The organism is Aliikangiella coralliicola (assembly GCF_007004725.1).
Lineage (GTDB): Bacteria > Pseudomonadota > Gammaproteobacteria > Enterobacterales > Kangiellaceae > Aliikangiella > Aliikangiella coralliicola.
Genome location: NZ_ML660161.1, coordinates 696,491 through 751,682, shown reverse-complemented (window position 1 = coordinate 751,682; position 55,192 = coordinate 696,491). Strand labels below are relative to the sequence as shown.

41 protein-coding genes (1 of these 41 only partly in view) are annotated in these 55,192 nt (G+C 41.5%); 19 read left to right on the top strand and 22 right to left on the bottom strand.

Annotated features, from left to right (window positions below):
* From FLL46_RS06040 to thiC, 7 genes are all read right to left on the bottom strand, one after another.
* On the bottom strand, positions 1–5,665 hold a 5,665-nt coding region (locus tag FLL46_RS06040), incomplete at its 3' end, for a tandem-95 repeat protein (RefSeq protein WP_168204067.1).
* On the bottom strand, positions 5,662–5,865 hold the full coding sequence (locus FLL46_RS06035) for a hypothetical protein (RefSeq protein ID WP_142892570.1): 204 nt from the start codon (positions 5,863–5,865) through the stop codon (positions 5,662–5,664). The genes FLL46_RS06040 and FLL46_RS06035, both read right to left, overlap by 4 nt.
* A gap of 940 nt (positions 5,866–6,805) precedes the next feature.
* On the bottom strand, positions 6,806–8,299 hold the full coding sequence (gene thiE, locus FLL46_RS06030) for a thiamine phosphate synthase (RefSeq protein ID WP_142892569.1): 1,494 nt from the start codon (positions 8,297–8,299) through the stop codon (positions 6,806–6,808).
* Positions 8,300–8,532: 233 nt separating this feature from the next.
* A complete protein-coding gene (locus FLL46_RS06025; protein ID WP_142892568.1) occupies positions 8,533–9,312 on the bottom strand; it encodes a thiazole synthase in 780 nt (259 codons plus the stop codon).
* A gap of 83 nt (positions 9,313–9,395) precedes the next feature.
* Positions 9,396–9,596: a sulfur carrier protein ThiS gene (gene thiS, locus FLL46_RS06020; RefSeq protein ID WP_142892595.1), complete on the bottom strand. Its 201-nt coding sequence runs from the start codon at positions 9,594–9,596 to the stop codon at positions 9,396–9,398.
* On the bottom strand, positions 9,596–10,759 hold the full coding sequence (gene thiO / locus FLL46_RS06015) for a glycine oxidase ThiO (RefSeq protein ID WP_142892567.1): 1,164 nt from the start codon (positions 10,757–10,759) through the stop codon (positions 9,596–9,598). Before thiO ends, thiS begins: the two co-directional genes overlap by 1 nt.
* Positions 10,760–10,783: 24 nt before the next feature.
* The gene (gene thiC, locus FLL46_RS06010) at positions 10,784–12,715 is read right to left on the bottom strand and encodes a phosphomethylpyrimidine synthase ThiC (RefSeq protein WP_142892566.1); all 1,932 of its coding nucleotides are present in this window, start codon (positions 12,713–12,715) and stop codon (positions 10,784–10,786) included.
* Positions 12,716–13,252: 537 nt separating this feature from the next.
* Here thiC and FLL46_RS06005 point away from each other — a divergent pair.
* A complete protein-coding gene (locus tag FLL46_RS06005; RefSeq protein ID WP_142892565.1) occupies positions 13,253–13,681 on the top strand; it encodes a hypothetical protein in 429 nt (142 codons plus the stop codon).
* Between the two features lie 105 nt (positions 13,682–13,786).
* On the opposite strand, the gene FLL46_RS06000 is transcribed toward FLL46_RS06005, so the two are convergent.
* Positions 13,787–14,116, bottom strand: a complete 330-nt coding sequence (locus FLL46_RS06000; protein ID WP_142892564.1) for a cupin domain-containing protein — start codon at positions 14,114–14,116, stop codon at positions 13,787–13,789.
* Positions 14,117–14,147: 31 nt separating this feature from the next.
* Positions 14,148–14,435: a hypothetical protein gene (locus FLL46_RS05995; RefSeq protein ID WP_142892563.1), complete on the bottom strand. Its 288-nt coding sequence runs from the start codon at positions 14,433–14,435 to the stop codon at positions 14,148–14,150.
* A gap of 379 nt (positions 14,436–14,814) precedes the next feature.
* On the opposite strand from FLL46_RS05995, the gene FLL46_RS05990 reads away from it, so the two are divergent.
* The 11 genes from FLL46_RS05990 to FLL46_RS05940 all read left to right on the top strand — a co-directional run bounded on the left by FLL46_RS05990 (position 14,815) and on the right by FLL46_RS05940 (position 29,789).
* Positions 14,815–15,579 (top strand): SDR family oxidoreductase, encoded by a 765-nt coding sequence (locus FLL46_RS05990; protein WP_142892562.1) that lies wholly within the window; start codon positions 14,815–14,817, stop codon positions 15,577–15,579.
* A gap of 445 nt (positions 15,580–16,024) precedes the next feature.
* On the top strand, positions 16,025–16,669 hold the full coding sequence (locus FLL46_RS05985; RefSeq protein ID WP_168204066.1) for a TorF family putative porin: 645 nt from the start codon (positions 16,025–16,027) through the stop codon (positions 16,667–16,669).
* A gap of 605 nt (positions 16,670–17,274) precedes the next feature.
* Positions 17,275–18,096 carry a response regulator gene (locus FLL46_RS05980; RefSeq protein WP_142892560.1) on the top strand — a complete coding sequence of 274 codons (822 nt, stop codon included), beginning with the start codon at positions 17,275–17,277 and terminating at the stop codon, positions 18,094–18,096.
* Between the two features lie 29 nt (positions 18,097–18,125).
* The gene (locus FLL46_RS05975) at positions 18,126–18,485 is read left to right on the top strand and encodes a response regulator transcription factor (RefSeq protein WP_142892559.1); all 360 of its coding nucleotides are present in this window, start codon (positions 18,126–18,128) and stop codon (positions 18,483–18,485) included.
* A 38-nt stretch (positions 18,486–18,523) separates the two neighbouring features.
* The gene (locus FLL46_RS05970; protein WP_142892558.1) at positions 18,524–19,090 is read left to right on the top strand and encodes a chemotaxis protein CheW; all 567 of its coding nucleotides are present in this window, start codon (positions 18,524–18,526) and stop codon (positions 19,088–19,090) included.
* Between the two features lie 81 nt (positions 19,091–19,171).
* Positions 19,172–21,715: a methyl-accepting chemotaxis protein gene (locus tag FLL46_RS05965; RefSeq protein ID WP_142892557.1), complete on the top strand. Its 2,544-nt coding sequence runs from the start codon at positions 19,172–19,174 to the stop codon at positions 21,713–21,715.
* Positions 21,716–21,809: 94 nt separating this feature from the next.
* A complete protein-coding gene (locus FLL46_RS05960) occupies positions 21,810–25,871 on the top strand; it encodes a hybrid sensor histidine kinase/response regulator (protein WP_142892556.1) in 4,062 nt (1,353 codons plus the stop codon).
* Positions 25,871–26,338, top strand: a complete 468-nt coding sequence (locus FLL46_RS05955; protein WP_142892555.1) for a hypothetical protein — start codon at positions 25,871–25,873, stop codon at positions 26,336–26,338. The genes FLL46_RS05960 and FLL46_RS05955 overlap by 1 nt, the downstream gene beginning before the upstream one ends.
* Before the next feature lie 42 nt (positions 26,339–26,380).
* The gene (locus FLL46_RS05950) at positions 26,381–26,851 is read left to right on the top strand and encodes a chemotaxis protein CheW (RefSeq protein ID WP_142892554.1); all 471 of its coding nucleotides are present in this window, start codon (positions 26,381–26,383) and stop codon (positions 26,849–26,851) included.
* Positions 26,852–27,193: 342 nt separating this feature from the next.
* Entirely contained in the window at positions 27,194–28,615 is a 1,422-nt protein-coding gene (locus FLL46_RS05945; protein WP_142892553.1) for an ABC transporter substrate-binding protein, read from the top strand.
* A 130-nt stretch (positions 28,616–28,745) separates the two neighbouring features.
* Entirely contained in the window at positions 28,746–29,789 is a 1,044-nt protein-coding gene (locus FLL46_RS05940; RefSeq protein ID WP_142892552.1) for a GGDEF domain-containing protein, read from the top strand.
* 7 nt (positions 29,790–29,796) lie between these two features.
* Here FLL46_RS05940 and FLL46_RS05935 read toward each other — a convergent pair whose 3' ends face one another.
* The 13 genes from FLL46_RS05935 to FLL46_RS05880 form a co-directional block, all read right to left on the bottom strand.
* The gene (locus FLL46_RS05935; protein WP_142892551.1) at positions 29,797–30,498 is read right to left on the bottom strand and encodes a phospholipase D-like domain-containing protein; all 702 of its coding nucleotides are present in this window, start codon (positions 30,496–30,498) and stop codon (positions 29,797–29,799) included.
* A 95-nt stretch (positions 30,499–30,593) separates the two neighbouring features.
* Positions 30,594–31,214 (bottom strand): hypothetical protein, encoded by a 621-nt coding sequence (locus FLL46_RS05930; RefSeq protein WP_142892550.1) that lies wholly within the window; start codon positions 31,212–31,214, stop codon positions 30,594–30,596.
* A gap of 280 nt (positions 31,215–31,494) precedes the next feature.
* Entirely contained in the window at positions 31,495–32,700 is a 1,206-nt protein-coding gene (locus tag FLL46_RS05925; RefSeq protein ID WP_142892549.1) for a GGDEF domain-containing protein, read from the bottom strand.
* A 186-nt stretch (positions 32,701–32,886) separates the two neighbouring features.
* Positions 32,887–33,678, bottom strand: a complete 792-nt coding sequence (locus tag FLL46_RS05920) for a protein-L-isoaspartate(D-aspartate) O-methyltransferase (protein WP_210418600.1) — start codon at positions 33,676–33,678, stop codon at positions 32,887–32,889.
* Positions 33,679–33,761: 83 nt separating this feature from the next.
* Positions 33,762–33,917: a hypothetical protein gene (locus tag FLL46_RS26915; protein ID WP_168204065.1), complete on the bottom strand. Its 156-nt coding sequence runs from the start codon at positions 33,915–33,917 to the stop codon at positions 33,762–33,764.
* Between the two features lie 155 nt (positions 33,918–34,072).
* The gene (locus FLL46_RS05915; RefSeq protein ID WP_142892548.1) at positions 34,073–34,288 is read right to left on the bottom strand and encodes a dodecin; all 216 of its coding nucleotides are present in this window, start codon (positions 34,286–34,288) and stop codon (positions 34,073–34,075) included.
* Between the two features lie 201 nt (positions 34,289–34,489).
* Positions 34,490–35,311: a peptidylprolyl isomerase gene (locus FLL46_RS05910; RefSeq protein WP_142892547.1), complete on the bottom strand. Its 822-nt coding sequence runs from the start codon at positions 35,309–35,311 to the stop codon at positions 34,490–34,492.
* A gap of 189 nt (positions 35,312–35,500) precedes the next feature.
* The gene (narI, locus tag FLL46_RS05905) at positions 35,501–36,178 is read right to left on the bottom strand and encodes a respiratory nitrate reductase subunit gamma (RefSeq protein ID WP_142892546.1); all 678 of its coding nucleotides are present in this window, start codon (positions 36,176–36,178) and stop codon (positions 35,501–35,503) included.
* Between the two features lie 10 nt (positions 36,179–36,188).
* Positions 36,189–36,947: a nitrate reductase molybdenum cofactor assembly chaperone gene (gene narJ / locus FLL46_RS05900; protein WP_142892545.1), complete on the bottom strand. Its 759-nt coding sequence runs from the start codon at positions 36,945–36,947 to the stop codon at positions 36,189–36,191.
* Between the two features lie 3 nt (positions 36,948–36,950).
* A complete protein-coding gene (gene narH / locus FLL46_RS05895) occupies positions 36,951–38,489 on the bottom strand; it encodes a nitrate reductase subunit beta (RefSeq protein WP_142892544.1) in 1,539 nt (512 codons plus the stop codon).
* An 11-nt stretch (positions 38,490–38,500) separates the two neighbouring features.
* Positions 38,501–42,268: a nitrate reductase subunit alpha gene (locus FLL46_RS05890; RefSeq protein ID WP_142892543.1), complete on the bottom strand. Its 3,768-nt coding sequence runs from the start codon at positions 42,266–42,268 to the stop codon at positions 38,501–38,503.
* A 125-nt stretch (positions 42,269–42,393) separates the two neighbouring features.
* Positions 42,394–43,998: an MFS transporter gene (locus FLL46_RS05885; protein ID WP_142892542.1), complete on the bottom strand. Its 1,605-nt coding sequence runs from the start codon at positions 43,996–43,998 to the stop codon at positions 42,394–42,396.
* 178 nt (positions 43,999–44,176) lie between these two features.
* Positions 44,177–45,424 (bottom strand): MFS transporter, encoded by a 1,248-nt coding sequence (locus FLL46_RS05880; protein WP_142892541.1) that lies wholly within the window; start codon positions 45,422–45,424, stop codon positions 44,177–44,179.
* A gap of 326 nt (positions 45,425–45,750) precedes the next feature.
* Here FLL46_RS05880 and FLL46_RS05875 point away from each other — a divergent pair, with 326 nt between their 5' ends.
* The 7 genes from FLL46_RS05875 to FLL46_RS05845 form a co-directional block, all read left to right on the top strand.
* The gene (locus tag FLL46_RS05875) at positions 45,751–47,544 is read left to right on the top strand and encodes a histidine kinase (RefSeq protein ID WP_210418599.1); all 1,794 of its coding nucleotides are present in this window, start codon (positions 45,751–45,753) and stop codon (positions 47,542–47,544) included.
* 24 nt (positions 47,545–47,568) lie between these two features.
* A complete protein-coding gene (gene narL / locus FLL46_RS05870) occupies positions 47,569–48,270 on the top strand; it encodes a two-component system response regulator NarL (protein WP_281281938.1) in 702 nt (233 codons plus the stop codon).
* A gap of 168 nt (positions 48,271–48,438) precedes the next feature.
* Positions 48,439–48,774 (top strand): hypothetical protein, encoded by a 336-nt coding sequence (locus FLL46_RS05865; protein ID WP_142892540.1) that lies wholly within the window; start codon positions 48,439–48,441, stop codon positions 48,772–48,774.
* A 438-nt stretch (positions 48,775–49,212) separates the two neighbouring features.
* Positions 49,213–50,475 carry an ABC transporter substrate-binding protein gene (locus tag FLL46_RS05860; protein ID WP_142892539.1) on the top strand — a complete coding sequence of 421 codons (1,263 nt, stop codon included), beginning with the start codon at positions 49,213–49,215 and terminating at the stop codon, positions 50,473–50,475.
* A 10-nt stretch (positions 50,476–50,485) separates the two neighbouring features.
* A complete protein-coding gene (locus tag FLL46_RS05855; RefSeq protein WP_142892538.1) occupies positions 50,486–53,080 on the top strand; it encodes a hybrid sensor histidine kinase/response regulator in 2,595 nt (864 codons plus the stop codon).
* Positions 53,081–53,083: 3 nt separating this feature from the next.
* The gene (locus FLL46_RS05850; RefSeq protein WP_142892537.1) at positions 53,084–54,247 is read left to right on the top strand and encodes an ABC transporter substrate-binding protein; all 1,164 of its coding nucleotides are present in this window, start codon (positions 53,084–53,086) and stop codon (positions 54,245–54,247) included.
* A 157-nt stretch (positions 54,248–54,404) separates the two neighbouring features.
* A protein-coding gene (locus FLL46_RS05845; RefSeq protein WP_142892536.1) for a diguanylate cyclase crosses the window boundary here: on the top strand, positions 54,405–55,192 show its 5' portion. Its footprint extends 544 nt past the window's final position; only the first 788 of its 1,332 coding nucleotides appear in the window; it begins with the start codon at positions 54,405–54,407; its stop codon lies beyond the right edge, outside the window.

The following is a 55,192-nucleotide window of genomic DNA, read 5'->3' as shown; positions in this document are numbered from 1 at the left end:
CCTCGCTATTAGTGTCTGACGACTCGGCGGTCTTCTTCTCGAAATAGATATTCTTGGTGTAGCTCAGCGGTGTCGTTGGACTACAGGTTTCAATCCCGTCACTGGCCAGACAGGTGCGGACTTCTTCAATTTTGCCGGCCTTCGGAAATTTTTGATGAAAGTCGGTCACCGAACGAATGTTTTCTGTCACCGCACCGCTGCTATCAACCGTTGCTGGTGTATCGGTGATAATCGTTCTAAAGCCCTGGAAGCCACGGCCCTGATGATTAAACATTGCCCCACGATAGGCATAATTGGTCGCCAGGTTGCCACCAATACCATCAGGCTCAATCAACTGGTTAACCACATACAAACTGCTGGAAAAGTGAAAATACCCGTCGCCATTTTGCTCGTGAGCAGTTTTGTATATCGGCCAGCCCGAAGGCAACTTTTCTCCTGTTGACAATGGACGATATCGCCATTGATGCGTGGCATTCAATCCGTTGGTTACCGACTGGATCACATCGACTTGATTGTAATCGCTCGCACTGGTTCCCTGACCACCACCATAATTTCGAATAATGTAAGCGCCGTATTGATCAGAATTTTCACCGAATATCTGCTTACCTTCAGCGGTTGTCAGACTTTCATCAATCCAGTTGGCTTCATCAGAATCAGGGTTATCAGGATGATGTTTTCTTGGGCCGAAAGTAAAAATCATATCGACATTACCATCGCCAAACGCATCCAATGTTGCCACTTGAAAAGCCGAGCCAATAAAAGGGCTTGTCTCTTTTCTGGCAGTGAAATTCCCATCAGCATCTTCGTCAAAATAAATCACATCATACCGATAGATAGAGTCATCAAGAATGTGGCTGTTGATTGCTGTATTGGGCGCATCGTCGTGTTGACCGGGATTTTTTTGGGCGCCATAAAGACCATCACCGCAGTTACTAGTATCTGCTGGAACCGGTCCGGCAACTTCCGCACAACCAGTCACAATTCGTTCGCCCGGCACTAACAATTCCGAACGACCATCGCCGTTAATATCGATGACACTCATACTCTCATTGTATTTCGGATAAACAATATCAAGCGGCACACCAACACCGACTTTCATGGTATAAAATCGCTGTTCAAAAAATGTATCGGGCGCCAAAGTCATCGCATCACCGAAGGTTCCCCCCTGATTTAGCTTGACGACTAGTTTGCGATCCTGCCAACCAATCACATCCTGTAAACCGTCACCGTTGATATCAATATACTTGGCAAAATATTGCTCATACATGGCATGCTCGCCATTATAGGCACGATTAGTTCGGAGCATATCGGGACCGTCAGCGTTTTCAAAACTTAGGTCTGATGGCGTGCTTTGATTCAGTAAGAAATAGACGTCGCTACCAAAAGGTAACGAGCCATAACCTGAGGTATTAATCGTAGTGATTTTCAGATCCGGTAAACCATTGCCATCGATATCACCGATAACTTCCGCGCTTTGAGTCGGGTCATAATCGAAAACACCGTTGGCAGGGTAAACAATTTTTGAGTTGAGCGCTAAACTATAACTCGCAGTCGTTTCAAAATAAGGAGAGCTACCAGACTGATTGTGCAGGAAAACTTTCACACTGCCTTTTCCGCGGTTAGGCGCACTTCGGTTAACAATGTACGCCACCAGATCAGGATACCCATCTCCATTCATATCAGTCACAGACATGATCCGATCATAGCGAGTAAACAGTATTTTTCGGATGGTAGAATTATCATTACTCTCAGATGGAATATACAAATCCATTTGCGTCACATAGCCCGCACTTTTGTTCGATGAAGAACGCACTTTGAGTTTGTAATCTTCAATTTTGTAGTTGTCGGTTACTCCATCTCGATCAAGATCCATTTCAATACATTGGAAACGTAGCGCTTCTAAAATGCGATGACAATTACTATTGCGAGTAATGTCATTGGTTGATATCAGCGCTTGCTCGGCATTGGTATTAAAGCCGGGAAAATCCTGTGTGCCATCGCCATCAAAATCCCCGATTGGAATGACTTTATTAATTTCGAGCACATCTTGATATCTTTCAACACCACCAATGGTTAATTTTTCAGGTGCACCAAAATGGCGTTTATCCATCCAGTTGAAGCTGGTTACCGGTAGGCAATGCTTGCTGGCACCCACATCAAAAGCGCAACGTTTCACATTAGCGAGTAATGAACGCTTCGATGCATCACTTTGCTGATAAGTTAATTCGTACTCATTCACCTGCGATGCGCCGACAAAAGTTTTTATCGATTTCAATCGCTGGGTTTGCTCATAATACCCACCTGCAATATAACCACTTCGCTTGTCGCTTAAACTCGGTGTTTGCGTGTTAATTCGCGACTCATAATTCAGTTCAACTCGGCGATCGCCGCGTTGCGAGTTACTCTCCCCACTGCCGGTATAATAGATATGGCGTAGCAACTTTTCACCAGCACCATAGTCTTGATAAACATAGTGAATAAAATTGGACGCATCAGACGGGACAGTGCCATTAAATGCTTCCCCTGCAGAATTCCCCACCAGATCATGTTTAAATTCAATTAACCATTTGAATGTACTTTCCATCCCTTCGTGTACGAGACGGCTATCGCCGTTTTTACCAAAATAGGCCACTGAGCCACCTTTGAACTCAGCGCTAAACCAGGTGCCGGTATCATTAATGTCACCGCCATGCTGTTTAACGCGAACAAAACTATCCAGCTCAGTCCGGTATTCAGTGCCAGTCATACCATAAACGCCACTCACCGCCATTAAGCGCGAACCGTTCAGACATAAACGATCTTTTGCTGAGTATTGGATCTGTTGGGTAAAACCATCTTGCGCATAGGTGGCTGTACAACGATGAATGGCAGCACCCGCGGCAAGCGACCAGCCAACGCCGACAATACCGTTTCCACTTCGAGAAGAATAATTGAGCGAGACATTCGGTTGCATCCCATTGCGTCCCGGTGGGATGGCAATCGGCACCGAATAAGTCGCCGCACCACCCGACACACCGGCCTGACTTTCAACCGCCCCCACGGCTTCGTTAGCAGGAACACTTGGCGTGACTAGCGCCGCATCATCCACAATTCCACTAAACTTCTCAGCAAACTCCTGGTCGACCTGGTTAACTTGTACAGTGACAGTCACTCGGTCAACTGCAATCCCATCGCTCACCTGAACCACAAAGGAATCAACACCGCCGAAACCCGTACTCGGTGTATAAGTCAGAACCTTTGACAATCCTTGACCATAACCCGACACACCACCATGACTGGGTGATGTGTATTCACTCCAGGTCAAAGTACCGCTATCAATATCACTTGCATTTAAAGTGAGACTTTGTGCTTGCTCCTGGTCCGTCGCGATGGATTGAGAATCTCCTTCAGCAATGACCGGTGCGTCATTGATTGCATTGACTGTGACCGAAGCATTTAGCGTGTCACTAGTGGCACTACCATCATTAACGGTAACGGGTATCGTTATGGTGCCATTGAAATTCGCTTCAGGCGCAATGGTATTACCAACTTTGGAATAGTTGGCCCCGTCATGAACAGTAACGGTAAAGCTATTGCTATCCACATCGCTGATATCCAGATGGGATAACTGAATCGTCAGACTGGAATCTTCATTGACTGCTGGAATCGTGTGACTGTTAATCACCGGCTTATCGTTTACCGCGTTAACTGTGACAGTTGCATTGAATGGGTCACTGGTTGCACTACCATCACTGACGGTTAACGAGACCGTCAATGCTCCATGAAAATTGGCATCAGGAGTAATGACATTACCTACCCGCGAATAATTGGCACCATCGCCCACTGTCAAAGTAAAACTGCTGCTGTCTACATCAGTGATATTCAGATGGGATAACTGAATGGTTAGACTGGAATCTTCATTGACTGCCGGAATCGAGTGGCTGTTAATGACCGGTTTATCATTAACCGCATTGACTGTAACAGACGCATTGAATACATCACTCATAGCAATGCCATCACTCACTTGAAGTGGTACGGTTAGAGTCCCGTTGAAATCCGCATTGGGGGTGACAGTGTTGCCGGTTGTTGAATAATTCGACCCGCCTAGCACTGTTAAAGTTAAGTCACTGCTATCAACATCGGTAACTAACAATTGAGACAAGTCAATCGCCAAACTTCCATCTTCATTTATCGCGGGCAGTGTCGCCCGATGAATCACCGGCTTGTCATTGACTGAGTTCACCACCAGCGGCAATTGGATAATATTACTACTGTCTTGTCCGTCGCTCACTGAAACTTTAACAGTGAGTGTGCCATGAAAATTCGGATGGGGAATAACCGTATCGCCAACGGGCGTATATTCCATATTACTCTGAACATTGACGGTAAAGTGACTGCTATCAACATCGGTAATCACCAGATTCGATAAAGCAATCGCTAGGCTGGTATCTTCATCAATGGCCGGAAGTGGCGCACCAGCACTAATCACGGGTTTATCATTCACCGGATTAACTGTCACCATAGCATGATAAGGCTCATTGGCAGCCTGTCCATCACTGACAATAATTGGAACCGATAAAGTGCCATCAAAGTCAGCATTGGGCGTAATCTGAGTGCCTTCTCTGGCGTAATTGTCGCCGTCACCCACTGAAAATATCATATGGTGTGGCGGGCTATCGGCATCCTCCACGGTAAAGTCATCCAGACTAATGGTCAGACTATTTTCTTCATCAACAGAAAGCGGATTTTGTGCAGTAATTATCGGGCGATGCCTGATACTGATAGTTTTCTGAGCGACAGATGTCAGTCGGTGTTGTCCGTTATTGTCGGTGTATTCGCCCCAGACTTTCACCAGGTGGCTACCGCCACTTAAAACACCAAATTGATGAGTCCGTTCAGTCTTGGTAATCACCTCACCATCGTCTAATTGATAGTGAATTAAATCCGAAGCACTCAGTCCGCCTGCATCAACCGTTATCAGGATATTATCATCGCTGTTATAAACACTCTCAGACGTCGCAATTGAGACCCTGTCTCGCACCGTGACAGTACGTACTCCCCAATCACTGGAGCCGACATTATTGCGTGCCTTGACTCGATAGTCATAACTGCCCAACGGCAATGTCTGCGCTAAACTTGGTGAAGCGCCAACGTAAATAGTCTCGCCATCTCTCTCGACCGTATACTCAACAATCGCGGGCTCAGAGGCATAGGTGAGGGTGAAAGTATCATCAATATAAGTCGAGCCCGATAAATTTATCCATGGACGGAGCGGCGCACCAATCACTGAAATTTCTTCACTCAGTGACCAGTCACTACACTCGTTTAAGTTGTTACAGTTTTTACCGCGATACTGGTAGGTTCCCTGAGGTAAATCCATGTCGGTATAAAGCGTGCTCGTGCCGAAATAGATAGGAGTCCAGGTTCCGCTCGACGCTTTCCGTTCGACCAGGTAGTTTCGTTGAGTCCCCATGTAATCCCATTGGAGCCTGGCTATCGAAGTACCATCATGCTCTACGACGCGAAAATTCGTCAGCGGTACAACCGGCCCACAACCTTGTGGCAAAAAGTCACAATCCTGATCCCACGCATAAACAGTCGGTATTCCTGACAACACACCAAAAAAGCTTACCGGACTCAATGAAACGAATACCAACAACCATAAATAATTTAATTTCCTTATCATTTGACTTCTCCATATGAGTGACATTGATAACCAAGACTCAACTGGCCAAAACCAAAGGCAGATAACTTGCCCGTTTGACTATTGATGATGGCAGAACGGGCTGTGAAACTTCCCGCAAAAGATAATGATGACAATAACCCTTTAATAACGATTACCACGCCTGATAAATAACGCCAGGCTATGCGACCTTGCAACTCCATATTAATCCCCCGATTAAACCGACTACTCAATTTCAAAACATCTCATTTCTTGTATATTTTTAAACTACAGGATTTGCCCGACATACCACTATCAATATTCGGACATCCACTAACAAAATTCGGACATTCTTTATCAAACGCCCAAAATACAAGAGCTCCAGAGACAAAAAATCCGCCCCCCACCCTGACCGACAACCAACTGTAGTGATTTTTTCATGGCGCAAGCGAGCCCAAAGCGTTAAAAAACGCTTCAATATTGAGTTAACTGAAATAGTTCGAGTGGGGCATTCAAGACTTCAATGCGCAGGTTGGCCAACAGCTCAACAATCAAGAAATTTTTCTCTAAGCAAAACTCGCCATAAAATCGAATTTTCATCGTAGAAAATTCAATTTCACTTTCATTCGATTGATTGTTTAAACTGGTCTTCTATCCCTGTCCCTTTTTTGGTCTACACCCCTGAACAATATTTCCTTTTTCCCTTCCAACGATTAAAGATTATTTCATTCTCGTTATTATGGTGAGTGCTTTAGGTCGGCACTTTGTTATTGATTTTCTTATTATTGTTTTTTTTGAATTTGTCATTATTTTGAACTGACTGGCTATTAAATTGCTATAACCAAAAAAAGAATAACCAATGCCAGATTAAGTTGCAATGGCCGGATAAAAACAATATTTGGATAAACTCAATACACAAAATAGTTCAAATTGTTTTATCCCGACTAACCTGGTTAATTCAACTGTTCGTTCAAATTGACTGATTGCAAAACTTAAATATTCTTGCTTAGGTGATTCAAATAATATTTAAAAAACACCAGGGTGGCAAAGGCTAATTTTTGTGGACAATTGATGTGTGTACTTTTCAGGCATATAAAAAAACAAAAGAACCTCGGTTAATTTTAAACCATGGTTTTTTAACACCCGTTAAAATACTGCCAGTAATTACTGTATCGCTTTTTCATACCGACTTTTATTTAGCAACGCCATCATTTCCCGAGCAACAGCTTCTGGCTCAGCTGCCTCAGTAATTGCAGTAATCATCGCCACACCGTCTACGCCAACTTCTGCGACAGATTCAAGTCTTTCTCGGTTAATTCCGCCAATGGCCACTAGTGGGTAATCTAAAACTTTACGCCAGTAAGCAAGTCCATCTAACCCATGGGGCACCCACGGCATCTGTTTAGTATTGGTGTGATAAACCGGGCCACAGGCAATATAGGAAGGTTTGTGTTGCATTGCTCTTGCCACTTCATAATGACAATGGGTACTTATCCCTAAACGCAAACCCGCGTTACGGATCGCATCGATATCAACTGAGTCCAGATCTTCCTGGCCAAGGTGAACACCATAAGCATGGTGCTTAATCGCTAACTCCCAATAATCATTAATAAACAAACGACAATCATATTTTTCCGCCAGCTCAATGGCGCTTTTTATTTCACGTTCAAGTGCTTCACCGCGTAAGTCTTTTATTCTAAGCTGGATAGTTGAAACGCCAACAGGCAACAATTTTTTCAGCCAGACAGCTCTATCAACAACGGGATAAAGACCCAGTCGAATTTGATTGCAACATGGAAAATTTTCGCTTTGCAGATTAACACTCGAAGTATCAGATAAAATCGGTAAATCAACTTCCTGATCAGGAAAACGAGTAATCGCCACCGGGCCTTTTTGCTCTCCGACTGAATATCCCTCTCTTAATCCCTGGTTAATCGCCATCTTTCCGATTACAACCGAATCATAAAGTGAGTAGCCCAAAGTTAAACAGGCGGCAATACTTGACGCCATCGCACACCCAGTTCCACGCGTGTTTTTAAAATTTTTGCGAGGGCTGGATAACCAGAAGCATTTTTCATCGCTGGCGAAGTAATCCTGGCAGGCTTCATCTTCGCCGTGTCCGCCCTTTATTAATATATTTTTCGCACCCAGCAGCAACATAGAATCCGCAGCCAATTCAATTTCTCCAGCGGAGGAAGCGGGCAAATAGGTAAGTAATGAGGTTTCTTCGCGGTTTGGCGTGACCAGGGTTGAAAGGGGTAACAGCGTATCAACATAGGTCGCAATATCTTTGTCTGGAAAGAAGCCTTCTCCGCTAGTTGACGATAAAACCGGGTCTAAAATCAGCGGCAAACCAGTGGAGCGAATAAAATCTGCAATCACTTTTACCTGCTCCAGATTGCAAACCAGACCAACCTTTACAACCGCAATGGGTAATTCTTTAACTGCTTCTAGCTGCTGCTTTAAAACACTCGCATCAACAGGGTTAACCGATAGAACTTCATAATTATTCTGAGCGGTGTTCGCTGTGACGGCCACAGCACTATGAATACCAAAAGCCTGCTGAGTTTTGATATCGGTCGCGATACCAGCCATGCCAGCGGAATCATTGGCTGCAATAGTTAAAATAACCGGTTTATTTTTGCTCGTTGGCAACATTGTCTACTTCAAATTCACTACTTTAATACAGGGATTGATGTCCAGTTTCACCAGCTTGTTATCAATAAACACTGTAAACAAAAACAGTTCAGGAACATGGCTCTGTACTAAAAACGTCGCCCCTGGCTGGCAAACTCTAATTTGGGCGAGCACTCACGCCCCAATTCACCCATTTCAACGCTCTAAAAACGGGTGCCGCATTATACCCACATAGCCCTGGAAAAGTTAGTGATTTAGTTCTTATGCCAGAAAGGTGTCCCAATTGTTGGTGTGCTAGGCTGGGCCAGGTCTCTTTCTGGCATAACGCCAGACTCATAAGCCAGTCGACCGGCTTTTATCGATAGGTCAAATGCAGCGGCCATTTTAACCGGATCACTGGCCTGCGCCACCGCCGTGTTCAGTAAAACCCCGTCATACCCTAATTCCATTGCCTGTGCGGCATGAGACGGTGCGCCTATGCCCGCATCTACTATCAAGGTAATGTTATTCAAACGTTCCCGCAGGGTTTTCAACGCATAGGGATTAACCAATCCTTTCCCTGTCCCAATGGGTGCCCCCCATGGCATTAAAATTCGGCAACCGGCTTCCGCCAGTTTCTCGCATAACACTAAATCGTCAGTGCAATATGGAAACACCTCAAACCCTTGAGAAATCAGTTCTTTGGTTGCTTCCAACAAACCAAATGGATCTGGCTGTAAATTGTAATCATCCCCGATAACTTCTAACTTAATCCACCGAGTGCCAAATAATTCACGCGCCATTTGTGCTGTGGCAACGGCTTCTTTTACCGAATGACAACCCGCTGTATTCGGCAGTAAATTAAGTCCCAAAGACTGAATAAGCTGCCAAAAATCCTGGCCGCTACCACTAGCAGGATTTTGTCGGCGTAATGAAACAGTTACTACCTTTGCGTTGGAAGCGCGGATTGCCTGCTGCATTATGTCCGGCGAGGGATATAAAGCGGTGCCAATTAATAAGCGGCTATCGATTTCTTCGTCTGCTAGTTTCCACATAGATATTCTCTCTTAACTGATACCGTCATTCTCACCCTCATACTGTCGTGAAAAATCCTATTGGCATCTACACTCATAAGCATTTAACCGCCGGCCATCGGCACAACCATCTCGACCCTGTCACCTTCTCTTAATTCAATATTTTCATAATCGAATTTCGGCACAAAGTATTCATTAACTGCAACCGCAAAACTCGCGCTATCATTATAGTGTTCTTTTAAAAACACTTTTAAATTTAACGCTTCACTCGTAATTTGTTCGCCGTTCAACCAAAGTTTAATCATCACTCGCTAACCTCTTTTGCTGATGCTCGAAATAATCCCTGGTAACCTGATGAATAATCACCATCGTGCGTGAGAAAATTTTGCACTTCATTTGCGATTGCCGGTGCGAGTAAAAAACCGTGTCGATAGAGCCCATTGATTCGAATTAAATTATTCTGGACTTCAACTCTGGGCAAATTATCTGACAGCGCCGGTCGACAGTTAGTTTTCGTTTCTATCAGTCTGGCCTCGGCAAAACCAGGATGTAAACTATAAGCCGCAGTTAGCAATTCCAAAGTTGATCGTACGGTAATCGGTCCACTATCATCACTTTCAATTTGTGTCGCGCCAAGGGTGTAAAGATCATCTTTATATTTCGGGACAACATACAAACGATATCGAGGATGCATCAGGCGAACCAGGCGGTTAATTTTGACATCAGGTGCCTGCAACAAAACCAGTTCACCGCGCACACCTCTTAGCTCGCTCATATCCGGTTTAGCGCCAAGTCCTCGACAATCGATTATCCAATCGAACTGGTAATTTTGCCTTTTTACCGTCACTTGATTTTTGCCACTATCCACCTTCAAACCATCAATTTTTGTGTGGGCGTGCCAGCTAATTCTTTTATCAAGTAATTGATCAGCAAGAACGCCCATCACACAACGAGGACACAGCCAGGCCTCCTGCGGTAACCAGGTTGCTTCTGAAAACTTCGAGCTTAATTCAGGCTCAAGCTCCGCCAAATCATCATGTTCAATTTGCTTTGGGGAGTGTCGAGATGAATATGACGACTCTGTATTTGAATGAGAAGAATTAGACAGCTCAGATAACTTGAAGTTAAGTTGCTGGTTAAATCTAACTAAATCAGGTTTATCATTGGCATGGCTTACAATCAAACTTCCTAACTGATGAAACCCAATATCAGCATTGAGTTTTTTGGCAATTATCGGCCACAATTGAAGCGATCGCATTCCCAGGTGATAAATCAGCATTTCGGCAGATTCAATTTCGGAATAAGGCGTTAGCATACCAGCTGCCGTGTATGCCGCGGCATCTCCAGATTCAATTGGATCTTTATCAAACAAAGTTATTTGGTAACCATTGTTAGCCAACTGCCAAGCTAACAGGCGCCCCATAATTCCGGCGCCGACAATACCAACTTTTTTTCGTGCCAGACTCATTTAAGCGTACCGAAAACCGTCCTGCTATTTTTGCTCAACATAAATTTCAGCGCCTTGTGCTTTAAACTCGGCAGACTTTTTCTTCATTCCTTCTGCCGCGTAATCTCTTACTTCCTGGCTAATTTTCATCGAACAAAATTTCGGTCCGCACATGGAACAAAAATGAGCAACTTTTGCTGAATCTTTGGGCAAGGTTTCATCGTGAAATTCCCGAGCACGATCAGGATCTAATCCAAGGTTAAACTGATCTTCCCAGCGAAACTCAAAACGCGCTTTTGACAACATGTCATCACGATAGCGAGCGCCCGGATGACCTTTCGCAAGATCAGCTGCATGGGCCGCGATTTTATAGGTAATGATACCTTCTTTAACATCGTCTCTGTTAGGTAACCCTAAATGTTCTTTCGGTGTGACATAACATAACATCGCGCAACCGTACCAGCCTATCATCGCCGCGCCGATACCACTGGTAAAATGATCGTAACCTGGCGCGATGTCTGTTGTTAGTGGACCTAGCGTATAAAACGGCGCTTCGTCACAATGTTCTAACTGTTTGTCCATATTTTCTTTAATCATATGCATTGGCACATGACCGGGCCCTTCAATCATGACTTGAACGTCATGCTTCCAGGCAATTTTTGTCAGCTCCCCTAAGGTTTCCAGTTCGCCAAATTGAGCAGCATCGTTAGCGTCTGCAAGAGAACCGGGCCGTAAACCATCACCGAGAGAAAAGCTCACGTCATAAGCCTTCATGATCTCGCAAATTTCTTCGAAATGCGTATAAAGAAAATTTTCCTGATGATGAGCGATACACCACTTGGCCATGATAGAGCCACCGCGAGAAACAATACCAGTAACGCGACTTGCAGTTAAAGGCACATAGCGCAAAAGCACGCCTGCGTGAATGGTAAAATAATCAACGCCCTGCTCTGCTTGTTCAATCAAAGTATCGCGAAAGACTTCCCAAGTCAGATCTTCTGCAACACCATTCACTTTTTCGAGCGCCTGATAAATCGGCACAGTCCCTATTGGCACCGGCGAGTTTCGAACAATATAGTCACGGGTTGCATGAATGTGCTTTCCAGTCGACAGATCCATCACCGTATCGCCGCCCCATCGGATCGACCACACTAACTTTTCGACTTCTTCTTCGATGCTTGAAGTGACCGCTGAGTTACCAATATTGGCATTAATTTTCACCAGGAAATTCCGCCCGATAATCATTGGTTCCAACTCGGTGTGATTGATATTAGCAGGAATTATCGCGCGACCTTCAGCCACTTCCTTACGCACAAATTCTGGCGTAATCGGTTGCAGGTTAGCTCCCATCGAATTTCCCGCCAAACGTTTGTTACGCTCTTCAGTGGTAAACTCGTTACTCAATGCTTCGCGAGCCTGGTTTTCACGAATTGCAATATATTCCATTTCCGGTGTAATGATTCCACGGCGGGCATAGTGCATTTGCGAAACATTCTGTCCAGGCTTTGCGCGTCTTGGCTGGCGTTGTAACTGAGGATTGTAAAACTGAAATGCTTTGCCTTCGTCTTGATGGCCGTTATCAATTGGTTTGATTTCCCGGCCCGTGTACAACTCAGAGTCGCCTCTCGCTTCAATCCACTTTGAACGGACATCAGCTAAACCTTCATGGACGTTAATTTTTACATCAGGGTCCGTGTAAGGCCCCGAGGTATCATAAACAGTTACATGAGTACCATCGGTTAAATCAATACGGCGCATCGGTACACTCACTTGAATAGAGTCCACTTGAATAGAACCCACTTGAGTAGCACTTGCGTCACTTTGATTATCCGAACAAACGTAAACCTTACTACTGGCAGGTAGCGGCTCGCGCGTAATGGCATGGGGATTGTTATCTGTGGTTTGAGCCTCCGGTTGATCGGAAACTAATTTGGACTGACTGGAATTAGACAGACCAGTTATCGAATCGTCGTACATTTTCATGTCCTCGTTTTCAATGAACTGGCATAGCGAGGCGATTCGAGATATGGCCGTTAAAACGACTTTTTTGGCTCGATATTTCGCTCATCCCTACGCCGATGTTAATCGGATCAGGTTCTGCGGGTCCGTTTAGCGGCTGGAAAACTTCACTTAAAGAAGCGACTATTGGTTGTCGGTCTCTAGCATCATTGCCAGCAACTAATACAATCTCAGCACATTGGTATATTCGACAGCTATAATCGATAGGAATGATTGAAAGAAACCATCGATAACAATCGCTACACCGTGCACCCCGAGAGCAAGTTGGGCAGATTATAAGCCCAGTCTGAGCAAATTACCAGCGAAGCTTATATTTCTCGGTTATCATCATTTTCAAATAAATTCTCCGTCGTCCACATTCAGTTTTAGTCTTGCTCTCTTCGTCTTAAAGGTAGTTCAGGCGTATGCAATGAGCCTTTACAAAACATTACAAAACTTTGCATCGATACTTGTCTCTAATTGAATTATCAAAATCGCAACACGGGTAAAGATGAAATGAGATGCTATTTTGCTATGGTCATGATGCTGATTGTTAGTGGTTGTGCCAGTGCGCCTGAAGAAAAGTTTAGCGAGAGCTTTTTTACTTATCAGGATCACGATGGTAAAAAATATTTTTCTTTTATTTTACAGTTAGATGGTGCGCTAAAGCGTGCTCCCAAGAAAGTCAGCGGTCAAACAACCACACCTCGAAAAAACGGTGGAAACAGGAAAGGGCGTCGTCAAAATGATCAATTGAGTCCTCGCGAGAATAAACATAAAAATGCCCAGCAGCCTTCCAAATTTCACATGGAAGAAATCGCTCACAAGAGAATGATGATAAAGCTCAGTGAAATCAAATATTGCGATAAAGACATCCAGATCGAACAGGATGAATTTGTCAGATTAGAAGGTCAATATAAAATCAAGGGATTCTGTTTGGATTAGACGACTCTAACGACATGTTCTTCATTTGTTACTCCCTTCTTAAGCAAAGAAAGGCTGGGGAGGGTTTGAGTAGATCCAATTAGATAGTTTATTGAGTATTACAACTTAGTAATGAACAGCCAACCATATGGTTTCGAGAGTGGGATGAGTCCAACTCACTTTATGCTTTTGATGTGCCGGAATATTTAAATAATCACCTGCAACAAGTGTAATATTTTCTTCTAAACCGTTTGCATTGATCATGGTAAGACTTGCCTCGCCTTTCAGTACCATCACCCACTCGTTATTTTCCTGATCATACCAACCGCTTTCTGGCGACGAATGCCCCTTCGAGATAATTCGTTCGATTTTAATATTGTCGCCGACGGTCAATTCCTCAAACAATTCATCAGGTATATCTTTTGGAATATTATTGAAAATATTATTAAGTCTCACCCGCTATTACCTTTGAGCAACTGAAATATTGCTATAAATGGTCCTGAGTTTGTCCGCCACGCTTACCAATATTTCTTTCGATAAATGCTTCTGTTGTTTGGCTAATAGCATCGCCTTTGACTATTTTATCCTTCTCTGCCACAAGCGCTTGAAATGACTTTTTGGCTTTTTCTTGTTGCATTTTACTCATTAGTTGCCATTCTTGTTTTGAGTAGCCATAGTGATCGCCAACACATGCAGATAAGCAGGTAGCCCCACTCAAAACCAAAACACTAAATAAAGCTGACTTAAAATATTCAGATATCTTTAATTTCATCATTCAAAACCCATCATCATTTCGTTTTCAAAGTGACGAACAGTCTTCGCCTTTTCAGTGTGCTAAATACATTTCTACTATATTGAGTTTCAGTATTAATCTAGCTCTAATATAGGGCCTGATGTTTATAATGTCCCAATATTTAATGTACCAATATTTATAGTGTCCTAATATTTAACACGGTCCAATGATTGGTACTTAGCGATTCTATAAACATCGGTAATTAGCACGCGACTATATTTCACTTATTTGTCTGAGTTAGAGTAATATAGCAGATTAAGATTACCGAATTCTATGCTTAACAGCTTTTATTCATTATCTATTTTTGCTCAGCAACTAACAGGCAACCAGCAAGACGCTATTTTCGTGGAGAATATAAACAGTGGAACTCAACAATAAAGTTATCGCTATCACCGGTGCGGCAAGAGGTTTAGGTCTCGCAATGGCAAAAAATCTGGCCAGACAACAGGCAAAGTTAGCGCTGATTGATACCAACATAGAAGCACTAAAATTAGTTCAAGATAGCTGCCTGGAGTTGGGTGCCCAATCAGTCGAGTGCTTTAAAGCCAATGTATCCAAAGAAAGTCAGGTTGAGCAGTTGTTCGAGAGTATTGTCAATCACTTCGGTTGCCTGAATGGTTTGATCAATAATGCGGGTATATTAAGAGATGGATTATTAGTCAAAGCAAAAGATGGACATGTCTCTGAAAAATTATCACTGAGTGACTGGCAAGCCGTGATTGACGTCAACCTGACTGGCGTTTTTTTATGTGGTCGTGAAGCTGCCGCCAAAATGATTGAAACTCAATCTGAAGGTGTCATTGTTAATATTTCCAGTATTTGCCGTTCTGGAAATTTCGGCCAAACCAATTATAGCGCAGCCAAAGCCGGCGTAGCAGCAATGACAGTGACCTGGGCTAAGGAATTAGCCAAACATAATATCAGGGCATGTGCGATTGCTCCTGGTTTTATCGCAACAGAAATGACTGCCAGTATGCCTGCGAAAGCGATTCAACAAGCAGAGTCTGCAATACCACTCAAACGCATGGGAAAAAGTAAAGAAATTGCAGAGACGGTCGCATTTATTTTTCAAAATGATTACCTGACCGGGCGAGTATTGGAAATTGATGGCGGCGCGCGTCTTTAGATTGTTATTTAGCCTGAGTTCTTATCTCAAACTCAGGTTACTTATTGTCGGTGTTCAGGTCTCAACAAACATCGAAATGAGAATAAACCACTGGCACCTGTTAAAAACTTTTTTGTAAAGAAAAAACACTACTTACCTCATTTTGAAATACAGATCCTTCGATTTATCTCAATCTTAAATCTATTTTAAAATAAATTTGATTTATTACCACCAGCGACTATTTGTTTCATGGGTAGTTTATGTGTGATGCGATATTCTCTAACTTAAAACTGATAAAAAATGTCGGCAACTCGTCAGTGTTTGCAAATTAAATTGCTGAAATTCTCAAGTTTTAAATCGCTGACACAATAAGACTGTTCTTTTTAAAAACTTTGAACTCTGATTATTATTCTGACAGGAATTTTTTAATCAGACCTGGTTCAAAGCAAAAACAATGAGGGTGCACATGAAATATAAGTCAATTACTTTCACACCGCTTTTACTAAGCAGCGTAGTCTCTCCATGTGTCATGGCCGGCGATAATGAATTTGGCGCTTCCGCAACGATTGTCAGCCAATACTTATTTCGTGGGTTCGACTTAAGCGATGAAGATCCTGCTGTACAAGGCGACATCTCGTTAGACCACAGCAGTGGCCTCTGGTTTTCACTCTGGGCATCAACTTATGATGTCGTTACTGATGACGGCGTTGAAATTGACATAGCGGGTGGGTATTCCCATGAAATATCTGATAACGTTTCTGTTAGTGTCGGTTTCACTGAATATACTTATACAGGCGACACTGATTCGACAACAGAGTTTAATATCGGCGCTTCATTTCATGATTTCTCAATCACCTACTATTCAGATCAAGATCTCGACGCAGACTATATTGAGCTAGGCTACGAAATTGCTATTAATAACAAGTCTAGTCTAACGCTACATGCAGGGCGTCTCGATTTTGATGCCGGTGGAGATAATAATGACTACTCAATAACCTACGCGTATGATCTTACCGATAACGCGCAGTTTTTTGTTGCTTATTCATCAAATGACCTCGATATCCCAGGTGCCGAAGACTATTTCATTGGAGGATTTACCTTTACCTTCTAAAACTGATTTCAATAATTTTCAGCTCTTACTTTGTTATTAGAGCAAATCTATTTTAGTATTTTTTGTACTCAAAGTTATCAAAAAAACTAATCCAGGGATGGATTGTCTTGTCATGATTTGATCAATATTCAACTTCTAAGCTTCAATTTAAAAATTTAACTTCCATCAAAATCAGTCAAAACAAGTTTGTCCATCACTACAACATCATCACATTCTTTGATTGTCTATTTTTTATTTTTATATCGACTACCAATACAGCGCCCGAAAATGTTTTTTTAAAACTTTCCAGTCTGATTTTTTTGCATCACTTAACAGTGATAAAAACCGATAAAAACTCACAAAATAATTTAATTTTTATCGCACCCTTCAATACTTTTAAATTATTTTTTTCACAGCTTTTCCTTAGCACAAACCCCAAAATTTGAGATACCTTTTTTAAAACAAAACCTTAACGTCACTTTTTCTTTTTGTGGGATAAAAAACAGAGAATTCATAGCTTCCAATAAAATCTTGCATTATTTTTTTTGTGCTAAACTTTTTTTCCAACATTTTGTTTTTGTCAGCTTTTTTAATACTAGCGACCAGCAGTACGCGAGGATAGCGTTATGAAACAACGCGATATTTATGACGTTATAGCCATTGGGTTATCTCGGCAAGAAGTCAATAACCTTGGCGCCATATTTCTTAACTTTGGGCAAAATTCAGATACGGAATTCAGACTAGTAGAAGGCGAGCTCGCAGAGCAGTCCCACTTTGCCGTTGTTAATGCGGACAATCCACAAATACTACGCAAGTGGCGAGTTTGGAATGCGAGAGTTAATCCGATTTTTTCGATTTACGCACATTCCGATATAGCCCCTAAAAATGCGCCGGCTAGCATAAAAAAGCCATTCACTCCCAATCGAGTCATCGATGGCATGCAACAGGCACTTTACCGCGCTTTCGAAAAACTTCCTTCATTTGAAATTAGTGATACAACTGAATCAAGTGACGTTAAGAAACTCAACTCGATTGGCGCCAAAAAAGTGCATTCCAAAGTTTCGGCTTTGGTCGTAGATGACTGTCCCACTATCTTAAAGTCAATGGAACTGCAACTTGATTTACTAGGCATTCACCCAGATTGCTGTGCTACCGGTGAACAAGCCATGGAGCGAATTAATAAGTTGCGTTATGACCTGATTTTCCTTGATATCGTTTTACCAGGTATCGACGGTTATGAAATTTGTAAAATGATCCGACAGTCACCAATTCAAAAGAATACGCCTGTATGCATGCTGACAGGAAAATCCAATATGTTCAACATGGTTAAAGGAAAGCTCGCCGGATGCGATAAATACATTACCAAACCGGCAAGCTCTAATGAACTTGCAGACGCAATACTTAAAATGCTTAACATCAGTTCATTTAAACAACTTAAGACTGCATAACATTTTTAATTAACATAAGGAGTACTGAAATGGGAAAGATACTAATTGTTGATGATTCAAAAACTGAAAGAGAAAATCTCTATCAAATTGTTTCTGACGCAGGTTATCAAGTCGACGTCGCTACTTGCGGGCAGGATGCAGTTGAACAAATCAGAAGGAATAAGCCAAGCCTTGTTTTTCTAGATGTTGTTATGGACGATCTCGATGGCTTTAAAGTTTGCCGCACAATAAAAGCAGAAGACGCCATTAAAGATACACCAGTTGTATTCGTCACCAGCAAAAAGGAAAAAGCAGATAAGCGTTGGGGAGAAATGCTGGGAGCCAAAGGATATATTACAAAACCATACTCAGTCGATCAGATAGTTGACTCTCTTAAAAACTACGCTTAATTAGTTATTCGTTGTATCAATTTCTATAGGAAAGCGCCATGACAGACATAGAAATATCTTCTAGTGAGAAGCAAGATTCCGGATTGATTCTTCCCAGTCAGGCACTTTCCATAAAACCAGCTAAATTTAAACCACTGTCGGATCAGTCTGGCAGTGATGCAAATCGAACCAATCAACAGAAACTCAATGGTTTTAAAGTAGGTAATCTCAATCTGATGGTCAGCGCCACGATTAATTGTCAGATTAACTTAAATAGTAAAGTATTCCCTATGCCCAATGGCGCTCCCTCTCTTGTAGGGGTCACTAGCCACAAAGGTAATATTATTCCTGTTTATAGCATTCATAAATACCTAACAGATACAGAGGTCAGCCTGAAAAATAATCTATACCTTCTTATTTTTAAGATTGAAGAATCTTATGTTGCAATTTATAGCGATACACTTCCCGTTCGAAAGCAATTCTCAACCTCTCAATTAAAATCAGATAGCCTCGATATCAACAAAAAACTAAAACAATCTACATCAAATGTTTACCAGGAAAATAACGGTGAAATCTGGTTTCAATTAGATGGCGGTAATTTTTTTCGGCAACTATCAAAACATTAGCGACTTTGGCAAGTTGCTTCTAGTAATTTTATTTTAATAAATATTAAATAAATTTTAGCGATTTGAGGAAGGAATGAAAAAATGAAACTGAAGCAAAAACTAGTGCTTGGTGCGCTTTCAATTACGATTATCCCCGTTGTCTTAGTCTCGGTCTCACTTGATACCATCTCTTTCAACGCGGGCCGTTCGTCATTGGAGGAACAGGCAAAAAACCAATTAGTTTCGGTACGCGACGCGCGTAAGGACCAACTTGAAACCTACCTGAACAGTTTGCAAAATCAGGTGAAGACTTTTTCAAATGATCTAATGATTATTGAAGCAACAAAAGAGTTTTCGAGTAGTTTCGGAAAGTTCAGAGAACAGGCCGATAGAAACCAGCCAATTGATGCCCAAATGCTTCGCGAATACAGAGAAAACCTCTCTAACTATTACACCACTGATTTTGTCAATGAGTACACCAACCGTAATATCGGTGAAGCGCCAGATATGACCAAGTATTTATTGCCGCTGGATGCAGAATCAATCGCATTACAATATCACTATATCTCTGCTAATCCAGAATCGCTGGGGCAAAAAGACAATTTAACCAGTGCGGGCGATCAATCCGATTATTCAAAGGCCCATAAAAAATATCATCCTCATATCAGACAATACTTAAAAACCTTTAACTATTACGATATTTTCCTGGTTGAACCTGATACCGGCGATATTATTTACTCAGTATTTAAAGAGTTAGACTACACAACATCACTTATCAATGGCCCTTACGCAGAAACCGGTTTAGGTAGAGCCTTTCAAAAAGCGAATCGATTAACCGATCCCGATGGTGTCGTTTTCGAAGATTTCGCGACTTATTTGCCGTCCTACAATGACCAGGCAGTTTTTATCGCATCTCCTATTTTTGATAAAGGCGAAAAAATTGGTATTTTAGTTTTCCAGGCACCAATAGCAACGATTAACCAGATTATGACGGTTAATCAGCAATGGCGCGATTATGGACTGGGTGAATCAGGAGAAACTTATATTGTTGGTTCAGATAACTTAATTCGAAACGACAGCCGCTTTTTGATTGAAGATAAAGACAACTACATTAACGCCCTGGGCAATGCAAATTTAAGTAAAAAAATCATTGATACTATTCGCGCTAAAAATACCAGTATCGGGTTACAAACAGTTTCGACTCCTGGAACTCAGGCTGCCATGTTAAACAAAACGGGTTTTGACACTTTTGCTGACTACCGCGGCGAGCAAGTGTTATCAGCGTATACACCGTTAGAATTCTTAGGCGCCAAGTGGGCAATTATGGCTGAAATTGACGAAGCGGAAGCTTTTGCACCAACTTTTTCTTTGCGCGAATCTATTCAAAATGCGGCAATTTTAATTGGACTATTAGTGTTAGCACTCAGTGGTACTATCGCATGGTTTCTGGTAAAAGCCTTAGTTCGGCCAGTAAAAGAATTGGAAGATACGGTAATCAAAGTGGCCGAAGGTGATTTCGGCGCACGTGCTCAGGTGGAAACCGATGATGAACTCGGAACACTGAGCAAAACGCTCAATGGATTACTCGATGATCGAATCGCGGCATTAGCCGAAACAGAACGAAAAAATGATGAGCTGAATGAATCAATTATTCGGTTACTCGAAGGAACCATGCTACTTTCGGAAAGAGATTTGACAACCAAATTACCGGTGTCAGAAGATATTACTGGTCCACTATCCGATGCGATTGCCCAGGTAGTTGACGCTATCAGTGATGTATTGCACGAAGTTAACGATATAGCATTAACCGTCGAAAAATCCTCAAACAACGTGAAGTCTTTATCAACCGTCGTATCCAACTCGGCAGAAACCGATTTTACCCAGTTAGAAAAATCTTCCCAACGGTTGGTAAAAGCGACTGGTGCGATGAAGAAAAATGCCGAACTGGCAACGCTATGTAGTGACTTGACTAACAACATGTCCAACATGACAAACTCAGCCTACGGCGCTGTAAAGAACACTATTGAAAGTATGTCAGATATCAGGGCGAACATTCACGAAACAGAAAAACGGATTAAACGTCTGGGTGAGCGATCACAAGAAATCAATAACGTCGTTGATATTATTAATAACATCGCGGAAAAAACTCATGTACTCGCACTTAACGCAAGTATGCAAGCGGCCGCCGCCGGTGAAGAAGGACGTGCCTTCTCAGTCATCGCCGACGAAGTACAAAGACTGGCTGAAAGTGCCCGTGGCGCAACCGCCCAAATCACTTCGCTGGTTGATAATATCCAGGTTGAAACGTCAGATACATCAGAGACAATGGGTAACACTATATCCAAAGTTATTGAAGGTGCCTCGCTGGTAGAAAAAGCCGGTCAGGAAATGGAAAAAACAACCAATACGGCAACCCAACTCGTGGAAAAGGTGCGCTTAATTTCTGACTCTTGTAACACCCAGTCTCAAGTGAGCGATGATTTGAAAAACCGCTCAATCAAGCTGCAAGAAAACGCGAGGGAAACCCAGTCAAAACTAGAACTTCAAAGTAACGAAACATTAAAGTTAGTTAAAAATTCGGAGAAATTACTCGAGTCAGTTCAATTATTTAAACTGCCTGAAAGAGCGAAATCGGCTAACGGTTAATCAGCTTTTGGATAATGTTGTTAAGGCGAAGTGAATTGAAGTTAATCTACGTCTACATTTCCAAATGTTCTTTATGAAATTTGAGTAAGTCATTATGTTAAGTCAAAGAGAATTAAGCGAGCAAGAAGCCGAATTAAGTACGCTTCTTGTGAAGCTCCAAGATCGAGCGGATAGCTACGCTAAAGGTGACCTTGACGTTCCCAAGGATAACGCACTGCTGAGGGAATATAGCGATATCGTGGAGGAGTTTCGTCGCCAATGTTGTTTAAGTGGGCTTGATTTCGCTAGCGCAGTAAGTCAGTTCGTGAAGCGAAATTTAATGGCATATCAGGACAGTGATAAACCGCTAGGTGCGGCCAGGTTAAGGCTGCTACTAGACTGGCCAAACGCGCTCGGTGCGGTGCTGGACGAACCTGAAAGCGACGCTCGAACTAATCGGTTACTTGCCTTAGTGTCGACTCAATGCTGGATAGATCCCATTAGTCAATCGCATTTAAACTTGCTCAAAAAAAGGTTAGCACGATTTAAAGAAGTTAGACGCAACTCAACTAACTCATCCCCAATTCACTCAGAAAGCAAACCGCAGTTGCTCGACCAGAATATTGATCCCGATTTAATTTCCGAGAAGTGGGAATCTGAAGAATTAGTACAGGATAATTCTAAACTATCTAACTTTGAAGCGGACAGTTTCGAATCAGACAGTTTCGAGCCAGACAGCCAAGACATACCGCTAGTTAATGATATTGTCGACTTGCCACTCGAAGCTTTGATAATGACGCCACAAACAGAAGAGGATGATCGAGCAAACGAAAATAAAACACTATTATGCAACGAACGAGAGGATGAATCATTTACTCATGTGACCGGCGAAACTGAAATGCAACTTGACGTCCAGCTCGAAGAAGATAAAGAAAGCGCGCCACTTGTCCAAGATGCTGAACAGGATTTGAAAGATAATTCTGGAATCAGTCTGGATGAGTTGATGGCTTTCACAACAGATGACCCCGAAAGTAACGAATTAAAATTCGATACCAATGCTGAAGAAAACCAGTCCATAGAGAATAACACCGCTGAGGATATTCTCAAAAATGTGCCTCCGCTACTCACCGAAAACGGAGAGCAAGACTCTTCAATCTCTCCAAGTTTTCCAGATTCTCAGGAATTAGGCGAGCAAAACCTCTATCGGCAAACAATAGGTGAGTTGACCATAGAACTTCACCAATTACTTGCGCAAATTGTTCTGAACAAAACCGATGAAAACAACTCAAATGTTGAGCAGCTTACCCAACAAAAAAAGCAGTGCATAATTCTTTTTGACAGTCTCAACGAAGTGACTGAACAAAATAGTCTAAAGGGTAGTGCCTGGTTTTTCAATCATTTAAAAACCAGCTTCTCGGAGTTTGATTTAAGTCAGTCAACAACAAAAAAGTATATAGCTACAGTACAAAAGCACTTAACCGATTACATCATTTGCACAACCAATATTAACGAAACGAATTTATTAACTTTTATGCGAGAGCTGCTTAATGATGGTTTTTGTGATCTGCCCGAATCACAAATAGAAGATGCTTCTGTTTTACTTTGCGAAGAATTATTTAACGAAAATGATACTCAATCGAAAGACACACTTGAAGAAGCACTCGAAAATGACATCGATTTAACTATCCCTGCAGACGCACAGACAATTTTGGTTGAAATGTTCTTACAAGAAGCACCGTTGCATATTGAAGAACTAACCGAGCACCTCCAGCTTTATAGTGCAGAGCCCGACAAAATGGAACACCTGGTTTCCGCGCAAAGATGTGTGCACACTCTCAAAGGTGCCGCGGGTACTATTGGTATAACCGGGCTGGTTAATATTTCACATCGTTTTGAAGATATATTAGGTTATCTGGCAGAGGAGAATGGTCCCTTCTCAAAAGAAATCGTCAACTTTATTTTTCGAATAGCAGACAGCCTGGCTGACACCTGCGAATACCTGCTCGGCAATACTGAAGAACCGAAAGATCTACAGTTAGTGTTACAAACCTTAATCGATGTCATTAGCGGCTACAACAAAGGGCTATCTGTGTCCCAAACAGCAGCTCAAATCCAGCTAGATTATGACATGAAGTTTGGCCTGCTCTCAACAGCCGAAAGGACTACGCAAGAGTCGATGCCAACAACGCTCGAAGCGCCGGAGCAAAGCAACTCAACAGCTAGTCAAACAACTGCGAATAGTGAGTCAAATCTGGAACAGGAAAAAATATCGGAGGAAGCTATCTCCCCGGCTGTTGATAATCCCATTTTAATCAGTAAATCTCCCGCCGAAAAAAAACATCACGAAAATGCGGCAATGGTCAGGGTTGCTAAAAATGACCTGGAAAAAATTCTGAGAAATGTCGGAGAAACGACGGTTCTACAAGGCCATCTTGACGACGAGTACCAACATGTAAAAAGCATGATAGGAACACTCGATCAGCTATCCGAAAAAATGCAAAAAACGGTATTCGAATTTGAAAACTATATTGATATTCGGGCGGTTAGTGATTCAGAAAGAAAGCTAACAAGAAGCTCGGTGAAACAAGAAGAATTTGACCCGCTAGAAGTCAACCGGATGAACGAACTACATACTTACCTGAATCAAATAGTCGAATCTCTATCGGATATCAAACAAGTGGAAAACTCAATCAAAAACAGGCTGGGCGGTCTCGATTCAATTTTTCAAAAACAGGTCAATCTTAACAAGAGCATGGAAAGTGACGTTTTGAGAACACGAATGATACCGGTTAAAACGATTGTTCCCCGACTGGAACGTTGCGTTCGCCAGGTATCCAGGTTACTCAACAAACAGGTCGATTTTGAGATAACTGGACAGTCAATTAATATTGATCTAGATGTACTCAACATGCTGATGGATCCGCTAATGCATGTGTTGAGAAATTCGGTTGACCATGGCATAGAACTCCCCGAAGAACGCCAAAGCTCGGATAAATTACCCACCGGTGAAATAGCACTATCGTTTAAACAAAAAGGCCACTCCATAGTTGTCAGTTGCAAAGATGATGGACGTGGTATTGATTATGAGAAAATCAAACAAAAATTGATAGCGTCTGGTTTAATAACAAAGGAACAAAACTTACCGGAAAAAACGCTCATACAATATTTATTGCAGCCGGGCTTTTCCACCAGTGATAGTGTTACCGCCACTTCAGGCCGCGGCATCGGGATGGATGTCGTTTCGCAAAAAATCACAGAGTCCGGCGGTTACCTGGAAATCAACTCGAAACCTGAGCAGGGGTGTGAAGTTGTGCTTACATTACCGATCACTATGGTTTCTCAACATGTACTGATTGTTAAGTCGGCAGGCGTTTTATATGCACTTCCTACCAATACATTAATTCAGGCTTTCGCGCCTAACAGTGGCTCTTTTAAGACTATTGGCGATAAACTCAATTTCTTTTTCGGTAACGAGAATTACACGACTTACTATCTCAATAATTATATTGGTGGCGAAAAAACATCTCTGAGTGAAGAAGAATTTGCCAAAAGAGCGGGGGTCATTGTGCGCACTGACAGCGGGCCAAAAGCGCTTTTTGTCGACGAAGTTTTAAATTGCCGAGACATTGTATTGAAAAAATTTGGCGAATTTCTTCCCCATATTCCAGGAGTCCATGGCGCTGCAACTCTCGGTGACGGCCAGATCGTTGCGATACTAGAACTCAATGAACTTTTACAATCTTCAACTCATCTGCAGAATAAAAATGCTGATGTGTTACAAGATAGAGTCGTCCCGGTAGCATCAACCAATAAAGTTCTCATCGTTGAAGACTCTTTAAGTACACGACGAATGTTAGAACAGTTAGTTTCTGACACAGGCTATGAAGTGAAAACCGCTATTGACGGAATTGAAGCCATTCAAATCCTTAAAAGCTGGCATCCAGATGTCATTCTCTCAGACTTAGAGCTACCAAGACTCAATGGCCTTGAACTCACTGCACACGTTAGGGCGAATGACGAATTAGAAAATACGCCCGTTATCATGATTACTTCTCGCTACACCGATAAGCACCGCGAACACGCGAGAAAAGTTGGCGTTAATGCTTACTTAACCAAACCATTTTCAGAAACTGATGTGCTTTCAAATATTGAAATGATGACGGAGGTACATGCCTGATGAGCTCATTTGCCCAAGCATCTCAACCAGTTGGCTCTTTTTTAAAACCCGCTCAGCCATCTACTCTGTCTAGCCAAAAAACATACTGTTTATTGCGCTGGGATCAGTGTCGCGTTGCAATCGCTGCAAATAATATTGAGTCAATTCAACTTGATGAGAGTTTTATACATTCCTCCCATAAAGACGCAAAAGAAAACCCCATTCAATTACTATGTCTCAACAGTCAACTTACTAATGAACAGCAAGTTGATCCAACTCGGAAAAGAATTGCCATCCTTCAACTAATGAGGAAAAAAATCGGGCTTTACTGCCATGAAATATCTTTCACGGAAAGTAATCAACCATGCGACAGCCAATCAATTCCATTAGCCATGCAGACCGAACAATTTCCGATTAATGGCATTTTACGCTATGAAAAAACCGACTATTTTTTCATCGACCCGGAAAAGTTGTTAAAACATTTATAAGATAAAAGTAAAACTATTTGAATCAGTTATCTGGCGGCTAGAATGAGTAACGAAGAGAAAAAAACTAAGGCCTGGTTGCTACAATACAGCCCTGAGCAATATGTTGCTATCGGCGTTCATGCGATTCAGGAGCTTCTATACCATAGTGAATTAACGCCATTACCTTTTACACCAGATTATTGTCGTCATCTTTTTCGATGGAATCAAATGGTCGTCCCGGTCATGAATTTGAATCTTTTGATCAACGAGGAAGCATTACCTTGCGAGGAACTGGTTGTTGTTTCATTTCAATATCAACAACAATTGCATTTTGGTGGCCTCAGCCTTCCTTACAAACCAGAGTTGATAACGGTTAATGACAATCAGTATTGCGAATTGCCAGATAAGGAAAAATTCTGGAGCCGCATCGCCCTATCCTGTTTCTCCTATGAAAATTCCGCTGTACCAATCCTCGATCTCGCGACTTTATTCCTAACCGCCAATATAAAACAATCAATGACTCTACTTAACTGAGCTACTAAAAAGTAGATATTTCATGACGACTCTATATCGATTAAATAGAACTTAATGACATGGGGTTCTCTGTTTTATAAAACACTAAAGCATAAGCGATTGATAATTAAGGAAAAGAAGAGTTACCCAAAAACACCTGAATTTTCAGCGAGCGAACGTGCATAACTAATAAGAAACAAACGAACTTCATTTCAACCCAAGATCACAATCAATAAAACTCAATTCCTGATATAGTTGAATCAAGTCAGAGCACGACACTAATTCTTACGTTAAATGTGAGTTAGTTTTATGTTTGTTAGACAGATTTGGATCATAATCTATAATTGAGAACTAAAACCAATCTTGACGCACTTATCATTAGGTATGACGACTTTGGGTACAACTTGGACGGCCGGTAAAAACTTGATAATTATTTTATCTCTGACAGGCATGGTTGCCTGGAGTCCACTTGTACTAACCAGTAGTTTGCTTGACCTTTCACTCAGAGAACTCATGAACGTCAAGGTTCAACAGTCAAGACCACAAGGCTTATTCTGGTCACGAGCCACCGCACCGACTTCTTCTACAATCAATATAGGGCTTTTAGTTCCTTTTACCGCGGAAAAAAAAGCCTCGGTAGAAATAATTGCGGCGGCGGAGTTTGCCGCAGCGGAAATTAATAGCCTTGGTGGAATTAATGGCAAGAAACTCGCAATCATTCGCGGTGACGACAACCTTGACGAAGAGACAGGTATAAAGGTCGCCAGCCGAATGATAAAAAACCATGACATTAAAGCGCTCATTGGGCCGGTCGCCTCACAGCATGTATTAGCGGTCGCCAAAGCAGTAACCATTCCGGCCGGCATTCCGCTTTTTGCCCCAGCAGCTAATGCCAATGAACTTTCAGAACTTAAGGACAATGATCTGGTTTTTCGCGTCACTGCGACCAACCGTCAAATCACCGATAAAATGGTAGAATTTCTCAGTCAAAACCAATTAAATAAAGTGGCCGTGTTTTACCAACGAGATGTTTTCGGACGCGAGCTTTACCAAGGATTATCGCAATCAATAAAATTAAGTGGAGGTGAAGTCGTTTTTTCAGAGTCTTTAAGTAAATCTGTTACCTTTGACTCTTATAGTCTTGCATACGAAATCAAACAAGCGCAAAAGCTCGGTAGTGAAGTTTTGATGTTGGTTGTTCCCAGTGGACAATTTGATAGTTTCTTCGAACAAATAGCCAAACACTGGCAAGGAAAACTCCCTATCTTGTTATTGCCGGAGCACGCCAATCTAACAATTCCTGAAACGCCCAAATTTAGTCGCTCCGTTTGCGTATTTTCTGTTGTTCCTACTCAGTCAAATAAAGATTTAAGGATCATAAAAGGCATCACCAAAACGCTAGATGTCAGCCATACCTCCTATACAGCGGTATTTGTTAACGATTTAACTTATCTCATCGCCAGCGCACTAAGTCTCGCTGAAAGAAAGTCAACTGAATTCAGTACCTCATTGCGCCAAATAACTGCAAACAATCGACCTACAATATCGACCTTGAGTTTTGCTAATTTTTCCAAACAACTTGCCCAACACAACACAACTTCTTTTCTCGGACAGAGCGGTCCAATTCACTTTGATGGAAAGGGTGATAATAAGATGGTTCAATTAGTTGTAAGAGAATTTCATAAAGTTTACGGCGCTGGTTGCGATCGTAAAAAATTACGCACATTGACTGAAAAACCTAAAACACTTACAGTATTAAACTTAAATAAGCTAACAATTGAATAAAATTACCGATAACGCCATAAAAACTAACACTATAATTATTTATCAGTATAAATAACATAAAGTCAGTTAGCCGCGCTATAGTAATAATTCATCCTTTTTAACATCCTTGGAGCAACAAAGGAATGTCATAGTGGATCATACGATACTGGACTCTGTTATCAAAATTACCAGTCAACGTGATGTTGATTCCCTAGAATACGGTCTGGTGGCAACTCTCGCCGAAATGCTCTCGGCGGAATCAATTGCAATTTACAAACTTGTTGATGACGGAATAAAAATTATTCTGGAAGAAACCGTCCGTCTGGATATGAAGCAAAACGATGATCACTCAGATGATCTTGAGTGGACTGAAGGACCAAAGCAAATATGTAATGATCAGGACATACAAGACTGTATGGACAGCGGACAACCGGTTCGCTTCTCTCAGAAAGAGCAATTAACTCGAATTATTCTCCCAATTGCCTGTGATAGTAAAGTTGTTGCAGCATTAAATATCCAGTCAGAAACTGATTTGAACCCAACGCTCAAAGTGCTTGAAGGTATGATCAAGGTATACGAAAACTACCTTTATATTCTCAACGAAAGTGAGCGAGACAAGTTAACAGGTCTATACAACCGGCGAACATTCGACAAAAAACTGGACCGGCTGTTACAAATTCAGAGAAACAAACAGATTTACCTTATTGAAGGCTCTAAAAATCAAGAGAAGCGTACCATAAAACCCTATTCTGAAACCTGGCTTGCGATCATTGATGTTGATAATTTTAAGCAAATTAACGACAAATATGGCCATGTTTTCGGAGACGGTGTTTTGCTGTTACTCGCTCACAAAATGAAGTTATGTTTTCGCCAAACTGATTATCTCTTTCGTTTTGGTGGAGAAGAGTTTGTCGTTATATTAGAACCCAATCAAAGGCAGCATGCCTATGACACGCTAGATAGATTTAGAGACGCCATTGCCACTCATAATTTTCCACTAGTCGGGCATGTCACCGTGAGTATTGGTTATGCGAGAATTACTGATACTGACTACCCTCCCGCCATACTTCACTCGGCAGACAAAGCCCTTTACCACGCAAAAGAAAATGGTCGCAATCGAATTTATAATTATGAAACCCTGGTGGCCGATGGGGCAGTTCAAGCAACCAGAATGGGCGCTAATATATTAGGTTAACGCGCTTTCATTCGATCAAAACACTTTCATCCCAAAGCTGCTCAAAAGTTTTCGAAAACTTATTAATTAGACCCGATGAATATTCAACCACAATATTTTCATGATTGTATTTGGAAGCACTTCTAGTCCAGTTAAAACTTCCATTGACCAGTATTTCACTATCAAAAATAGCAAACTTATGGTGCATATGATTGGGCGTTTGATCAATTCTTATGGGTACCTTGTTGTCTGCCAAATAATAAATATCACTACCCGTATCATTTGCCTTATCATTGTCGGTAACGATCTTAACCTCAATCCCCCGTTGAAAAGCCTTGAGAAGCGCTTCGCTAAGCCTGTCATCTGAGATTGTAAATACACAAACATCAATTGACTTTTTGGCGCGACTGATTAATGAAATAATTTTTTTAACACAATGCTCCCCTGGGCTAAAGTACGCCGATGCAACAGCGCTCGTTTTCGGTGTTCTCACAGAATCAATCGCCTTTACCACTTGTTCTAACCACTTAAGCGAATCAAGGTAAGAAGCATCTCCCGAACGGTAGTTTTCGGCTACCAGAGAAAACGCTTTATTTCTAGCAAAATTAAGCTTTGTCGGCTCGCTTTTAAAAGTTGATAGTAGTTTCTGAAGTAGATGCTTTTCATCTTTATCGAGTCTAAAATCCTGGTAAGTATCAACCAATGTTTGTTCGAGGTTTTGTAGTTCCATAATTTTCCATTAAGTTATCAGAAGCAAAGATAAGAAATAATTTCGATGTCAGTATATTTTTATTTTGACTAGCAGCCGCAACATACTGCACCTGACTACATTTTCATCGACATCATTAAAAAGCCGGAAAATGCAGCATTGGATGGCGCTAAACTGCTATCGACCTTTGACTTCATTGTATGAATTAAGTCACGATATTTTTGATAAAAATCCCAGGTCGGCGCTGGTTTATAAATCATATCTTCAACTTCAAAATATTTTATAACATCTTTCGCGGTTGTCGGCTTAACAAAAACTTCATCGTCAGGAAAATAATAAGCAGGAATTACTGTTACTAAACTCCACTTGGCGAGCTTCTCTGTTTTCAAAATATCGACTATTGCTTCAAACCCAAGCTGTTTTTTTCCGTGAAGTAAGTTACTCAACCCTTTAACCAAAAATTCCTTGTCGTCATTCTTGAGGCTTTTAACAAAGTCTCGAAACTTAGGTTTCTCAAACATAGAAACCATTGATGAGCGGCTTATTACTTTCACCATATTTTCTGATGTCACCTGGATGTTCTTACAATTTTTTTTCGAAAAGAATTCATTCGCGGTTTCAATCATTTTTTCCATCTTATGTTTTTTCCCGATTTTTACCATTTCAGGATTACTAAAGCCGCCGGGGATTTTCTTAAGAAATAGACTCTCTGCCTGCATAAGCTTTTTGACATTCATCTGTTGTACCCTAAAGTTAATTAATCGATTGAAATAACACTAACCTATTACTAATTCTGCAATGAGCTTTTATTTGTGAGAATTGCGGACATTTTGTTATTACCCACAAGTAAAAATTCCAATTCTTATATCGAGAAAATTAAGACAATAAACGCTTCGACTTTATAGCATGAAAATCTTGCTATAGAAATAACTCGAATAGCTTACCAGAATAAAATATAACAGTGAAATCCAGCTTTTGCTGGTATGATTCTTTTTGACATGTGTCTATTGGAGTTTTTTAAATATCATTCCAAGCCACTAATTGAATGTAGTCAAACTTCCCTTTCACTTTATTTCTTCCATTTGCTTTTGCCTGGTATAAAGCATGGTCAGCCTTGCTAACAAGAGCCTTCCAGTCGATATCCTTACCGAAACTTGCCGATACACCAAAGCTGGCGGTAATCTCTAAATCGAAAGCCTCATCATCGGCTGTCATTGTTTTTTGTGAAACCAAAACTCTTAGTTTTTCTGCAATCTTCAAAGCTGTCGGCGCATCTGTATCGGGTAATAATACTAGAAACTCCTCTCCCCCAAAACGCGCTAAAATATCATGTTCTCGCAGATTATGTTTAAGACGGCGAGCAAAACTAACCAAAACGGTATCTCCTACCTGATGGCCATGTTGATCATTAACCTGTTTAAACAAATCAATATCAGTAAGAATCACTGAAACCGGTAGTCCTAACCTTCTGGAGCGTGAAACTTCTTTACTGGCCATCTCATCCAGAGCCCGTCGATTATAAGTTTGCGTTAGTGGATCAATGGTAGCTTGAATAGTAATTTCATTTTCGAGTTTTAGACAGGCACTCCATGATGCGACATATCCTGTAGTGACAATGAGAATTTGAAATATGATCAAACTGACACCATGAATTGGGCCTGCATTCATAAAGTTGATGATATTGGCTTCCTCCATGGTCCACAAACTTCTGAAGGCAAAAACGACACCATAAATAGCAAAGGAAATCGATAAAAACCGAGTGAATCCTCGACGGATGTTTGCCGGATAGCGCCATAGTTCGGCCGCAAGATACAAACATTGAATGCTGAAAAAACTACTGATAACAATAATTCGTTGATTGATATCGTTTTGAACAAAAGTAAAATAGAAGAAAATGGGAACTAAACAAACAAGCAGAAATGCGGAAAATATCAGAAACAGTTTGTGCGGACGGCCATAAAACCGAAGAAGTCCGACACCGACCGCAGAGACGCCGCTAAAAATAATAGCATTTGCAGTAACTATCGAATACCAGTCAGAAATATAATTTCGGAACCCCATTAAAACGAACCCAAGGGCTAACAACAGATAACCGGTTCCAATTCTCCTGAAGCCACTGAAAGAAGGATGTGACTTCGCGAAGATAAATAATCCTACTCCAAGAACAATCCCCAATACCAAATTTATTATCGCTAAAGTTCTTACATCAAATCCTTCTACCATAAATGACCAGCCTACATGCCATAGCGTTAAAATTAATATAGGCCAAACAGAATATCCATTCCAGAGATATTTCACCAATAACAGTAACGGGAGAAATTGAAATAAAAAGAGGTGGTATATATTTCGGAGAGTTCTATGGGTCTCTTATGAGTATGTATCAAAGCTTTCAGGAATAAGTAAACGGAACTAATGCTCACCCGTTAAGGGAACAAAACTGACAGGTAAAACTTCTCGAACTGAAATTTCACCCTGGCTATTTTTTTCAACCAGGGTTAGTTGTTGTACTTTATGTTGGGGGCCGACAGGAATCATCATTCTGCCACCCGGCTTGAGTTGTTCAATCAGCGGTGGAGGAATTTTATCCGCAGCAGCGGTCACGATAATTGCATCAAAAGGCGCTAACTCTGGTCGTCCTCGATAACCATCACCAATGGTCACTTCAACATTACCATAGCCCAGCTCTTTCAGACGACTGGCAGCAGACTTGCCTAGCTCAGGAATAATCTCGATACTGTAAACTTGCCCGGATAACACCGCTAAAACAGCGGCCTGATACCCTGAGCCTGTCCCGACTTCTAAAACCTTGTGCGTTTTTTCAAGTTCAAGAAAGTCAGTCATGAGAGCGACGATAAACGGTTGGGAAATGGTTTGTCCTTGTCCAATAGGCAACGGCCTGTTCTCGTAACTATATTCGGCATAAGCTTCGCTGACAAACTTATGCCGAGCAACATCACTCATTGCCTGCATAACTTTTTTATCAAGTACACGACGCCCTGTTTCCGCGCTGGTGAGTATTGCGTCCCGGCGAATTTTTTCGAGCATCTGTTGCTGCATTTTGTGAAAGTCTCCAGCATGACCACGCTTTGTGATGGGCTCCTGCGCCTGACTAAACCCAGCAAAGCAAACAGCCAGATATAATCCGCCAACAATCCTTATTTGTTTCATCACTTTGAGTAGCATACTAACTATTGTAAACAAGTTTTCTGCTTAATGGTAAAAATCTACAATATTAATTCCAGGTCTCGTTTCTAGCCTCACGCACCATCCACCAATGCATTGAGTTATTTCTCAATAACCTCAGCGCTAGCAAAAAAGCTACCAAAAAATTCAGACACACGTTCCTTTTGATAATCTTCCATAGAAGCATAAAAAACAACACCAATCATTAAAACAATCAGAATTGACGACGCTGTTGCTTTTTTTGTTTTTGAACTCATTAAGAAAACCCTTTTTAAAAATGATAAATATTTAATAAAAATTCAGGTGAGAAACTATATCTCAAGCTTTAGTCATTGATAAATATGGTTAGTTCACAGTAAGTTCGGATTTCACGAGGAAATTCTTAATGAGGGTTACTTGGGATGATAAAGACTTAACTCCCCTCAATTCTAAAACCAATCTTCAATGTCACCTGAAAATGCCCAACTTTTCCATCTTTGATATGGCCCCGAGTTTCTGTCACCTCAAACCAATCCATATTCTTAACTGACTTATTACATTCAGCAATCGCATTTCTAATCGCATCGTCAATACTCACTTTCGACGAACCGACAACTTCAATTTTCTTATAAGTATGATGCTCTGACATAACAATATCCTTTATTGATCCAATGAAACAAAATGACGCTGTTTTATTGAATATAGTCGAATATTGTCGATTACAAGATATCTGAATTGAGATTTTGTAATTGGCGAGCGATATTGCCTGTTCATTAACAAACAAGACAGGAGAGAAAAGAGCGGATTCAACCTCAGTCAAAACCGCCCATGACGCTTCTTGACAAATATTTTAGATGTGAATATTCTCTTCCATAAACAACATCTCAATTCCTTGAATTTCTGCGGCTTCCACTAACTGTTGAATATACGCCTGCACTGCCAGATGAGAACTTCTATGTACGAGGTAACCGCGTACTTTATCCGCAACCATGGAATAATCCAATAGCTTGCCTTCGATCTTTCGTGTCACATTCACAACGTGAAAACCGTAACGAGATTCAATTGGACTTTTAGCAAGCCCCTGGGGTAATCGAGATATTTGACGCTCAAACTCGGGTACTGTTTGGCCATGACTAATTTGCCCTAAAGAGCCTCCCATTTTCTTGGATGGACATGCGGAAAACTCAGTCGCCAAGGTGGGAAATAACAAAGGATCACCTTGTAACTGAGAAATGATATCTTTCGCCTGGTTTTTGGCGACTTCTCTAGCTGGAATGTCATCTTTAGCAGCAGCTAATAGTATGTGATCGACTTCCAGCAACGGTGACGTAGTGAATTTTTGGCGATTATTTTCGAAATAGCGTTGGCAGATTGACTCATCGACATCGTCGTATTTTACTTCTTTTTCTAACAGTTTTTGAACAGCAACTTCTTCATCTTCATTGGCAGCCTGAAAACCTTTTCGTCTGGCTTCTTCAAACAACAGTTGTTTAATCACTAAAGCCTGTCCCGCTTGTTGAACAACCACACTAAAGTCAGGACCCTGATGATACTGTAGTTCGCTCGCTAACGACTCCTCATCAATCACCACACCGTTGACTCTGATCTCCGGCAGCGGGTTGTTGAATTGAGGTTTTGGCTCCACATGGCTACTATGCTGGCATTGAGTCATAAAGTTTATCTCTTAACTATCTCTAAATATTTTTCAAGTGTAACGAATCTACACTCACCATTAAGCTGACTTGTAAATGCCCCAACTCCGAAAGGATTCAGCCCGTCTGAATTGGCTTATTGGGGCGGCTCTCTTACAACAACTCGGGTACAACTTTAAAGGCGCACCTTTAAATAATTACTTGCAAATTTATCGCTGTCTAACAACTTGATAACGTCGGCCTAAGTACCAAATCGGAACACTGATAACATGCACCAGACGAGTAAATGGAAACATCAAAATCATGGTTAAACCAACAAGTATATGAAGCTTGTAAATGATATGAACAGATTCAATGGCTGCAGCAGCTTGCATTCCCTGGAAAGTCACAATACTTTGAGCCCACTCACCCAACAGCACCATTACAGAACCATCCAGATGATCCATTGAAACAAAAATAGTCATCAGCCCCAGTACGAGCTGAACAAGTAACATAATCAGAATCAGGATATCTGATGTCTTTGATGACGCTCTCACTCTGGGATCAGTCAATCGACGCTTAATTAACATCAATAAACCTATCAGGCAAAGCACACCAAAAAATCCACCACTGACCATTGCTAACATTTGCTTGTCAGCCGTTGAAATAAAATGATGATAAATGGAAACCGGTGTTAATAGGCCAACAAAATGCCCAAGTAAAATAAATATGACGCCAACATGAAATAGATTACTCGCTATACGAAAACCTTTTCCATTAAGCATTTGACTGGAATCGGCTTTCCAGGTGTAAGGCTCACGATCAAACCGGATCCAGCAACCCACTATGCAGATGAAGATAGTGATGTAGGGATAAACGCCGAAGAGTAGATTGTTAAAATTAGACATAATAGGCTCCTTACATTCCTGCTGTTTCAGTGGCGTTGTTATTAGAACGCTTATTAATAAAGTCGTCGTGCCAGGTTATTGGCACTTGCTGGACAGCATCTGGGTCGAGTGAACTGGCACTGTTGCGGATACTGGCACTAGAACACTGACCAGCAGCCGGCTCATCAAAACGGATCTCTTTATCTTCCCACTCTTTGTCGATTGCTTCGATGGTGTCGTCACGTTTTTCCTGACGAACACTTTCCGCAATTTCTTCTCGATCAACTTCATGACCTGATATTTCTATAAGGCAATCAAACAAAATCGAATAATCACAATCTCGATCAATCAGTCTTTCAGACAACATCATTAATATGTGACAAACATCGCCTAACCATTCTTGAACATAAGGCTTGTCTTGTTCGCTTAAAAATTCCAGAAATAAAGGGATGTAATCCGGCAGCTGAGCCGCTTCAACTTCAAACCCTTTGGTTTTATAGACGTTCATTAAATCAACCATCGCCTGACCACGATCACGGGATTCTCCGTGAACGTGTTCAAACAACAACAAAGACAACGCACGACCGCGGTCAAAAAGTAAATCGAAGCGTTCCTGAGCGTCGAATAAATCTTTGTTGGTAAGCACATCAATAAATTGAATTAACTGGTTTCGCTGCTGTTGATTTATTTCTTCTGTTTGCTCAACAACTTCAATTATCTCATCCGCGGCACGAAATAGTTCTGCGGTAGGATAATCGAGTAATCGTGAAATCACTTTTAAAATTAACACGGTTTATTCTCCTACGTTCACGGTTTTAATAACGTCACGACGGGATACTTTTTTCGCGCCAAACATATTGACATCGCTCTTTCCTGTACCGCAGCCATTGCCAAAAGTAAAACCACAGCCGCTTTTTTCACCATAGGCTTCTGGCACATTCATTTCTCGATGCCCTGTCGGTATCACATAACGATCTTCATAGTTGGCAATCGCCAGGTAGCGGTACATTTCCTCTGCCTGCTTTTTACTTAATCCAACTTGCCGTAACACTTCTAGATCTTCAATACCTTCTACGTGTTCAGCCCGTTTATAAGCGCGCATCGCCAGTAGTCTTTCCAATGCGCGAACGATAGGCTCTTCATCACCAGCAGTTAGTAAGTTAGCCAAATACTTAAGCGGAATTCGCAAGGAACGAATGTCAGGAATAACGCCAGCCATTCCTAAAGTGCCAGCTTCAACTGCGTTTTGAATTGGGCTTAGAGACGGAACGTACCAAACCATCGGTAAAGTGCGATACTCAGGATGTAGCGGCAATGCTAGCTTCCAATCAACAGCCATTTTGTAAACCGGCGACTTCTGCGCAGCTTCAATGACTGAGTCGGTAATGCCATCTTTACGAGCCTGAGCGATAACTTCAGGATCATTAGGATCAAGGAAAACCTCTAACTGCTTTTCGTATAAATCGGTTTCCGATGCCGTGGAAGCCACCTCTTTAATTTTGTCTGCATCGTAGAGTAAAACGCCAAGATAACGAATTCTTCCAACACAAGTTTCAGAACAGATTGTCGGCATACCCGCTTCAATTCTCGGGTAACAGAAAATACATTTTTCTGATTTTCCTGATTTCCAGTTGTAGTAGATTTTTTTATACGGGCATCCACTAACGCACATTCTCCATCCGCGACATTTTTCCTGGTCAATCAAAACAATACCATCTTCTTCACGCTTATAAATCGCACCGGAAGGACAAGATGCAGCACAAGTAGGATTAAGACAATGTTCGCACAAACGAGGTAAATACATCATGAATGTATTTTCATACTCGCCGTAAATTTCTTTTTGCATGTTGTCGAAGTTTTTATCTTTGCTTCTTTTTGCAAACTCAGTGCCGAGAATTTCTTCCCAATTTGGCCCCCACTCGATTTTTTGCATTCGTTTTCCGGAAATAACCGAACGCGGACGAGCCGTTGGCTGATGTTTCACTTCAGGCGCGGTATGCAAATGTTGGTAATCGTAATCAAAGGGTTCGTAATAATCGTCAATTTCCGGTAGATCCGGGTTAGCAAAAATATTAGCTAACACACGGAATTTTCCACCAATCTTAGGTTGAATATCACCGTTGGATTTTCTCACCCAGCCACCATTCCATTTGTCCTGATTTTCCCACTCTTTGGGATAGCCGATACCAGGTTTGGTTTCGACATTATTAAACCAGGCGTATTCCATGCCTTCACGTGAAGTCCAAACATTTTTGCAGGTAATTGAACAGGTATGACAACCGATACACTTATCGAGGTTAAGTACCATACCTATTTGAGATCTTATTTTCATGGTCTGTCTCCTTAAGCGTTATCGGGATCTGTTGGAAGTGGTCGTGGTAAGTCGTCGCTGTCCGATCCATCCAGCCAGTCAACTTTCGCCATTTTTCTTACCACAACAAACTCATCACGGTTACAGCCAACCGTTCCATAGTAGTTAAAACCCCAGGCTTGTTGCGCATAACCGCCAATCATATGGGTCGGCTTCATTACTACACGGGTCACCGAGTTATGATGACCACCACGAGTTCCAGTCATTTCGCTTCCAGGCACATTGACAATCCGCTCTTGCGCGTGATACATCATGACCATTCCCTGGTTAACCCTTTGAGAAACAACTGCGCGACAAGCAATAGCACCATTGGCATTAAATACTTCAACCCAATCGTTATCTTCAATTTCAGCTTCTTTGGCATCTGTTTCACTCATCCAGATAATCGGGCCACCACGAGAAAGCGTTAACATCAGCAAATTGTCTGAGTAAGTACTATGAATTCCCCACTTTTGATGAGGTGTAATCCAATTAAGCACGACTTCTTTATTACCGTTTTGTTTGGTGCCTTTAACCAGATCAACTGTCTTGGTATTGATAGGCGGACGATAAGAAACAAACTGCTCACCGAAAGCCTGCATCCATTTGTGATCTTGATAGAACTGTTGTCGACCGGTGATTGTTCGCCAAGGGATCAGTTCGTGAACATTGGTATATCCTGCGTTGTAACTCACATGTTCGTCTTCTAATCCTGACCAGGTTGGCGAAGAAATAATTTTTCTTGGCTGGGCCTGAACGTCACGGAATCGAATTTTTTCTTCGTGCTTCGGTGTTGCTAAATGCGTATGTTCTCGACCGGTAAATTCGCCTAACGCTTCCCAGGCTTTAACTGCTACATTTCCGTTCGTTTCCGGCGCAAAGGTTAATATGGTTTCAGCAGCATCAATTGCCGATTCTATAATAGGTCGGCCTTCGCTTACGCCTTCATCCAGGTTGCGATGGTTTAAATCTCCTAACAACTCAATTTCATCATCAGTGTTCCAGCTAATACCTTTTCCGCCATTACCTAGCTTATCCATCAATGGGCCGAGTGAAGTAAATTTTTTGTAAGTGTTTGGATAATCTCTTTCAACCACCATCATATTCGGTGCAGTCATTCCAGGAATTAAATCACACTCACCTTTTTTCCAATCTTTTACGTCAAATGGTTGTGCCAGTTCTCCGGGAGTGTCATGCAGCATCGGCACAGTCACAAAATCTTTTTCAACACCCAACTGCCCCTCAGAGACTTCCGAAAATTTCTTCGCAATGCCTTTATAAATTTCCCAGTCAGATTTCGCTTCCCACGCCGGGTCAACAGCAGTTGACAGGGGATGAATAAACGGATGCATATCAGAAGTATTGAGGTCATCTTTTTCATACCAACACGCCGTTGGCAAAACAATGTCCGAAAACATGCAAGTGGATGACATACGGAAATCCAGGGTTGTAACCAAATCAAGTTTACCGGTCGCCCCTTCATCAACCCACTCGGCTTCTTCTGGTTTAAACCCATCTCTCTTGCCCAGATCTTCGTTCATGACACCATTTTTTGCGCCGAGCAAATACTTCAACATGTACTCATGCCCTTTACCGGAAGAACCGAGTAAATTGGACCGCCATACAAATAGATTACGAGGGAAGTTTTCAGGCGCATCCGGCGCTTCAGCCGCAAATTTAATGCCGCCGCTTTTCAACTCCTGCACCACATAATCTTTCGGGTCCATGCCGGCTGCTTCTGCGTCTTTAGTGATCTGCAATGGATTTCTATTTAATTGGGGAGCAGAAGGCAGCCACCCCATTCTTTCTGCTTTAATGTTGTAATCGAGCATATGCTCAGAAAATTCATTTTTATCAGCAAGCGGTGAAAGCACCTCATGAATACTGACTTTCTCATGACGCCACTGTGAAGAATGGTTATAGAAAAATGAAGTTGAGTTCATCTGGCGCGGCGGTCGAGACCAATCCAAACCAAACGCAAGAGGCAACCAGCCAGTTTGCGGGCGTAGCTTTTCTTGTCCAACATAGTGCGCCCAACCACCACCAGATTGACCAACACAACCACACATCATCAACATATTGATCAAGGCGCGATAGTTCATATCCATGTGATACCAATGGTTCATCGCCGCCCCAACAATAATCATCGACTTACCCTTGGTTTTGTTAGCCGTGTCAGCAAACTCACGGGCAACCTTGATCACTTTATCCCTGGCCACTCCGGTAATTTTTTCTTGCCATGCTGGCGTGAACGGAGTGTTATCGTCATAACTTGAAGCAACATTATCGCCACCAAGCCCTCGATCAAGACCATAGTTGGCCATCATCAAATCATAAACGGTCGCAACTACAATTTCTTCGCCATTACTTCCTGTCAGCGTTTTAGTGGGAACATTTCGCACCAGAACTTCGTCATGTTCACAGGAAACCCAATGTTTGTTGGTATCATCTGCAGCGAAATGTGGAAAAGCAACTGCAGAAACATCACCGCCAATAAGTGATAGTTTTAACTTTGTAGGCTTACCGTCTTTGCCTTCTCTTTCTTCAATATTCCATTTACCTTTTTCTCCCCAACGATAGCCGATGGAACCAAGCGGAGAAACTAGTTCATCATTTGAATTTTCATCAATTCCAATGGTTTTCCATTCCGGATTATTTTCTTGTCCCAGGTTATCAGCCAAATCTGAAGCTCTTAAGAAACGCGTAGATTTAAGTGCTCCATTTTCATGTTTATCTAACACCACTAACATCGGAAAGTCGGTGTATTGACGAACATAATCGGTGAAGTATTCACTCGGGTTGTCTAAATGAAACTCTTTGAGAATGACATGTCCAAACGCCATTCCGAGTGCCGCGTCACTCCCCTGTTTTGGATTCAACCATTCGTCAGTTAGTTTGGAAACTTCGGCATAATCAGGTGTGATCGAAACAGTTTTTGCACCTTTATATCTTACCTCTGTAAAAAAGTGAGCATCCGGCGAACGTGTCTGTGGAACATTTGATCCCCAGGCAATAATATAGTTTGAGTTATACCAGTCGGCAGACTCGGGAACATCAGTTTGCTCTCCCCAAACCATTGGCGATGATGGCGGTAGGTCACAGTACCAATCGTAGAAGCTCATGCAAACGCCACCGATCAACGAAAGGTAGCGCGAACCGGCAGCGTAGGAAACCATCGACATAGCGGGAATTGGAGAAAAACCGATAACGCGATCAGGTCCATAAGTTTTGGCCGTGTAAACATTGGCCGAAGCGATGATTTCATTCACCTCATCCCAACTTGACCGCACAAATCCACCTAAGCCGCGTTTTGATTTATAAGAGGTTGCTTTCTCTTTATCTTCAACAATCGAGGCCCAGGCATCTACCGGGTTCATCGTTGCGCGAGCTTCACGCCAAAGTTTTAATAATGGTTTACGAACCTTGGGATACTTTAGCCTGTTAGCACTATATAAATACCACGAATAACTTGCTCCTCGCGGACAACCACGTGGCTCGTGGTTCGGTAAGTCAGGTCGAGTTCGAGGATAATCGGTTTGTTGGGTTTCCCAGGTAACCAGACCATTTTTTACATAGATTTTCCAGGAACAAGATCCCGTGCAATTAACGCCGTGAGTAGACCGAACAATTTTGTCATGCTGCCAGCGCTGGCGATAACTATCTTCCCATTCGCGACTTTCATTGGTTGTTTCACCATGTCCATCTGCAAACTCGCCAGTTTTCTTTTTAAAAAACTGTAAGCGATCAAGAAATTGACTCATCTTTTTTCTCCGTTGACCCGTAACCGTTGTGTCATTGACGGCCACCTAGTAAATACTTTAATAATGATTCGCGCTGCGAACAGCGCTCCTACAAATTTCGAATTCCTATTTTTTTATTTAATATTTTATGGATTATGGAATTCGGCCCCCTTTCTCAAATAAAACCACCAGTTAATTCCGATGCAAACCGCGTAGAAAGCAGCAAAACCTATTAATGCAACTTCGGGAGTGGTTAGCTTAATTTGCTCACCTAAAACTTTAGGAATGTAAAATGCACCGTAAGCTGCGATGGCTGATGTCCAACCTAAAACTGGACCCGCCTGTTCTTTATTAAACACCATTGAAATCGTTCTAAAAGTAGAACCATTGCCAATACCGGTAGCTGCAAATAAAACCAGAAACAAGATAAAGAAGGGAACAAAGAACTCTTCTGGCGTTGCAGAGCTGTAGGCAGCTTTCATGTAATAAGCAACACCCAAGGCACTCGCAACCATAACAATCGAACAAATCTGGGTCACTTTAGCGCCGCCCATTTTGTCTGCGATCCAGCCGCCAACCGGGCGAATTAAAGCGCCGATAAACGCGCCCATCCAGGCGAACATTAATGCGCTAGGTCCGTTCGCATTAACAGTGTCATGGGTCATCACACCATCAACCATGATATGTTGATAACCAAAGATGACTTTAATTGATAATGGAAAAGCTGCTGCAAAACCGATAAACGAACCGAAGGTCATGGTATAAATAATACTCATGACCCAAGTGTGCGGATTATTAAAAATTTTATATTGACGCTCCAGGTTTTCACTTATTTTTCCAGGTAGTAATTTTAAGAGCATTACCGTAGCACCAACGACGCCAACCAAAACTAACTCTTTAGGAACACCAAAGCCGGAGCCGTTAACATTTTCTGGCAACATTAACCACAAGCCAACAGTTGCAGCAGCGAAACCGATTAGCAACATAATCGTGATCATCGAGAAAGAAACAACTGGGTTTGGCAGGTCAGGTGTAACATGAGGCGCTTTTATGTTGTTCATGCCCCACCATCCAACAAGTGCTAATGGAATAAGAAAAAGAAGCCATACAAAACCCGCGTTGTGAATCCAGGCATCAGCGCCGGCAGGTATTTTTCCAATAAGTGTTCCTGAGGTATTTACAAGACTCATAGAGTCTCCGCCAAAGATACCGAACGTCATAACAAGTGGAACAAGTATTTGCATGGTCGTCACGCCAAAATTACCTAAACCAGCATTCAGCCCAAGCGCCAAGCCTTGTTGTTTTTTTGGATAGAAAAAGCTGATGTTTGACATTGAAGAAGCAAAGTTTCCGCCACCTAAACCAGACAACAACGCCAGCGCCTGAAATACCCACAGCGGTGTATTTTGATCTTGCAATGCAATCCCCGCTCCGGCAGCCGGTAACATCAATAAGGCAGTGGTGAAAACAATGGTGTTACGACCGCCGCACAAACGAATGAAAAAGCTACTCGGTATACGCAAAGTCGCGCCGGTTAATCCCGCAATAGCCATCAATGTAAATAACTCAGACTTCTCGAACGGGAAACCCAGGTTTAACATTTGTACTGTAATAATTCCCCAGTACAACCACACTGCGAAACCGCAGAGAAGACTCGGAATTGAAATCCATAGATTGCGACTGGCAATCTTTTTTCCTTCAGACTCCCAAAACTTAGAATCTTCGACATCCCACTTCTTGATATCTGACATTGTTTGCTCCAATGTTTAAAATTTAAATTTTTTTCTAAAGCAGAAGTTCCCAGTTTGTATCTACTTTAGTGAACTTTAAAAAATCCCCTCTCCCCAGCCCTCTCCCAAAGGGCGAGGGAGTTTAGTCCCCTCTCCTTTGAAGGAGAGGGTTAGGGAGAGGTAGAAAGCTTTTTTACAATTACAATATTTCGCTTTCTTTCTTCTGTTGAATGATTGAGTAGTTCATCCACAACATGCAGGCCGCAACCAATGCAAACAGCAACATGAAACATGAAGATCGAACATTGGTATAGTCTGATAAAATTCCAAAGAAAATAGGCAAGGTAAAGCCGCCCAGTCCACCAAGTACACCAACCATTCCGCCGACAGAACCCATATTATTTGGGTAGTAATCGTGTAGAATTTTGTAGACACTCGCCTTACCGAAACCCTGTGCAATGCCGACCACAAAAACCAATGCAGTGAAAATCCAGACACTTAGCCCTATATTAAAATTGATATTTCCTTCCACGCCTTTTACGGTGAAACTTGTTTCAGGATAAGAAAGGAAGAACAAACAGGCTGCTGAAATCCAGAAGACCCACCAGTTAACTGCTCTGGCGCCAACTTTGTCAGACACGTAACCACCTAGCGCCCGAATGAGTCCTGAGGGCAAAGTAAAAATTAAAGTAATGAAGGAAGCTGTTTTTAAATCAAGACCAAATTCGCCGATGTAGTACTTGGGTAACCAAAGCGCTAGCGCCACAAATCCACCGAAAACAAAGTAGTAGTACAATCCAAACCGCCACACTCGTAACTCTTTTAGCGGTGCAAGTTGCTCGGCCATTGATTTATGAGTACCAGAAGCTTTTCTTTTCTCCTGATGTGGATCGTTAAAAGTAAAAAACCAGAAAACAATCGCCATTATCGCCATAGCAATTGAGTATATTTTCGGTACCATTTGCCAGCCAGCAGCCACAACAATCATTGGCGCAACCAGGTTGGTAATAGCGGCTCCCGCGTTGCCCGCACCAAAAATTCCCATCGCGGTACCTTGTTTTTCTTTTTCAAACCAGGCAGAGGTATAAGCAATACCAATGGCGAATGAGCCACCGGCCAAACCAATAAATAATCCACTTAACAGGTATTGCCAGTATTGTGAGGCAAACGCTAAGCTATAAGTCGCCACGGCAACTAAAATCATTTGAATGAAAAAAACAATTCTTCCGCCAAAATGATCCGTTAGTATTCCTAATGGCAAACGCGTTAACGATCCCGTTAGAATTGGAGTTGCCACCAATATTCCAAACTCAGTATCGGTTAAGCCCAATTCCTGTTTTATTTTCACTCCAATAATCGAAAACATTGTCCACACCGCGAAGTTAAAGGCAAAAGCGGTGGTATTCATCGTTAAAACGGAATACTGCTTGGTTTTATAACTGGCCATTTAGTTATCCTCTAAATTTCTTTACGACACTTCGATTTCAAAACTTTGATTTCAAAACTTCGATTTAAAAATATCAGCCACACTGTTAGCTATCTTGATCTGGATCACTCCCCCGAATGCCTTTCCGTTGTCTAATAGGCACAACTACTACTAAAGTGGTAGACACACTTTTAAGGTAACAGCTTGTATTTATTGGTTATTTTTGTTTTCGAGTAAATATCTCTGTGGCACGCGAGTTGGTGAGACTATTTAGTGGTAGTTGTAAGTTTGTGACATGGCATCGCTGCTAAAATGGAGTTATCGCCAAAACCGGGTGGCATATTTCGATGACGATTAACAATGAGATGATGGCAAACCAGTCAATGACAAACACTCAAGATGAACTCGACAAGACAGTCGATCAAGAGGTTAAGTTTACTCACACTTCACTGGTTACTCGCGCCAGCCAGATAATGGCGATCATTGTCACTTTAGGGCTGGTTAGCATGGTTTCTTCTATGCTAGTAACGGAAAGCTTAAGCGGTGATGCTGCACAAATAAATAATGCTGGCGCTTTGCGTATGCACGCCATACGAATTTCTCGTGCGCACCTGTCTGATAAAAGCTCCGATAAAAATTTTATCCAAAAAGAAATTGCCGGTTTTGAAGAAAGGCTCAGTCATTTACTAAGCGGAGGTTTAACCAGCGCCAGAGAAAACCCTGATGTTGAAGCGCAATATCAACACATATTATCTTCATGGGAGAGACTGAAACAAACTGATATACCGACGCCTATTTTTTCCTTCGATCAGTTTGTTGCGTCGGTTGATCGGCTGGTTACCCTGTTGCAGACAGAGTCAGAAAAAAAATTGGAAATGCTTCGCCTAATTCAGGGAGCAAGCCTGTTTTTAGTAGTGATAATCGCTTTCGTTGTTTTATTCAGACTTAATCGGCTGGTTATTTCTCCCTTAAAACTTTTAGTCAAAGTTGCTTCTGAAGCAGGAAAAGGAAACTTTGATATTAAAGCCGATGATAGCAGCAATAATGAACTCGGCGTTCTGGCGCGCACGTTCAATAAAATGTCAGAGGAATTAAAATCAACTTATCAAGACTTTGAGAAACGTGTCGCCCAAAAAACCAGGCAGCTCACTCATAGCAATCAGTCACTAAAAGTTCTTTATCGCGGAGCCCGCAACCTGGCAACAAAAAATAATGCCGAAATTGATTCCGAGATTATTGCAGAGCTTGAGCGCGCTTTAGGTTATGGAAAAATAACAATAAAGCGAGTCTGTACGCCGCAAAACAAGCGCCTGATTGGTGTCATTACCCCCCATCAAAATATTAAGAACTATTGTTTTGCCAGTCAGCAGTTTCCGCTGGAGAAACAGACTCAGTTATTCGGTTACCTGGAATGGCAGGTTCCCAAAAACAAGGTCGCTGAAGAGTGGCAAACTCAAATGCTTCAGGCAATGGCAGACATCATCGCGACAGCATTTGAACTGGAGCAAAAAAGAAATACAGATAATCGTTTATTAATTGTGGAAGAGCGTGCAGTTATTGCCAGAGAGCTCCATGATTCGCTTGCTCAATCACTCTCTTATCTAAAAGTACAAATGAGCTTGTTGACTCGAAAAATGCAAAAAGAAGTTGCTAAAGAACAAGTGAGCGAAACGATTGACGATATCAAACAGGGCCTTAACAAAGCCTATCAACAACTCAGAGAGTTGCTAACCACATTCCGCCTGAAACTCGAAGACCCTTCGATTGAAAATGCCCTACAAGGAACGGTTACCGAGTTTAGCACTAAGTGCCATCATCCAATTGAACTCGATTTTCAGCTACCGCAAAATTATTTAACCGCCAACCAGGAAATTCACGTTTTACAGATCGCTCGCGAAGCTTTGTCTAACATTCAACGCCATGCACAGGCGCAACAGGCAAAAGTTTCTCTCTACCAAGAAAATGATCTCATCAAACTCGAAGTTTGGGATGATGGAATTGGGCTTCCCCATCAATTAGAGCAGCACGGACATTTTGGTCTGAACATTATGCAGGAAAGAGCCAAATCGCTCGGTGCGAAAATAGAATTTTTGTCAAAGAAGCCCAAAGGAACTCATGTCGTTGTTGAGTTTAAACACTAAACCAGGATAAGAAAGAGTCAATCAATGAGCAGCATGAACATAGCAGAGTTAAAATTAGATAGTTTGAAGGCAAATGACAATAGTACCGATCATTTCAGAATCATTCTCGTTGACGATCATCCAATGCTACGTAAAGGTGTCGCTCAGCTGATCGAACTTGAAGACAATCTCAAAGTAGTTGCTGAAGCCGGTTCTGGAGAAGAAGCCATTAGTCTGGCAATTGAACATAACCCAGATCTTATTTTGCTTGATCTCAACATGAAAGGGTTAAGCGGTATCGATACCTTAAATGCCTTAAAGCGAGCTAATGTGAGCAGCAAAGTGATTATCTTTAGCGTCTCGGATAGCGAATCAGATGTTTTAAGGGCATTGAAATCGGGGGTTGACGGATACATTTTAAAAGACTCAGAACCTGAAGAATTAATCGAAAAAATAAACCAGGCACTCAAGGGTGAGCTAGTCATTAGTAGCCCGCTGACTCAAATACTGGTTCGCTCTTTTCAAACAGAGTCTAAAGAAACCAATCTTGTTGATAAGCTTACCCATAGGGAATTCGAAACACTCAAGTACATTGCTTCAGGCAAGAGTAATAAGATGATAGCTAATAAACTGGGAATTGCTGAATCAACCGTTAAAGTACATGTTAAAAACCTGCTCAAGAAACTGGAATTGAAAACTCGCGTAGAGGCCGCTGTATGGGCCGTTGAAAACAACATTTCTTATTGAAAACCAAAGGTTAATAAAAACAGCTGACAACCAAGGACCTTAGCCATCAAACATTTCTTAGCCGTTAAAACACCTGGAAAATCGTCCTCGTCAGGCTTTTTTTGTCAACCAAATTGTTTCAGAGCCGTTATGGAGAACAAACCTAAAAACGACCAACAAGGAAATACCATGAAATTCCCAATAAAATCAGTTATACCAGCAAGCTTAGCAATCCTGTTGAGCAGTCAGACCTTTGCAGAAACGCCAAAACTGGATGCCCGCCAGGCGAATCAAAAAAACCGCATCATTCAAGGAATTGATTCAGGCGAACTCACGAAAAAAGAAGCCAACAGGCTTGTTCAGGGCCAGCGCGAATTGAACCGCATGGAAAAACGCGCCAAATCTGACGGCATAGTCACAAAAAAGGAAAAAGCAAGATTACACAACAAAGCAGATAAAGAATCTGCCAAAATAGCGAAAAACAAACATGACAGGCAAAAACGAGCAAAAGCTAAATCTCACTAAGCCAATCAAACAACAAAATACAGCGAAGCTAATTACTCAAGCTTATTTATTGATAATTAATCTGAGGTTAATTAGCTGACGCTTTGCTTTAACTATCAATAACTTATAGTTTTTCTGTGCCCCTGAAACCATCCTTTCTTAACGCTTCATGCTGCGGATGAAATGACCATAAATATCTTGCTTTCACTTTTCGTAACCCGCCTTAAAAAACACTTGTTATTACAAACAAAAAGTCATAAACATATTTAAACAAGATCTGCTGAGTCTTCTATACTTTTAGTAACGCCTTATAAGGTCAGTAGGTAAGCCGAATGGAGTCGCTAACAGATAGCTGAATCAATTCGGAGTATTGGCTCTTGAAAGAAACAAAAACATCAACTCAAGCGATTAAAACCAAAGGCAACACAAAATACCAAGCTCACAACAAAATCAATAACAATGCTAACTAACTTACTCACAAGTACTACCACCTCAATAAAGGGTGCACAATTTCTCGTTATCCAAACATTATTTACCACACAGAATAAAAAATTTGCTCGTGGAATGCCTATTACGATAAAAACCACTTTCAGAAGTATATTCCTCGTTTTCCTTAGCTCTCTGTTAATAGCTTGCTTCACTCCACCAGAAAATGACAAGCCGATCATTATCGGTTTATTGATCGATAAATCTACACCTGGTGGTCCGCCATCAATTAACGCAGCTAAACTCTACATCGACAAAATCAATGCACAGGGTGGTCTTAATACAGGAAAACAAAAAAGACAGTTAGAACTAGTTATAGAAGATACTTTAAACCAAAAAGATTCCGCAGTAGAGGCTGCAAGGCGCCTCATTTTTGAGCATAAAGTTACCGCAATAGTTGGTCCTAATATGAGTAGCACAGCCTATTCGGCATCAGCGGTGGCAGAATCTGCAGGACAATTAATGATTTCTCCTGGCGCAACATCAACCGTTGTTGATAAAAATAAAAAGTTCGTCTTCCGTATCGCGTTTAGTAATTCTGAACAAGGAAACCTGCTAGCTAAATTTGCCCAGCAAGAGCTTAGTCTCCCGAACACCGCCGTGCTATATAACATTGGAAATCCTTCCAGCCGAGTAGTTGCCGAGGCATTTAAAGAGCGCTATGTATCACTTGGTGGTAAAATTTCAGCTTTCGAATTCTATATTTCTGGCACCAAGGATTTCAGCAAACAAATATCACAAATACGTTTAGAAAATACGCAGGCAGTTCTGTTACCAAATGCAACAAAAGAAAGTAAAGCACAACTCGAAGGATTAAAACAATCGGGTTTTAAAGGGTTTATTTTAGGAAGTGATAATTGGAGCCCTCTTAAAGTTACTACTGACGAACAATTCAATGATGCCTATTATGCTCATCACTGGCACCCTGAGTATGCAAAATACAATAAGAAAGCCAAACAGTTCCTCGATGAATATCGGAGCAAGCATTCACAAGACCCAACAAGTATGTCCGCCTTAACCTATGATGCGTTGGGAATATTAGGTAAGGCAATTGAACACAGTTTTACCGCAAATACAGAAATTACTACAGCACTAAAATCGATTGGAGACTTTAGTGGTGTAACCGGAAAAATCAACCTGAATAAAAATAATAAGCATTATAAAAAACCAATCATTATCAATGTGAAAAATAACGCCAACAAAATCTATCGCTCACCTAACTGGGTGCTGGATTAAATTTGATATTATGAGTGAATTTCTTAAGCAAATTGGTAAAAATAGCCTTAAAGCGAAGGTTATTCTCTCTAACGCTTTACTCTTCTTATTCACCATCATCATTATTGGAAGCTTTGTTTTCGTTACCGCTAAAAGTACACTTCAACAAACAGTGTTCTCCCGACTTGAAGTTTCAATTGCCCTCAAGCAAGACTCGCTAAAATTATGGTTAGACGGATTAAAAACCGATTTGATTTGGTTATCCAAAATAAAAACACTCATTAACATTTCGAGCGAAATACTCAATACGAAAGGTGATAATGGTAGTTATCAAGAAAAATTAAAATCCCTACGCGAGCACTTGCTAGACTTAAAGCAGCTACAACATGATTGGCAAGAAGTTTTTCTGCTCGATCTTAACGGGAAAATTGTTGTTTCAACCGATCAGTCTCACGAAGGCGACTATCGAACGCTAGATAACTTTTTTGAAGAAGGTTTAAAAGCAGCTTTCATTCAAAAAATTTACCCGTCTCCTATTACCTATGGCCCAACAATAACAATATCAGCACCGCTTAAAAGCGAAACGGGTGCTTTGATTGGCGTTATCGCCATGCATGTTAACTTGAACAGAATTGACCAGATAATATTGGAAGAGACGGGTTTAGGAAAACTCGGTGAATCTTACCTTGTGGACAGGTATCGCGCTTTTGTTTCCGGCGAACGATTTGGACGCGATGAGTTTTTGCGCGGGGCCGAATCACTTGGCATCAATTTAGCCGTTGCTGGAAAAAGCGGCACTCGTTTATATGATAACTATCGAGGCGTCCCTGTCATTGGCAGTTTTCTCTGGGTTGATTCTTTAGACGCGGCGCTATTAGTCGAATTACCGCAAAGCATAGCATTTGAGCCAGCCCAAAAACTGGCAATTAACATTTTTGTTTTCGGCGTCATGGTCGTTGTTGCATTAGCTTTTTTAATTTATATCATAGCAAACCAACTCACTCGCCCATTAAAGAGCCTTACCAAAACAGTTACCAAAATAGCCGATGGCGATCTGGATGCTCGAGTGTCAATTAATTCGAGCGACGAAGCGGGTATTTTAGCCTCAACATTTAACCTGATGGCCGATAGATTAAAAGAGTCATACGATGACTTGCGCAACGCAAAGGAAAGAGCTGAAACTGCCACAATTGCGAAAAGTAATTTTATCGCGAACATGTCCCATGAAATCCGTACGCCGATGAATTCGATTCTTGGCTATTCCCAAATTCTTTTACGGAAAGACAACCTTGATGAAACAAGTAAAAATTTCCTTACGCGAATCGAATACGCAGGCAACCATTTACTCGAGCTGATCAATACCATCTTAGACATAAGCCGTATCGAGGCAGGAAAATCTATTTTAGATGAAACTTCATTTAGCCTGAATGGCATGATCAACGAATTGACGAGCATGTTTGAAGTCCGCTGTGATGAAAAAAATCTCAAATGGGCTGTAGTGAAAGATATCAAGCAGGACTTCGTTAGTAGCGACGAGTTAAAGCTTAAGCAAATTTTGATCAACTTGATCAATAACGCGATCAAGTTTACTCAATCAGGAGAAATCACCTTTACCCTCACACAGCAAGTTCCCGCAGAAATCGAAGAAATTGAACCTGCCCCCACAGAAGCAGACCTCAATCATCTCGAGTCACAATACTATTTTGAAATTAAAGATACTGGAACAGGCATAAGTCATCAGTCTCTTGAAAAAATATTTCAACCTTTCGAACAGGAATTCGAAGCAAACCAAAGTACAGGAACTGGCCTAGGGTTATCTATTGCCAGGCGATTAGCAAAAATGTTTGGCTCCTCAATTGAGGTCAAATCTGAAGTCAATCAAGGTAGCTCGTTCTATTTTAGCATTAACTTAAAACACGCCGAACCCGAAAAAACTTCCAGCCCTTCAATACTTAGCATTGATACACCGAAAGTTCATTTGGCTTTAGTTGTTGATGACCTGGAAGACAATCGGCTAATTCTTCGAACTTACCTGGACGAACTTGGCATTCAAGTGATTGAAGCGACTAACGGACAGGAGTTTCTAGACACACTGAAGGAGTATAATGATAAAGACGAAACCATTGATATCGTTTTTTTAGACATACGCATGCCGGTAATGGATGGAATCACAGCTTTCAATCTCCTTAAAAACGATCCAACCATTCAAACACCTCTTTGTTACGCGGTATCCGCCTCTACGCTATCTCACGAGAAACAAAATATTATCGATATTGGCTTTGACGGTTTTGTCGCTAAACCTGTTGATTTTGCGGATATTATCGAAGTGATTAATGAAATTACCAGCTCGCCGCCGACTCCGCACCAACTTAACGCAGCTGAAACTCAATCGGCCTCCAATTCGATTTCTCTAGAGTCCATCACGCTGCCACTTAATGTCATTAATTCAGCACTGGAAGCTTGTCGCCTTTACCATATAACCCAGTTGACTGAATGTATAGAAGAGATTTCTTCTCACGGAGAAGCAGGTGAATTATTAGCGGATAAATTGAAATTATTTTTAAGCGATTTGAATATGCTAGAAATCTCGCGAATACTTCAAAAACTCAAACGCATACAGGATTAGTCGGTGAGCATACCAGGAAATTTTAGCAAAAAAGGATATTTGATTTTCTATCTGTTACTAGTACTCGCTATCTCAGCCTGTCAGTTCGAAGCACAGGTAGAAGAAGTTAAAGTTGGCGTATTACACGGTAATCAATATTCCTGGCAAAAAAAAATTAAACCAACCATTGAGAACTTTATCAATAAGCAAAGTTATGAAATGCAGTGCCAACATAAAAAGAAGCTTAAAGTTATCTACAAAGATACATTATCAACGCAAGAAGGCGCTTACCAGGCCTTCAACGACCTAATCAACAATGAACATGTCAGCGTGATACTAGGACCTAATACTAGTGATACAGCTCTGCCATTAGCAGTGATAGCAGAACGGGCAAAGATTCCAATGATTTCAATCGGTTCTTCTCATCCAGAATTAACTAAAGATAAACAATATGTATTCCAGCTTGTCGTTGATAATCGCTCACAGGCGCAACTTCTCAGCCAACTGATTTATCAACAACTAAACTATCAAAGTGCGTCAGTCATCTATCGGGTAACAAGTGACTATAGTCGCGATTTCGTTGAAAACTTTACTCATTATTTTTCTGAAATGGGCGGGCAAATCAATCAGCAATTTGGATACAAACAACCTGATGATATCGACGCTCATTTAATTGAAGCGATCAAGAAGAACCAGCCCGATTTTATTCTACTTCCCAATTTTACTGAAGATATAAAAAAAATAGTCCCTCGTCTGATCAACTCCGGGGTAAAATCGACGCTGGTCGGTACTGACGCCTGGAATGTTCACCAACTAAAAAACTTCGATTTTATGGAAAACACTATCGCACTGGACCACTGGTATTCAAATACTTCGAAATACAAAGAAATAAATACGCACGAAAATCGTTCCAGAGCTGCTAATTTCGATCCAGCGGATCCCCATAGTATTTCTCCTATTACCCATGACACGATTGCACTGCTATGGCAAACTTTGTGTAGCTCACCGGAAACAACGAGTAAATCTTTGGTCGAGTATTTGCAAAAAGTAAGAAATTTTCAAGGAATAACGGGAACCATAAAACACTTTGAACAAGGAACACCGCTGCGTGATATGGTCATAGTCAAAATAAGCAATCGGCAAGTTAATCTCGATAAGACTATCTCGGTTGAATATCTAGCAGAGTAGGCATATTACCGATCATAAAACTTGACGGGAAATACTCACGATAACAAGCTAGAATTAGGTTATTAAAGCGCTATAGTCAGCATTTTGAAGTAGCATGGACTGATAGTTGGCAAAGAAAAATAAGCCAGATGATTTAACATTTCTATTTTAAAAAGCGATGACAAGTAATAAACATAAAAGAATATTAGTAGTCGATGACAAAGCCGAAAATGTTAACCTGCTTTATCACACTTTAACTCAAAAAGGTTATTCGGTATCGGGCGTTCCATCGGGTAAGATCGCGTTAAAAATAGTCAGGGAGTTTGACCCTCACCTGATTTTACTCGATGTCATGATGCCAGATATGGATGGCTATGAAACCTGTAAAAAATTAAGTAAAGATCCCTTAACCAGCGAAATTCCCATCATTTTCGTAACGGCTAAAACTAACCCCGAAGAAATAGCCAAAGGATTTGCCGCTGGTGCGAAAGATTACATCACTAAACCAATCAACGAACCTGAAGTTTGGGCGCGTATAGAAAATCAACTAAAAATCAGGGATTTATTGAATAAAAAGGAATTGTTGATTAACCAACTAAACATGCAGGAACAACGCTACAGAACAATCATAAATAGTGCATCAAACCCAATGTTAACAGTATCGCCACCTGGTAGAATTTCATCCGTCAATCCAGCAGCGACAAGCTTTTTAGGCTACGAAAAAGAAGAAATAATTGGTCAGTCATTTTCGCGATTTCTTGACACAGAATTTGTTGAAGAATACAAAACCTGTTTTGTAAACGATACAATTTTCGAAGAACAAGATAATAAGATTGTCGACAATGGCGCAAGAGAAGTTAAAATTGTTACACGAAACGGCATCAATGTTCCGGTCGATTTATCAATCAATCAGCTCGGTCTCAACTATCCATTGTACTTGTGCCATTTTCACGATCTAACTTTACA

Coding starts and splice junctions, on each gene's coding strand:
- FLL46_RS06035 (WP_142892570.1), bottom strand. CDS start 5,865: ATGGAGTTGCAAGGTCGCATAGCCTGGCGTTATTTATCAGGCGTGGTA.
- thiE (WP_142892569.1), bottom strand. CDS start 8,299: ATGTTGCCAACGAGCAAAAATAAACCGGTTATTTTAACTATTGCAGCC.
- FLL46_RS06025 (WP_142892568.1), bottom strand. CDS start 9,312: ATGTGGAAACTAGCAGACGAAGAAATCGATAGCCGCTTATTAATTGGC.
- thiS (WP_142892595.1), bottom strand. CDS start 9,596: ATGATTAAACTTTGGTTGAACGGCGAACAAATTACGAGTGAAGCGTTA.
- thiO (WP_142892567.1), bottom strand. CDS start 10,759: ATGAGTCTGGCACGAAAAAAAGTTGGTATTGTCGGCGCCGGAATTATG.
- thiC (WP_142892566.1), bottom strand. CDS start 12,715: ATGTACGACGATTCGATAACTGGTCTGTCTAATTCCAGTCAGTCCAAA.
- FLL46_RS06005 (WP_142892565.1), top strand. CDS start 13,253: ATGAGATGCTATTTTGCTATGGTCATGATGCTGATTGTTAGTGGTTGT.
- FLL46_RS05995 (WP_142892563.1), bottom strand. CDS start 14,435: ATGATGAAATTAAAGATATCTGAATATTTTAAGTCAGCTTTATTTAGT.
- FLL46_RS05985 (WP_168204066.1), top strand. CDS start 16,025: ATGAAATATAAGTCAATTACTTTCACACCGCTTTTACTAAGCAGCGTA.
- FLL46_RS05980 (WP_142892560.1), top strand. CDS start 17,275: ATGAAACAACGCGATATTTATGACGTTATAGCCATTGGGTTATCTCGG.
- FLL46_RS05975 (WP_142892559.1), top strand. CDS start 18,126: ATGGGAAAGATACTAATTGTTGATGATTCAAAAACTGAAAGAGAAAAT.
- FLL46_RS05970 (WP_142892558.1), top strand. CDS start 18,524: ATGACAGACATAGAAATATCTTCTAGTGAGAAGCAAGATTCCGGATTG.
- FLL46_RS05965 (WP_142892557.1), top strand. CDS start 19,172: ATGAAACTGAAGCAAAAACTAGTGCTTGGTGCGCTTTCAATTACGATT.
- FLL46_RS05960 (WP_142892556.1), top strand. CDS start 21,810: ATGTTAAGTCAAAGAGAATTAAGCGAGCAAGAAGCCGAATTAAGTACG.
- FLL46_RS05955 (WP_142892555.1), top strand. CDS start 25,871: ATGAGCTCATTTGCCCAAGCATCTCAACCAGTTGGCTCTTTTTTAAAA.
- FLL46_RS05950 (WP_142892554.1), top strand. CDS start 26,381: ATGAGTAACGAAGAGAAAAAAACTAAGGCCTGGTTGCTACAATACAGC.
- FLL46_RS05935 (WP_142892551.1), bottom strand. CDS start 30,498: ATGGAACTACAAAACCTCGAACAAACATTGGTTGATACTTACCAGGAT.
- FLL46_RS05930 (WP_142892550.1), bottom strand. CDS start 31,214: ATGAATGTCAAAAAGCTTATGCAGGCAGAGAGTCTATTTCTTAAGAAA.
- FLL46_RS05925 (WP_142892549.1), bottom strand. CDS start 32,700: ATGGTAGAAGGATTTGATGTAAGAACTTTAGCGATAATAAATTTGGTA.
- FLL46_RS26915 (WP_168204065.1), bottom strand. CDS start 33,917: ATGAGTTCAAAAACAAAAAAAGCAACAGCGTCGTCAATTCTGATTGTT.
- FLL46_RS05915 (WP_142892548.1), bottom strand. CDS start 34,288: ATGTCAGAGCATCATACTTATAAGAAAATTGAAGTTGTCGGTTCGTCG.
- FLL46_RS05910 (WP_142892547.1), bottom strand. CDS start 35,311: ATGACTCAATGCCAGCATAGTAGCCATGTGGAGCCAAAACCTCAATTC.
- narI (WP_142892546.1), bottom strand. CDS start 36,178: ATGTCTAATTTTAACAATCTACTCTTCGGCGTTTATCCCTACATCACT.
- narH (WP_142892544.1), bottom strand. CDS start 38,489: ATGAAAATAAGATCTCAAATAGGTATGGTACTTAACCTCGATAAGTGT.
- FLL46_RS05890 (WP_142892543.1), bottom strand. CDS start 42,268: ATGAGTCAATTTCTTGATCGCTTACAGTTTTTTAAAAAGAAAACTGGC.
- FLL46_RS05885 (WP_142892542.1), bottom strand. CDS start 43,998: ATGTCAGATATCAAGAAGTGGGATGTCGAAGATTCTAAGTTTTGGGAG.
- FLL46_RS05880 (WP_142892541.1), bottom strand. CDS start 45,424: ATGGCCAGTTATAAAACCAAGCAGTATTCCGTTTTAACGATGAATACC.
- FLL46_RS05875 (WP_210418599.1), top strand. CDS start 45,751: ATGACGATTAACAATGAGATGATGGCAAACCAGTCAATGACAAACACT.
- narL (WP_281281938.1), top strand. CDS start 47,569: ATGAGCAGCATGAACATAGCAGAGTTAAAATTAGATAGTTTGAAGGCA.
- FLL46_RS05865 (WP_142892540.1), top strand. CDS start 48,439: ATGAAATTCCCAATAAAATCAGTTATACCAGCAAGCTTAGCAATCCTG.
- FLL46_RS05860 (WP_142892539.1), top strand. CDS start 49,213: ATGCTAACTAACTTACTCACAAGTACTACCACCTCAATAAAGGGTGCA.
- FLL46_RS05855 (WP_142892538.1), top strand. CDS start 50,486: ATGAGTGAATTTCTTAAGCAAATTGGTAAAAATAGCCTTAAAGCGAAG.